Origin of the sequence: Synechococcus sp. WH 8016 (assembly GCF_000230675.1) — a bacterium.
In the GTDB taxonomy this organism is placed as follows: domain Bacteria; phylum Cyanobacteriota; class Cyanobacteriia; order PCC-6307; family Cyanobiaceae; genus Synechococcus_C.
The window spans coordinates 718,441-774,737 of record NZ_AGIK01000001.1 but is presented as its reverse complement, the minus strand read 5'-3'; the positions used below and the strand labels follow the sequence as shown (position 1 = coordinate 774,737).

60 protein-coding genes and 1 tRNA gene (2 of these 61 only partly in view) are annotated in these 56,297 nt (G+C 44.8%); 10 read left to right on the top strand and 51 right to left on the bottom strand.

Translation table 11 applies throughout. The features are described from left to right. On the top strand, positions 1–347 hold the 3' portion of the coding sequence (locus SYN8016DRAFT_RS04045; protein WP_006853009.1) for a pitrilysin family protein. The gene continues 850 nt to the left of window position 1, outside the view; only the last 347 of its 1,197 coding nucleotides appear in the window; its start codon lies off the left edge, out of view; the stop codon is at positions 345–347. Next, a complete protein-coding gene (locus SYN8016DRAFT_RS04040; RefSeq protein WP_006853008.1) occupies positions 344–1,606 on the top strand; it encodes a pitrilysin family protein in 1,263 nt (420 codons plus the stop codon). Before SYN8016DRAFT_RS04045 ends, SYN8016DRAFT_RS04040 begins: the two co-directional genes overlap by 4 nt. Before the next feature lie 438 nt (positions 1,607–2,044). On the opposite strand, the gene SYN8016DRAFT_RS04035 is transcribed toward SYN8016DRAFT_RS04040, so the two are convergent. After that, positions 2,045–2,491, bottom strand: a complete 447-nt coding sequence (locus SYN8016DRAFT_RS04035) for a hypothetical protein (protein ID WP_141561356.1) — start codon at positions 2,489–2,491, stop codon at positions 2,045–2,047. Positions 2,492–2,923: 432 nt separating this feature from the next. Here SYN8016DRAFT_RS04035 and SYN8016DRAFT_RS04030 point away from each other — a divergent pair, with 432 nt between their 5' ends. Beyond that, on the top strand, positions 2,924–3,274 hold the full coding sequence (locus tag SYN8016DRAFT_RS04030; protein ID WP_253909776.1) for a hypothetical protein: 351 nt from the start codon (positions 2,924–2,926) through the stop codon (positions 3,272–3,274). Positions 3,275–3,522: 248 nt separating this feature from the next. After that, entirely contained in the window at positions 3,523–3,747 is a 225-nt protein-coding gene (locus SYN8016DRAFT_RS04025) for a hypothetical protein (protein WP_038013752.1), read from the top strand. Between the two features lie 65 nt (positions 3,748–3,812). Here SYN8016DRAFT_RS04025 and SYN8016DRAFT_RS04020 read toward each other — a convergent pair whose 3' ends face one another. Continuing rightward, entirely contained in the window at positions 3,813–5,072 is a 1,260-nt protein-coding gene (locus SYN8016DRAFT_RS04020; protein WP_006853004.1) for an urea ABC transporter substrate-binding protein, read from the bottom strand. Beyond that, positions 5,069–6,259, bottom strand: a complete 1,191-nt coding sequence (locus SYN8016DRAFT_RS04015; RefSeq protein ID WP_006853003.1) for a hypothetical protein — start codon at positions 6,257–6,259, stop codon at positions 5,069–5,071. The genes SYN8016DRAFT_RS04020 and SYN8016DRAFT_RS04015 overlap by 4 nt, the downstream gene beginning before the upstream one ends. A 22-nt stretch (positions 6,260–6,281) precedes the next feature. On the opposite strand from SYN8016DRAFT_RS04015, the gene SYN8016DRAFT_RS15930 reads away from it, so the two are divergent. Continuing rightward, on the top strand, positions 6,282–6,410 hold the full coding sequence (locus tag SYN8016DRAFT_RS15930; RefSeq protein WP_006853002.1) for a hypothetical protein: 129 nt from the start codon (positions 6,282–6,284) through the stop codon (positions 6,408–6,410). Here SYN8016DRAFT_RS15930 and SYN8016DRAFT_RS04010 read toward each other — a convergent pair. Beyond that, the gene (locus SYN8016DRAFT_RS04010) at positions 6,404–6,829 is read right to left on the bottom strand and encodes a hypothetical protein (RefSeq protein WP_141561355.1); all 426 of its coding nucleotides are present in this window, start codon (positions 6,827–6,829) and stop codon (positions 6,404–6,406) included. The genes SYN8016DRAFT_RS15930 and SYN8016DRAFT_RS04010 overlap by 7 nt on opposite strands. 756 nt (positions 6,830–7,585) lie before the next feature. Here SYN8016DRAFT_RS04010 and SYN8016DRAFT_RS04005 point away from each other — a divergent pair. Next, a complete protein-coding gene (locus SYN8016DRAFT_RS04005) occupies positions 7,586–8,275 on the top strand; it encodes a hypothetical protein (protein ID WP_006852998.1) in 690 nt (229 codons plus the stop codon). A 5-nt stretch (positions 8,276–8,280) separates the two neighbouring features. Here SYN8016DRAFT_RS04005 and SYN8016DRAFT_RS04000 read toward each other — a convergent pair whose 3' ends face one another. Then, a complete protein-coding gene (locus tag SYN8016DRAFT_RS04000) occupies positions 8,281–8,745 on the bottom strand; it encodes a hypothetical protein (protein WP_006852997.1) in 465 nt (154 codons plus the stop codon). A gap of 214 nt (positions 8,746–8,959) precedes the next feature. On the opposite strand from SYN8016DRAFT_RS04000, the gene SYN8016DRAFT_RS03995 reads away from it, so the two are divergent. From SYN8016DRAFT_RS03995 to SYN8016DRAFT_RS14955, 3 genes are all read left to right on the top strand, one after another. Then, positions 8,960–9,472, top strand: a complete 513-nt coding sequence (locus tag SYN8016DRAFT_RS03995; RefSeq protein ID WP_141561354.1) for a hypothetical protein — start codon at positions 8,960–8,962, stop codon at positions 9,470–9,472. Positions 9,473–9,535: 63 nt separating this feature from the next. Further along, positions 9,536–15,316: a hypothetical protein gene (locus SYN8016DRAFT_RS03990; RefSeq protein ID WP_216725574.1), complete on the top strand. Its 5,781-nt coding sequence runs from the start codon at positions 9,536–9,538 to the stop codon at positions 15,314–15,316. Between the two features lie 145 nt (positions 15,317–15,461). Then, a complete protein-coding gene (locus SYN8016DRAFT_RS14955) occupies positions 15,462–15,926 on the top strand; it encodes a hypothetical protein (RefSeq protein ID WP_006852994.1) in 465 nt (154 codons plus the stop codon). On the opposite strand, the gene SYN8016DRAFT_RS03985 is transcribed toward SYN8016DRAFT_RS14955, so the two are convergent. From SYN8016DRAFT_RS03985 to SYN8016DRAFT_RS03805, 43 genes are all read right to left on the bottom strand, one after another. Further along, complete coding sequence (locus SYN8016DRAFT_RS03985; protein ID WP_006852993.1) at positions 15,927–16,637, bottom strand: hypothetical protein; 711 nt, start codon at positions 16,635–16,637, stop codon at positions 15,927–15,929. Between the two features lie 52 nt (positions 16,638–16,689). Further along, positions 16,690–17,118: a hypothetical protein gene (locus SYN8016DRAFT_RS14950; RefSeq protein ID WP_006852992.1), complete on the bottom strand. Its 429-nt coding sequence runs from the start codon at positions 17,116–17,118 to the stop codon at positions 16,690–16,692. 36 nt (positions 17,119–17,154) lie between these two features. Then, on the bottom strand, positions 17,155–17,760 hold the full coding sequence (locus tag SYN8016DRAFT_RS03980) for a type I-E CRISPR-associated protein Cas6/Cse3/CasE (RefSeq protein WP_006852991.1): 606 nt from the start codon (positions 17,758–17,760) through the stop codon (positions 17,155–17,157). A 59-nt stretch (positions 17,761–17,819) separates the two neighbouring features. Then, positions 17,820–17,893: transfer RNA gene (locus tag SYN8016DRAFT_RS03975), tRNA-Arg, on the bottom strand. A gap of 291 nt (positions 17,894–18,184) precedes the next feature. Continuing rightward, positions 18,185–18,331: a hypothetical protein gene (locus SYN8016DRAFT_RS15625; RefSeq protein WP_216725573.1), complete on the bottom strand. Its 147-nt coding sequence runs from the start codon at positions 18,329–18,331 to the stop codon at positions 18,185–18,187. A 64-nt stretch (positions 18,332–18,395) separates the two neighbouring features. Then, positions 18,396–19,049, bottom strand: coding sequence for a type I-E CRISPR-associated protein Cas5/CasD (locus tag SYN8016DRAFT_RS03970; protein ID WP_006852990.1), 654 nt, complete (start codon positions 19,047–19,049; stop codon positions 18,396–18,398). Beyond that, entirely contained in the window at positions 19,046–20,551 is a 1,506-nt protein-coding gene (locus SYN8016DRAFT_RS03965) for a type I-E CRISPR-associated protein Cas7/Cse4/CasC (protein WP_216725572.1), read from the bottom strand. Before SYN8016DRAFT_RS03965 ends, SYN8016DRAFT_RS03970 begins: the two co-directional genes overlap by 4 nt. 124 nt (positions 20,552–20,675) lie before the next feature. Beyond that, on the bottom strand, positions 20,676–21,188 hold the full coding sequence (locus SYN8016DRAFT_RS03960) for a type I-E CRISPR-associated protein Cse2/CasB (RefSeq protein ID WP_006852988.1): 513 nt from the start codon (positions 21,186–21,188) through the stop codon (positions 20,676–20,678). After that, positions 21,175–22,848 (bottom strand): type I-E CRISPR-associated protein Cse1/CasA, encoded by a 1,674-nt coding sequence (locus SYN8016DRAFT_RS03955; RefSeq protein ID WP_006852987.1) that lies wholly within the window; start codon positions 22,846–22,848, stop codon positions 21,175–21,177. Before SYN8016DRAFT_RS03955 ends, SYN8016DRAFT_RS03960 begins: the two co-directional genes overlap by 14 nt. Before the next feature lie 194 nt (positions 22,849–23,042). Next, positions 23,043–24,353, bottom strand: a complete 1,311-nt coding sequence (locus SYN8016DRAFT_RS03950; protein ID WP_006852986.1) for a DNA polymerase — start codon at positions 24,351–24,353, stop codon at positions 23,043–23,045. Beyond that, positions 24,350–24,868 carry a hypothetical protein gene (locus SYN8016DRAFT_RS03945; RefSeq protein ID WP_006852985.1) on the bottom strand — a complete coding sequence of 173 codons (519 nt, stop codon included), beginning with the start codon at positions 24,866–24,868 and terminating at the stop codon, positions 24,350–24,352. The genes SYN8016DRAFT_RS03950 and SYN8016DRAFT_RS03945 overlap by 4 nt, the downstream gene beginning before the upstream one ends. A 376-nt stretch (positions 24,869–25,244) precedes the next feature. Then, positions 25,245–27,929 (bottom strand): CRISPR-associated helicase/endonuclease Cas3, encoded by a 2,685-nt coding sequence (locus SYN8016DRAFT_RS03940; RefSeq protein WP_006852984.1) that lies wholly within the window; start codon positions 27,927–27,929, stop codon positions 25,245–25,247. Between the two features lie 189 nt (positions 27,930–28,118). Further along, the gene (locus tag SYN8016DRAFT_RS14945) at positions 28,119–28,658 is read right to left on the bottom strand and encodes a hypothetical protein (RefSeq protein ID WP_006852983.1); all 540 of its coding nucleotides are present in this window, start codon (positions 28,656–28,658) and stop codon (positions 28,119–28,121) included. Between the two features lie 92 nt (positions 28,659–28,750). Continuing rightward, a complete protein-coding gene (locus SYN8016DRAFT_RS03930; protein ID WP_006852982.1) occupies positions 28,751–30,394 on the bottom strand; it encodes a virulence-associated E family protein in 1,644 nt (547 codons plus the stop codon). A gap of 71 nt (positions 30,395–30,465) precedes the next feature. Continuing rightward, positions 30,466–31,434 (bottom strand): hypothetical protein, encoded by a 969-nt coding sequence (locus tag SYN8016DRAFT_RS03925; protein WP_006852981.1) that lies wholly within the window; start codon positions 31,432–31,434, stop codon positions 30,466–30,468. Positions 31,435–31,913: 479 nt separating this feature from the next. After that, positions 31,914–32,714 (bottom strand): hypothetical protein, encoded by an 801-nt coding sequence (locus SYN8016DRAFT_RS03920; protein WP_006852980.1) that lies wholly within the window; start codon positions 32,712–32,714, stop codon positions 31,914–31,916. A 350-nt stretch (positions 32,715–33,064) separates the two neighbouring features. Further along, on the bottom strand, positions 33,065–33,940 hold the full coding sequence (locus SYN8016DRAFT_RS14940; protein ID WP_006852979.1) for a hypothetical protein: 876 nt from the start codon (positions 33,938–33,940) through the stop codon (positions 33,065–33,067). A 13-nt stretch (positions 33,941–33,953) separates the two neighbouring features. Next, a complete protein-coding gene (locus SYN8016DRAFT_RS03915) occupies positions 33,954–35,174 on the bottom strand; it encodes a hypothetical protein (protein ID WP_006852978.1) in 1,221 nt (406 codons plus the stop codon). Positions 35,175–35,212: 38 nt separating this feature from the next. Next, entirely contained in the window at positions 35,213–35,461 is a 249-nt protein-coding gene (locus SYN8016DRAFT_RS03910) for a hypothetical protein (protein WP_006852977.1), read from the bottom strand. 179 nt (positions 35,462–35,640) lie between these two features. Then, positions 35,641–36,183 carry a hypothetical protein gene (locus SYN8016DRAFT_RS03905; protein ID WP_006852976.1) on the bottom strand — a complete coding sequence of 181 codons (543 nt, stop codon included), beginning with the start codon at positions 36,181–36,183 and terminating at the stop codon, positions 35,641–35,643. Positions 36,184–36,721: 538 nt separating this feature from the next. Then, positions 36,722–37,297 carry a hypothetical protein gene (locus SYN8016DRAFT_RS03900; RefSeq protein WP_006852975.1) on the bottom strand — a complete coding sequence of 192 codons (576 nt, stop codon included), beginning with the start codon at positions 37,295–37,297 and terminating at the stop codon, positions 36,722–36,724. Between the two features lie 212 nt (positions 37,298–37,509). Further along, entirely contained in the window at positions 37,510–38,052 is a 543-nt protein-coding gene (locus SYN8016DRAFT_RS14935) for a hypothetical protein (protein WP_006852974.1), read from the bottom strand. 555 nt (positions 38,053–38,607) lie between these two features. Continuing rightward, entirely contained in the window at positions 38,608–38,922 is a 315-nt protein-coding gene (locus SYN8016DRAFT_RS14930) for a hypothetical protein (RefSeq protein ID WP_006852972.1), read from the bottom strand. Between the two features lie 2 nt (positions 38,923–38,924). Then, positions 38,925–39,995: a YqaJ viral recombinase family protein gene (locus SYN8016DRAFT_RS03890; protein WP_006852971.1), complete on the bottom strand. Its 1,071-nt coding sequence runs from the start codon at positions 39,993–39,995 to the stop codon at positions 38,925–38,927. A 32-nt stretch (positions 39,996–40,027) separates the two neighbouring features. Further along, on the bottom strand, positions 40,028–40,273 hold the full coding sequence (locus SYN8016DRAFT_RS03885) for a hypothetical protein (RefSeq protein WP_006852970.1): 246 nt from the start codon (positions 40,271–40,273) through the stop codon (positions 40,028–40,030). 4 nt (positions 40,274–40,277) lie between these two features. Then, positions 40,278–40,628 carry a hypothetical protein gene (locus tag SYN8016DRAFT_RS14925; RefSeq protein ID WP_141561353.1) on the bottom strand — a complete coding sequence of 117 codons (351 nt, stop codon included), beginning with the start codon at positions 40,626–40,628 and terminating at the stop codon, positions 40,278–40,280. Positions 40,629–40,898: 270 nt separating this feature from the next. After that, positions 40,899–42,173, bottom strand: coding sequence for a virulence-associated E family protein (locus SYN8016DRAFT_RS03880; RefSeq protein WP_006852968.1), 1,275 nt, complete (start codon positions 42,171–42,173; stop codon positions 40,899–40,901). Positions 42,174–42,236: 63 nt separating this feature from the next. Next, positions 42,237–43,130, bottom strand: a complete 894-nt coding sequence (locus SYN8016DRAFT_RS03875; RefSeq protein WP_006852967.1) for an ATP-dependent DNA ligase — start codon at positions 43,128–43,130, stop codon at positions 42,237–42,239. A 702-nt stretch (positions 43,131–43,832) separates the two neighbouring features. After that, positions 43,833–44,642, bottom strand: a complete 810-nt coding sequence (locus SYN8016DRAFT_RS14920; RefSeq protein WP_006852965.1) for a hypothetical protein — start codon at positions 44,640–44,642, stop codon at positions 43,833–43,835. A 52-nt stretch (positions 44,643–44,694) separates the two neighbouring features. Further along, positions 44,695–44,973, bottom strand: coding sequence for a hypothetical protein (locus SYN8016DRAFT_RS14240; protein ID WP_006852964.1), 279 nt, complete (start codon positions 44,971–44,973; stop codon positions 44,695–44,697). An 853-nt stretch (positions 44,974–45,826) separates the two neighbouring features. Further along, positions 45,827–46,906 carry a DUF932 domain-containing protein gene (locus tag SYN8016DRAFT_RS03845; protein ID WP_141561352.1) on the bottom strand — a complete coding sequence of 360 codons (1,080 nt, stop codon included), beginning with the start codon at positions 46,904–46,906 and terminating at the stop codon, positions 45,827–45,829. Continuing rightward, complete coding sequence (locus SYN8016DRAFT_RS03840) at positions 46,884–47,195, bottom strand: hypothetical protein (RefSeq protein WP_141561351.1); 312 nt, start codon at positions 47,193–47,195, stop codon at positions 46,884–46,886. Before SYN8016DRAFT_RS03840 ends, SYN8016DRAFT_RS03845 begins: the two co-directional genes overlap by 23 nt. A gap of 121 nt (positions 47,196–47,316) precedes the next feature. Then, positions 47,317–47,745, bottom strand: coding sequence for a hypothetical protein (locus SYN8016DRAFT_RS03835; protein ID WP_006852959.1), 429 nt, complete (start codon positions 47,743–47,745; stop codon positions 47,317–47,319). 283 nt (positions 47,746–48,028) lie between these two features. Beyond that, positions 48,029–48,361 (bottom strand): hypothetical protein, encoded by a 333-nt coding sequence (locus SYN8016DRAFT_RS03830; RefSeq protein WP_006852958.1) that lies wholly within the window; start codon positions 48,359–48,361, stop codon positions 48,029–48,031. A gap of 1 nt (position 48,362) precedes the next feature. After that, positions 48,363–48,656 carry a hypothetical protein gene (locus tag SYN8016DRAFT_RS14910; protein ID WP_006852957.1) on the bottom strand — a complete coding sequence of 98 codons (294 nt, stop codon included), beginning with the start codon at positions 48,654–48,656 and terminating at the stop codon, positions 48,363–48,365. 124 nt (positions 48,657–48,780) lie between these two features. Beyond that, on the bottom strand, positions 48,781–49,911 hold the full coding sequence (locus SYN8016DRAFT_RS03825; protein ID WP_006852956.1) for a GIY-YIG nuclease family protein: 1,131 nt from the start codon (positions 49,909–49,911) through the stop codon (positions 48,781–48,783). A gap of 269 nt (positions 49,912–50,180) precedes the next feature. Beyond that, positions 50,181–50,369: a hypothetical protein gene (locus tag SYN8016DRAFT_RS14905; RefSeq protein WP_006852955.1), complete on the bottom strand. Its 189-nt coding sequence runs from the start codon at positions 50,367–50,369 to the stop codon at positions 50,181–50,183. A gap of 95 nt (positions 50,370–50,464) precedes the next feature. Then, entirely contained in the window at positions 50,465–50,857 is a 393-nt protein-coding gene (locus SYN8016DRAFT_RS03820; RefSeq protein ID WP_006852954.1) for a hypothetical protein, read from the bottom strand. A gap of 64 nt (positions 50,858–50,921) precedes the next feature. Then, positions 50,922–51,161 (bottom strand): hypothetical protein, encoded by a 240-nt coding sequence (locus SYN8016DRAFT_RS15280; RefSeq protein ID WP_006852953.1) that lies wholly within the window; start codon positions 51,159–51,161, stop codon positions 50,922–50,924. 414 nt (positions 51,162–51,575) lie between these two features. Then, complete coding sequence (locus SYN8016DRAFT_RS03815) at positions 51,576–51,812, bottom strand: hypothetical protein (protein ID WP_006852951.1); 237 nt, start codon at positions 51,810–51,812, stop codon at positions 51,576–51,578. Continuing rightward, positions 51,809–52,015 (bottom strand): hypothetical protein, encoded by a 207-nt coding sequence (locus SYN8016DRAFT_RS03810; protein WP_006852950.1) that lies wholly within the window; start codon positions 52,013–52,015, stop codon positions 51,809–51,811. Before SYN8016DRAFT_RS03810 ends, SYN8016DRAFT_RS03815 begins: the two co-directional genes overlap by 4 nt. A gap of 374 nt (positions 52,016–52,389) precedes the next feature. Beyond that, positions 52,390–52,554: a hypothetical protein gene (locus tag SYN8016DRAFT_RS15275; protein WP_006852948.1), complete on the bottom strand. Its 165-nt coding sequence runs from the start codon at positions 52,552–52,554 to the stop codon at positions 52,390–52,392. A 771-nt stretch (positions 52,555–53,325) separates the two neighbouring features. Beyond that, positions 53,326–53,913, bottom strand: a complete 588-nt coding sequence (locus SYN8016DRAFT_RS03805; RefSeq protein WP_159098296.1) for a GIY-YIG nuclease family protein — start codon at positions 53,911–53,913, stop codon at positions 53,326–53,328. A gap of 84 nt (positions 53,914–53,997) precedes the next feature. On the opposite strand from SYN8016DRAFT_RS03805, the gene SYN8016DRAFT_RS03800 reads away from it, so the two are divergent. Then, positions 53,998–54,969 carry a hypothetical protein gene (locus SYN8016DRAFT_RS03800; RefSeq protein WP_006852945.1) on the top strand — a complete coding sequence of 324 codons (972 nt, stop codon included), beginning with the start codon at positions 53,998–54,000 and terminating at the stop codon, positions 54,967–54,969. 12 nt (positions 54,970–54,981) lie between these two features. On the opposite strand, the gene SYN8016DRAFT_RS03795 is transcribed toward SYN8016DRAFT_RS03800, so the two are convergent. The 3 genes from SYN8016DRAFT_RS03795 to SYN8016DRAFT_RS03790 form a co-directional block, all read right to left on the bottom strand. Next, entirely contained in the window at positions 54,982–55,221 is a 240-nt protein-coding gene (locus SYN8016DRAFT_RS03795; protein WP_141561349.1) for a hypothetical protein, read from the bottom strand. Positions 55,222–55,398: 177 nt separating this feature from the next. Beyond that, positions 55,399–56,109: a hypothetical protein gene (locus SYN8016DRAFT_RS14900; RefSeq protein WP_006852943.1), complete on the bottom strand. Its 711-nt coding sequence runs from the start codon at positions 56,107–56,109 to the stop codon at positions 55,399–55,401. Between the two features lie 81 nt (positions 56,110–56,190). After that, positions 56,191–56,297, bottom strand: the 3' portion of a protein-coding gene (locus SYN8016DRAFT_RS03790; protein WP_216725571.1) for a hypothetical protein. The gene runs 268 nt beyond the window's last position; 107 of the gene's 375 nt are visible here — the last part of the coding sequence; its start codon lies beyond the right edge, outside the window; it ends in the stop codon at positions 56,191–56,193.

The window sequence follows — 56,297 nt, the reverse complement described above, 5'->3', positions numbered from 1 at the left end:
GAAGTGTGGTGATGTTGGAAGCCTGCTGCCCAGAGGACCAGATCGCTCAGGTTGAAGCCGTGATCGAGGAAGAATTGAAACGGGCTTCGCTGGAAGCCATCGCTAGTGAGGAGCTGCATCGGGCACAGCAATTGGTGGGAAATGGCCTGCGCTTCAGCTTGGAAGCGCCTGGATCCGTGGCTGCCATTGCTGGATCCCAATCCCTATGGGGGCGAACCCAAACGTTGTTGTCTCCGCTCAGCCATATGCAGACCTGGACGGTTGAACGCTTGCAACAGTCCTTGCTACCGCTTTTGCAACCTGATCAAGCCTTCACTCTGTTGGCCTTACCGGAGGACTCGGAGTGAGCACAACCGATTTGGTTTTGGATCCGGTTCAGACACCAGGTGTGTTGGCTGCCAAATTGTGGATCGGACGCGGAAGCGCTGCTGATCCAATCGGCCAGAGGGGAGCGCATCAGCTGTTGGCATCCGTCTTGACTCGCGGCTGTGGCTCCCTCGATGCCATGCAAATGGCCGATCTAGTGGAGGGTTGTGGGGCAGGCCTGCGCTGCGACACCAACGAAGATGGCTTGCTGATCAGCATGAAATGCCGGGATCTCGATAGCTCCCAATTGCTTCCCCTCTTGGGCTCGATGGTTCATGAACCCCATCTGCAAGCCGATCAGGTGAATCTGGAGCGGGAGTTGAGCCTTCAGGCGTTGCAGCGTCAAAGAGAAGACCCTTTCCATGTGGCCTTTGATGGCTGGCGGCATCTGGCCTATGGCGAGGGCCCCTATGGACATGACCCCCTGGGCGTTGCGGAGGAGTTGGAGCAACTGAATGCTGAGTCGCTAAGGCCGATTGCTACATCGCTCAGCGCCGAGGGAGCGATTTTGGCGTTGTCGGGTTCGATTCCAGCTGGATTGTTGGATCAACTTCAAGCGGATGGAATTTGCCCTCAATCCAAATCAATGGAATCGGATCTGGCCGCTCAAGATTCCCTTGATCAACCACCCCTGCGTGCGAAACAAACCGTTCACCTCCACCCTCAGTCAACCGAACAGGTTGTGCTGATGCTGGGTCAGCCAACGCTTCCTCACGGACATCCAGATGACCTTGCCCTGCGCTTGTTGCAAACCCATCTTGCTACTGGCATGTCGAGTCTGTTGTTTCGCCGGCTTCGCGAAGACCATGGCGTGGCCTACGACGTAGGCGTTCACCATCCAGCAAGGGCCAAAGCCTCACCATTTGTTCTGCATGCATCCACCGCTGTTGATAAGGCCTTAACCAGCTTGGATTTGCTGATGATGAGTTGGAAGGAACTGATGGAACACACGCTTGTCAGCGCGGACCTCAATCTGGCGCGTGCCAAATTTCGTGGTCAGTTGGCCCATGCCTCGCAAACAACAGGTCAGAGAGCCGAACGGCGAGCCCAGCTCAGAGGCCTTGGCTTGCCCGATAACCATGACCATCGCTGCATGGAGGCTATGGAGACTCTCGATGGCACTGCACTGCGCTTGGCGGCTTCTCGTCACCTGGCTGATCCCCTTCTCAGCCTCTGTGGACCACAAGCGGCTATCGAATCACTGGCTGATCGATGGCAACAAGGGCTTGGCAAACGCTGAGCGTCCAAAATCTTCCAACTGCCTTAAAACAAGCGCCTAACTCCTTCGGCCAAAGATTTTTCGTAAGCGACTTGATGGATTGATTTTTGATGGAGTTTTTTGTGAATGAGAAAAATAGATTCAAGATGGCTGCATCTTGTTTTGCTGTTTGCAAATATTTTTAAATATCCGTGCGGATTGTTTCTTTTGTTGAAAATAGTTGCAACCTTAATGTGGGCGATTGACGAAACGAAGGCATGGGCTTGCCTTTGAGATGTGGATACTGTCACTATCAAGATTTATTGTTAAAGTTTTAAATTTATTCTCTTTTGGTTCTCATCTTTTGCGTACATGCATTTCCAGAGTGAAATTTTGTTCACTGTCTAGATCTATTGATTCTGGAGCATAAAAATTGTTTTGAAGGTTTAAGTTATTGTAGTATTTATAATATTGTTATTCCTAGTTGTCGTAATGGCAGCCAATTCTTTTGTGGGTATTGAAGGCCTCTTTAGAACTCTTTGTTGGTGTCTGTGGGTTGCTGTATAGATCGATGGCTTTCAGGTACTGATCCTTGGTGATGATGCCTTGCATGTAGATTTGACAAATGCCTGAAAGGGTTGAGGTCAAAGCGAAGAATTCACAGAACTCTGTGTCTTCACGGCAAAGCTTCTCCCCCCGCTTTTCCCACTCACTGGTCTCAGCCGCTATCAATGGTGAAGCTGTTGCGAGAAGAAGCATCAGTCCAATTTTTGGAAGGCGCATCATCTTTGAATTCATTTTTCTAACTATACCGTGTCTTTGTCCTGCATAATAATTTAGCTGAGAAGTTGGGTGGGTTCGATACTCCAGAAATGAGTTCGTGGCAAAGGTTTTGAAACGGCTCATATTGTGAGGTGAATTTGCCATGCATGATGGTTAGGAGAGTGAATAGATTCCGCGCTTTTGCGAGAGCTCTGAATGTTTTGTTGTTCCTTTGTTCTGCGGACGTTACATCCAGATGATGAACCATGTCTCAAAACTGTAAGTCGACTTCTGCTCAGTGAATGTGGTGAAAGATCCTTTTTCGGGTGGTCGTGTTGATCGATAAGTCCTCAGGACTTTTTTAGACCTGTCATCACTCTCGTTCATGCATTGGTGATTGCGACGTGCTCTAGCTTTTCCTGCGCTCCTGAGTGAAATGACTCACGGCAAAGGGTCGCAACACGTCAAAATGACGAGATGAAAAATTTACTCTTCAAGCTCATTGGCCCGCTCTTTGCGGCAATTGGCGTTTTTGGTCTCGCGGGGTCAGGAATCATTTGGAATTTCTTGGGGCGTTCACTTGGTCTCCCCAGCACGATGGCCTCTCTTCTGTCATTGATGCTGGGGTTTGTGCTTCTCCGTCCGCTCGCTCGTACGCCGGCATCTCTTTCCACCTCAACCACTTCAACGTCTTCTCAGACGGAAACTCTTGTCGGGGACGTGGATGCCGACTCGACTGAAGCTGTTCCCGCGTCAGCATTGACAACAGCAGAATCAATTGCCCAAGAGCTCGCGGAATCGCAAAAATTGCTTGATGCAGCTCCTCAGGTTAATTTTGCACCAAAAATGTTGTTGCCCGGACAAGGTTTGCCTAATCGGAGGCGTCGTCCAGGTGCATCGCTCAAGCGCTACAAAACCATGGCAGGTGAGTTGTTTGTAACTAAATAATTCATCAAGATTTCACTTGTTGTTGGGCATGGATGATATCTGCCTTGTGCGAATGATTGTTTTTGATGATTGATTGGTGTTTTTGATTAACGTTCCGGTTTTATCTTTTTGTTGGGAGTGATTGGTCTGTTTGTTGTATACACATCCTTTTGTTATAGGGCAATCGTTCAGATCGGAGAGATCGGTTCGCTTTCGGGCATTTTTTGAATGTGTTGCTAAAGCGTGTTTATGGTTCTCAGCTCTTCGTTATGAAAGCGATTCTTCTATTTGCAGTTGCCACCATGGTGATCGGTCCCTGCGGGGGTGCCTGGGCCGGATCAGCAACTCAAGAGGCGATGGATGAAGAGGTTGCCACCAATAGGGCCTTGTCCAAAGTGCCAGAGGGAAAAAAAGTAACTGGTACCTCATGCAGATCCATTGAGATCGGCATGGGGGGCGAAACCTCTTATCGCTGCACAGCGACCTGGGAGTGAGCCCAGAGCAAGGCATGCCGCAAAAGTCTTTTTTGCCTGCGCGCCTTAGGCAGACACCACAGGTTTCAGCGCGATTCGCTCAGCTTTCTTATGGGGGTTTTGCTGTGATCGCATTGCCGTTCCGCCGATTCGGCTAGGGCGGGGTTCCAAGGGATGGGATCGATTACACCGAAATTCTCTTGCACGATGAAGCGTCCGCTTGGATCTGCTCGACCCAGTAGAGAGCGTTTGCGCAGATGCTGCGAGGGCATGATGGAAAGCAATCCTTGAGGGGCCTCAAAACGAGTGCCGATCAGTGCTTTGCGCACTTTGGCGGGATCGGTGCTGTTGGCGGCTTCAGCGGCTTTGGCCCAGAGATGCACCAGGCTGTAGCCCGCTTCTGCTGGATCATTGATCACACGGTGAAAGCCATAGCGTTGTCGAAAGCGTGCAGCAAACTCTTTGGATGCCTCGCTGTCCAAGCTTTGGAAATAACTCCAGCTGGCGTAGCTTCCGCTCATGTTGTTAGAGCCGATCGCGATCGCCTCTTCCTCTGATACCGACAGGCTGAGCACGCTCAGGTTGGGATCGCCGACGAGCCCAGCCTTGTTGAGAGCCTGGAAGAAAGCGATGTTGCTGTCGCCATTGAGTGTGTTGATGACGACCACTGGCTTCGTCGCACGAGCCTTAGCAATCGCTTGAATGAGTGGTTCCACGGCTTGGCTCCCTAGGGGTAGGTAGAGCTCATCAATCACCGTGCCCCCTGCCTGAGTGACCTGGGCGCGGATGATCTGATTAGCGGTTTTTGGGTAGACATAGTCCGAGCCAATCAAGACCAATTGCTTGCTTTTGTTGGCGAGCATCCATGCAACGGCCGGTGTGGATTGCTGATTGGGAACGGAGCCGCCATAGACCACAAATGCTGAACATTCCTGCCCCTCGTATTGAACCGGGTAGAACAGCAGCCCACCTCTCGCTTCGAAGACAGGGATCATCGCCTTACGACTAGAGGAGGTCCATCCACCGAAAACGGCGACAACGTTTTGCGTATCGAGCAACTTGGCGGCTTGCCGCGCAAACGTTGCTGGATCCGACCTTCCATCTTCTTCAATCGCTCTCAGGAGGACACGTCGCCCATTGAGGTTGAGGCCGCCGTCAGCGTTGATTTCTTCGATCGCCAGTCGTTCCGCCTCAGCGACCGTGTTTTCTGAAAGCGCCATGGTGCCGCTGCGTGAATGCAGAATCCCAACATTCACACTGCTGACAGGTTGGCTCGACGGCGAGTTGTTGCAAGAACTCAGCAGCGAGGCCCCGAGTAGTCCGGCGAGCCAGAGCAGGCGTTTCATCGCACCCCCCAACTAATGAATCCGGTTAAAACCAGAAGAGAGAGCGAGATGATCTGGAAGGTTAAATCGGCTCGATTGATCATCTTGATCGCCTTGGGTTTGTCGGCCTCGGATGCTGCTGCAAAGCTGTTGTATCCCCACGTGAATAAGGCGAAGAGCGCCATGGAGATCAGATAGCTCGTTGTGAAGAGGTCGTCGAGAAAGGTGGTGTAGGGGATCTTGGGAAGGGATGCGTGATACGACTGCTGCAAGAAAATCAGCGTGAGCAGAGCTGTGGAGGGGATGGCTAGGCGAACGTCGGAGAGCGTTCCTTCCACCGATGGTGCCATCAGCACGATTGAGTTGATGATCATCAATGGGATGATCCAATTCACAATGCCGGGCCAAAGATTGGTTTGGTAGTTCAGCTCTAATCGAACTTGCGCGAGCGTTGGTCGGTACCAGGTACCGAGTTGGTTCGTCGCCTGACGAAGGTATGGCGTGAATGAAACGCTTTTGAGTTCGTAACCACTGAGGGATCCCAGAGCACCTACTAATCCGTAGGGGGTTGGTTCCGGTAAAAGGCGAATGTCCGCGTATTTTTGTGATGTCCAGCGCGGTTTGAGCTCAACGATGATTGGGAGCCGAAGTACATCGAATGGATCACGACGGAAATCAACCGCATCGTCATAGAAACGGCTGGAAAAGTGATAGGACTGTTGATGGCGCCCTCCAGACAGTTCCGTTGGGGTTTTGGTTGTTGGCTCGAATGTGGAATCCCAGGTTTCGATTCTGTTTGTTAGATGGATTAGTTCTGCTGGATCTGTGTTGTTGGCTTTGAGCAACTTGTCGACATTCGGAAGCCACTCCAGCCAAATTTCCCCATCTGCGGTGAAGGTGCGTGAGTGCAGATTGAGCTCGTAAATCTTTTCGAGATTGATTCCTGCGTAGATAAAGGGGTGCTGCTCCAGTAGCTCCGCCGACATCGTGACCTCCTCCAGCCCCGCCGGGGTTTCGATGGGGGGTTTGGTGGCGGTTTCGGTGGCTTGGTGTTGCCTTGCGCTCTGGTTTGGGGGGATGAGAGGCCCTCGGTTCGTGAGCACGAAGCCCATGGCCAGTGCCGCAAGCACAATCAAAATGATGAACTTGCGGCGATGGCGCCATCCTTGGCGTGACCAATCCGGGGAATGTCGTGAGAACCGGCCCATAAGCTGTCACTCTTTGTTCAGCATGACGCCTTCTGGCGATGGCGGCGTCTTTGGCTTGCTGATAGAGACCAACGGCAACGAAGGGCTGTTGCTCCAAGCTTGTGGAGTGATTCTGCAGGCTGGGGTCATGCTTTTCGAGGTTGATCAGTAATGGAATTGTTTTGCTTTTTGCATCTTGCCTCTCATGCCCTCTTCATCCTTCCAGGATCCATCCTGTATGAGTTTGTTCTCATAGCCTTCAAATAATCTTTGCTTTGGTACGTATTTGCAAAGGCGTGAAGAGACTTTTGTTTTTTTGCTTGGATTGCTGGCTGCGAAATCCATCCTGGCTTTGTTCCATTCATATCTAGCATTAGCCGAATTTAGTTTGTCTTTGTCATTTTCGTACAACAGAGAATGAGGTTCGGGGTGTTCAATCCCAAACCTCGAGGCTTCTTCGGCGATGTTTATCTTTGTTTCGTAAATTAGGACTCTGCCTTCATCTTTCCAGTCTTCGCATTTTTCAAATGCGCGTGCTTTTGATGAAAAAAAGTCTTTCTCTTGTTCTAGTTCAAATCCGGACATGCCCATGATTGCGAGGATGAATAAGAGTATTTTTACCGATTTCATGGCATCCCTTGCTTGATTTCATACTATACTCAAGGGTGTGATTGTTGACTATCAACTATTTTATTGGCGTGAAGCTCTATGACCTGGTTGAAGCCATATCATCTTGGGGGATATTTTCTTTTGGGTGTTGTTATAGAAAAAGTGCTTCATTTCTTAGGCTTTTCTCATTATGGCTTGATGAGGGTCACTCTTGTGGCCGCTCTTGTTCTGTACGTTTTGCTTTCTTGGTGGATTCATCGGCTTGAGAATAAGTAGGTGGGGTATGGAGTCGATCTGTTCTGTCGCAATGAATTTGTTTGGTTATTTATGTTTTCAGGAAATGTGATTGTTGTCTATTGAGCTTTAAAAAACTGGTGTTGGCGGGACAGATCGGTTGTCTTTGCGGCCTTCTCGGTTTTCATTGCTTTTCAACAAGGACCATTTGCTTCCGGATCAAGCGGATGTGTATGGGATCAACCTGCTTGGCGAATCGATGCTGCTGATGCAACGTCAATCCAGATCACAAAAAAGCCGGCCCTAGAGGACCGGCTTGATGAATGGGATTTGAGTTTTTGTTTGAAATCGGAGCGGCGGGATTTGAACCCACGACCCCCACTACCCCAAAGTGTGCTTCGTTCTTTCTAATCCAAGTCAGGCAAACGCTTGTGGAAATTTTAAAAACATATTCACACGCATATCACACGGAGATCTATTCTGGTTTATCAAAGGACGTAAGCGATGGCGGCGGAATTAGGCCTTGTTCTGAGGTACGAGCAGCTGCTTGGTGAAAGCATCGACAAAGCATGGAAAGCGACAAGAACACCAGACGCTCTTCAAGAAGCTCACGCAAGGAAGCTCCTGCTAATTCAAGACGGAATCGGCAGCATTGCGGAAGCAATGAGTGATATGACTGTGCTGCTTTGTAAGGCTTGCAGCTTTTTAGCCGTCAGTAACACGCCTCGCGATCTGCATTCTCTTTATGTCAGCTGGCTAATCGCAAGCGACTTGAAGTCAGCTATCAGTGTCACGAACCTAAAGATCGGTGGACTACAGGGAGCGAAGCTGACCAAAAGCCTGTTTAGCGACGTTGCCGCCCAGGTGAAGGCAGAAGTGAAGGCGAAGGTTGAGCCGAACGGTGATTACAGCCTTGAGGAGGTAGACGAACAACTGGAGCAGTGGTTCTACTTCGTCTTCACCAAAAGCATTGGCCATACGAATACAGCGAAAAGCACGAGCCAGCACGGGAAAGAAAACTGCCAGAGGATCGTGTATGACGCCACTGAGCTCATGATCGATGGGAAGGTTCAGAAGCCTTTGTATCAACCCAAGCCATTCGTTGAACTCAGCGAGAAAGCAAAGCTTTGGATGAAAGACGTGACTTCGAATCAGCTTGCTAATAACTTCAAGAAAAAGTGGTTAGATCAGTAGCTGAATTAAGAGAACAGTTCAAGTTGGATATCTCCTTGAGGTACACCCGCTTCCTCAAACATTTTGTCCATGACTGAGGTCATGTGGTTGAGAAGATCTGGGTTCTGTTCCAGGTCATCCTGCAAGCGATAGATATTACAAGAAATCAGAAACATCTGACTTAAGACAGACTTACAGGCTTGCTGAATTTCAGAACTATGAATAACTAAATCGCTGGCGTCATCGCGAGCTTCCATTGCTTCAGCAAGAAAGTAGTGCGTACTTTTCAGTGGCTCCAACAATGCAGCCCAGTGAGCCATTGCAAATAAACAGTCGTCTGTAACTGATGGGGGAACTTCAGTACTCTCCCTAATATCGAGCAGATGATTTGTGTAATTAGATGCTATTAAATGTAGAGCGTCAAGTTCATCTTCTGATACGTCAACATTTGGTGCTAGAAAGGCTTCTTCTAATGAGGCAAGCATATTCATTAAATCGTCTTAAATATATTCTATGTCAGACATATTAGAATTGGTATTGTTAAAATAGTTATATCAACAGGAGATTCAAGAATGAAGAATACTGAAAGTCAAACTAAGTCAGTTCGTTTTAGCTTTCGCATGACTGCTGAAGAACAGCGTCTATTGGCAGAGACAGCGAAGAAGCTGAACGTGAAGCCAAGCGACGTCGCAAGGTTTGCAATTAATGCAGCGTCAATCGCAACGAACAACACACTTCAAGCTGCTTGACATGCGACTAATAACTGAGGCTGGTAAAGCTCTACTTGGTTTAGGAAAAACAATTGGCTCTAAGGCAGGTGGAAACTTGTCTCGCTCAATTGGTCAGATGGGAAAAGGCGAACTTGCAATGTCGCTTGCTCCTGATTTGATGTTTGGAGCTATGTATGGAATGCAAACACCTGGAGACATGACTGACAAGATTGTCGCCGGAGTTGGTTCAGGTCTTGGTGGTGCAATTGGTGGTGTTGGATTGCGTGGTGCACTAGGAGTAAAGAACCCAATGGTTGGACTAGGCATTGACTACGTTGGATCTATCGGTGGTGACATTGCTGGACAATCTGTATCAGATAATGTTCTCCGAGCCAAAGGTGGTGGAATGACGCCATGGGAACGATTGCAAGAAGAACAGTATCAACAGATTAAGGCTGAAGCAAAACAAGAAGCAATTAGAGAAATCATCGCCAGACAATATCAGTAATAGCTTGAATATATTTAGTGTCGGACAATCGCTAAAATAAAAGAAGATTAGCGAATTAAGATAGTGAACTCTTCTCCGTCAAGCATTAATAATCAGTTTCTTACTGAATCAGCACTTATCATGGGCAAAGCCAGACAAGCTGGTTTGTCTGATGATGAAGCAATACGTGCAGCAGAGCTGCAGACGAGAAGCAAACAGCTTGAACAAGTGCAAGCAGATTTAGTAAACGAAGGTAATACACCTGCTACTGATAAAAGATTGAGAAATATCCAAGTTGAGTTGTCAAAAATATATGAAGAACAAAAACAAATTAGAAGAAAGATCAATATTAATAACCAACGTGCAGTAAGAGAAAGAGAAGGTAGAAGGGGCAAAGGCAGTGCATCTATTACTACAGATGAGATGGCAGCTTTTGATGCGTTGGGTATTGATCCCGATGTATATATTGAACGCCAATTAGGCGAAGGAGCAGATAATTTCCAAGAGTTCCCTGGAGAAGTTGGAGGTAAAGACAGGAGCCGCAACTTTATGCGGCAAGCTGAACAGAACTTTGATGGAGGTGAGGATCCAAACCTATTCCAAAACTTTGGTGGACAGGTTGGTGTTGCTGGTGGAGCTGGAAATAGAAATAATGCAGCAATAGATGCTTACCGTAATGAGCTGCTGAATGCTCAGAATGAAAGGGGCTTAACTCCTTATGACGAGTCAAGGAATAAACAACAAGGTGAGGCAATGCTTCCTCCTGGTGTTGATGGTTCTAGAGCTGGTGTTGGTTCACGACCTGGAAGTATTTCAGAATATTTAGCCTTTAAATTTAATCAGAATACTATTGATTCACCAGATGGTGTAGTTAATAGTCCAAAGCACATAAAAGCCGTTAATGATGCATATGACAGAGCTCTAGAATCTATCGCAAGATCTCTTTACTCCGATGATGAAATTAAACAATTAGCAAGTAGAGACCTATCACCTGGAATGGCGTTATCTGATCTAGAGGATGCTGTGTCAAAAGGTGGTGTCACATTAGAATCACTATCTCCTCAAGACAGACGAAGAATTGAATATACAAGTGATCTTGTAGGTGAAGAGTGGAAGCAACAAGATTTCGGTAGAGGTCGTCAAGTTTCTGATGGACTTGGTAGAAGATTGATTAAAGGCGAGCGTAAAGCTAGAACAACTGCAAATCAAGCGGACGAATTCGCTAATCCATCAAATATGGTGGACGACTCTCCACTAACAGACTTTAATGGTAACCCTATTACCGAAACGGCAAATGATGGTATTAAACGGGAAGTGTTTCAGAGGCATCAACCAGGAAAAGTATTTGGAGAGTATCCAATTGGCTTTAGAGACAAAGATGGAAAATATCCTCAAGTCTCATACGATCAGTTGGTTCAAAGATTTCCAGACGACATCATTGAGTTTAATGAAAGCGTAGGATCTTATGAACGCTTCTCTAAAGATAGTAATGGGCAAAAAATTCCAAGTTCAGGGACTTTAGTTAATCTTGAAGAAGTATACAAACAGATGTATCCAGGGCAACCCCTTGCACCTAATGAAAGATTTTGGCCAAATGTTCCTCAAGTAATTGATGGAGGAGGCGCAGGAAATGCAGGTCTTAGAGATGCATTTAATCGATTAGAAAAAGCAGTAAATGCGGGAACTATCTCGGAGTATGATCCCATTACACCAGAAAAGTTTCCAGGCTTGGGAGCTTTAACATCAGGGATTCCTATTAAAGCTGAATCAGCCAGAAGATCTGGCGATATGGGAAGAGCAGAAAGAAGCACCCCAAGAACTGTAGGTGAGTTAATGGATCAGATGGTAGAGCAGTTAGATGGTCGCACTCGTTTACAGAAAGATAGAAGTGCAGGTGCTGCTGTCAGAGAAGCTGCTAATAGAAGAGCGCGGGGTGTGTTTACTGATGATGAAATCAAAGCTGCAAAAGACCAAGCCTTCAATGCAGTATTGATGGGCAGTGGTGAAAAATATGGCGAGGGAGCGCATCCAGCAAATGATTTCTTGGATAGAATAGTTACCCCCAATAACGATGTTACAGAGCCAGATCGAAGAATGATTGCTTGGCAGAATAGGCTAGATAATATTGATACATCAACTCCAGAAGGTGCCTTAAAAGCAGAAAGAATTCTTCGTAATATGCGGGAAGTCGCTATTGGAAGAAGACAAGGAAAACAAGGTGCTTCAAGGGTTGAGAGAGGTGATGGTCGGTCCATACCCGGTCGTGTAGTACCTGGTGGTACTAATAGAAACTTCAATCAAGAGTTCCACAATATGGCATGGCAAACCCCTAAAAAAGGTTACTTTGGTGCGCTACCTAAAGTTGAAGATATGCCTGAAGATCAACTGAGACGACCTGATAGACGCGAAAGATTGAATACAGCAGGGCAGCAAAAACTAGCTAGTCTTATTAGTAGTCAGGTGGATGCACGTGCAGCTGAAGCACTTGATGTAGGTGGTCGTCTTTCACAAAGACAAGGAATTAATGATGAACTTGCTGCTAGAGAAGTATTGGCATTGCAGCAGCAGGCTCTTCAAGATGCCCAAGCTAGAAAAGGTGCACCTTTAACTGATGCTGATAGAAGGGATGTTCTTAATCGAATGAATGCTGAGATCTTCCCAAATCAAAGAATTATAGGCATTAACGAAGATCCCGGCCAGGGCTACAAACTAGCAGGGAGGGACTTCGAAGCTAACCTTAAGTTAGAAGATATTAATCCTCGTAGCGAAGCATTCAGAGTTGTTGGAGCAGATGGAGTTGCTCGCTTCATTGGTGATGATCGTGCTCTTGATAATTCACTTGCTAACTTTAATACCGAGTCACAAATATTAGAACGAGCATTCAAAGATAAATTGCTCGATAGTAATTCTGTTATTACACCAGAGTCATTTCAAATCTTACGTGAAATCTATGCTGATGATCAGCCAGCTCTTAGTGGCAAGATAGCTGAACTGCAACAAAATTTGGCAGGGGCAACGCTCAATGGTGAGTCTGAGAGAGCGGCAATAGCTAAGCAAGCTATTAATCAAGCCGTTGCTCGTAGAGATAGAGGAGATAATGCTCCTATTAGAGATGTGGTTTTAGGAGGTCGTAGAGAGGATCTTCTACGTCAACAAGCACCATCACAAGTTAATGCTTTAGGACAGACTGTAGAAAAATGGGAAGCCCCTAGGTTAGATGCTTCTAAAGATCAAGCAAGAGCTTGGATAGAAGGGGCAGTCTTTGATCAATATGATGCACTTAAAATGGGTGACAGCGCTGATAAAAACTGGGGAATTGGACAGCAAATCAATGAGCCATTGAATCAAGTAGCTGCTAAATTAGGTAAAAGTTCTATTCGTAGTGTTGATGAATTCCAGTCAGCTATTAATGAATATATTTCGCAGAAGTCTGTCTTCAACATTCAAACTGCACCAGAAGGTGTAGAGGGTAAGGTCAATAGAAATGGTGGAATCACAGTTAGAAAGGATCAACTTAGTGGTTCTCAGTTAATTGATGTAGCAATGCAAGATTTGAAACTTAATGCAACTGAGCGTAAGTCTTTTGCAAGAGCAATGGATATTGTTGATAAAGGTGCTCAAGTTGATATCAATCAAGATCAGAAAGCAGCATGGGCTCAAGGCAGAACAAATCCTGACCTAATGAAGAGACGCATGCAGCAGCTTGTCAAAACTCCAGATATCAATCTGTTGTCTGATGAACTTAAATCTATCAACCCTAGTGGTAACTTACTAAGAGCAGAAAACCTTGCACTGCAAGCAGCAGATAAGTATCGACAGGTCTTGGGTGTCAAGACCCCTGGTGTTGTTCCTGATTTGTCTGATGCAGACGCTGAATGGATTGTTGGTAATATCCTTGATCCTAGAGTTGATGAGAAAGAGCGTAACAATAGAATTGGCATTGCTAGAAACCAATTCATTAACAATCCTCAGCAAGCTGATAAAGCAATTGCAGACATTAACTCAGTATTCGATCAACGAGCAATTCTTGCTAGACAAATCTTCCAAGATGGGTTTGATGTAGAGACCAAAGGTCTTGATAAAAAGTTTAACGAAATCGGTAACGTTAAAGTCGGATTTAAACGTCGCAATACCGAAGGTAATGTAATTCTTGGTAGAGATGGGACACCAGCAATTCTTAGAAAAGAAGTATTACCTTTGCTGAGAAAACTAGACGTTAATGATGAAATTGCTCGTCAACTTAAGAATGAAGAGGGCTTGGTTGCTAAAGAGATTAGGCAACGAGTTAACAAAGAGATTGTAGACAAACGTAAGCTTATTAGCTTCTTGGAAGTTAATGCAAATGACATGGGTATTGATCCTAAACAGGCAAATGCTTTGCAAGCTCAACTCCAGCAAGAGCGTAATAATTTAGTGAGCTTGGTAGATAAGCGTATTGGATTGAATCCAAATGCTACTACTGATCAGCGAATGCTTCAGCATCAACGAGTAATGCAGGAAGTGAATCCAAACGGTTCTATCCCTGCAATCACTAATGAAGCAGCACTTCGTCGTAAGCTCAAGGCCAGAGACCCAATAAATGCAGCCCAACGTCGTGTGACGCGTGATCGTATTCAACTAGAAGTCGCTGGTGTTGAGGCAGATAAGTGGATTCCTGATGCAAGGAATAAGTTTATTGGAGCCTTTGATGGTCATGGTACTGATAGTAATAATGCTAGAGGTGGTGGATTCCGTAAGAACGCAAATGATCAGCACTTGCTAGTAGGAGGTAATTTCAAAAGACAGCAAGAGTACGGCGATGCTTGGCTTCAAAATAAGCTAGCTAATATGAATGATGGAGAAGTGATGGCTCAATTCGGTAACGAACTGGCCGCTCAATATAATCAAGAGCAAGCTAATGGTCAGTTAGGTACTGCTCCACTGACAACTGGTAATCAACAGTTTATTCAGAATCTGCAGAACGAGCAGGACTTTGTGCAAAATGCCGAAGCAGTTAATCAAAGAAGAATGGCTCCTGGCGAACGTCTTAAGCCAGCTGATTTATTGAACCTCGAACGTATGCAACGAGCACGGGAGCAAGGTCAGTCAGCACCTACAGAATTCGTTCCAAGAAGAGGTACTGCTGGACGCAACATGCAAATGGGTGATAATCAAGCAGCCATTGTTCCATCACGGGGATCTTTCTCCGGTGCTGAAGCTGGGGGCTTAGTTGGACCAATCCTTAATGAGCGTAACTTCAACGAAGCTATGATTATGGATCGTGATGGTAAATCCCCGATTCCGACTGATTGGAACGCGTGGCAAAGAAAACGCGACGTCATATGGAGTAAGCGAAAGGATTATCGTCGTGGCGAGATGGCTAAAGCACCTGTGGCTACTAGTCAGCTGAGAAGTGGCATTCCTAATACTGAAGCTGCACCAGCAATTAATGGAGCATTAGTTAGAGCAATGCCTGCTGACATTGTCAGAGCAAGTGCCCCACAACGCGAAGCTGTAGATAATCCAGTGATGAGCGAAAGCAGGAAACGTAGGCGTGGAACACAGGATCCATGGCAAGGGAGTTACACCGATTCCAGTGATGTAAGACGCAAGACCACTTCAAGTGGATTATCTGATGAATCGACTGGTGCACTTGTGGCTCGTATCAATCCAACATCACAATCCAGGCGGACCAGTTCAAGACCAGGGCAAAGACAGCAGCAATCAACCAGAAGCAGAGCACGCGAAATGTTCGAAGGTGTTCGCTCACACATCAGCAAGCGACGCGGTCTTTATGGAGCAGGTGCTGCAGGTCTTGCTGGTATCGGAGCTGGATCAATGATCGCTGGGGAACGAGAGCGTCGACAGGAAGAGGCAATGCGATAACCAATGAACGTCAAGCTGCCAACAGTTTTATCAACATATTGAAGTTGAAACTGTTGGTGTAGCAGTAGTTCGCTTTTGGTTAAGTGCTTCTTACTGACACGTCTCCTTAAAAGATATAATTATAAGAGGTTTGGGTTTAGTAAGTATGCGTAAAGCATTGGATAAGTTTTCAGAGATATATGGAACTCAGCTTGGTAATGATGTTATTGAGACATTAGGGGGAGCTGTAATAGCAGCAGGTGGGCAAGCATTATTTACTGATATGACACCAGAAGAGATTGCATTAGCAACATCGTTTGGTGTCGGCAGTGCAATTGTGGGAAGACCTTTAGGGGGTCGTGCTGGCAAGTTTATTGGAAACAAAATATCAGAAAGATCTCCAGCTGCTGATAAGAGATCACAGCAAATAATCAACTTTATTGTTAATTCTAATCCAGAAGCGTTACAGCCAATTGTTAGAGCTAAGTTTGGGCAATATGCAGATTTAAATCCTACGACACAATTAGCTGCAACTTATGGACGCAGTAGGGGAGATAATATAGCGCAAGGAGCAGTTGCATTAACTACTCCATTCTTTTTCACAGGTGAAGACGAAGAAGAGGTGCTCTAGTTACAGGGCACCATTTGCTCCGAGTAGGTCACTGATTTCCTGCAATTGCTGCATTGGAATATTTGACGTGATGGACTGAGGCTGTGTCATTGGATCAGCCGATGGTTGGGAGTCGTTGAACATATATGCACTAGCACCAAGTGCGCCAATACCAGCTCCGATACCAGCACCAACTGCTGTACCAATTGCACGACGCGATCCTTTGAATAACGAAGGATTAACAAGATCGGGCTTTTGTCTTCTAGCTTCTGCCATTGCAATTTCTGGAATAAAACCATCATTAGCAATGAACGAAGCTGCTTTCTTTTCGTCGGCAAACTTTTGTTGAGCTCCCTCACGATCAGCTGTTGTTTCCCAAGTACCACCTCTTAAATCTTTTTTAGCGTTAGAAACTCGTTCGTTGTAATACTGACTGCTCGCATCAGGGTTGTTGTTCAGATAGCGATCAGATGCTGCGTATCCAATAGCTCCGCCAATACCACCAGTAAATGGGATTGCTCCAACAGCAATTCCATTCGCTAGTAGCTCACCTGAATTAAGAACATTTTCTTCTCCTGTTGCCCAGTCAACAACACCGGCTCCAGCCCCTAAAGCAGCAGCTGCACTAACTCCACCAGAACCTAGCTGAATATTGCGTCGTTCTGTAGGAGTAAGGCTATCCCAAATCTCGCGAAGTCTGTTTTGAATAGCTTCTTTTTGTCTAGGATCCATTGCTCTATGTTTGTATCTATTAAGCCTATTCTATCTAATGTCCGACAGTTATCTAATAAGCACCATTTGCTCCAAGTAGGTCGCTGATCTCTTGCATTTCTTGCATAGGAATGTTTTGTGTAATGCTTCCTGGATCAGCAGGGGTTGAGTCATCCATGTAATCAATTGCGTAAGCTGCGCCTGGATATGATGCTGTAACTCCACCAATCATTGCTCCTGCTGCTCGATGACCACTTAGCTCATTTCGTGGTCTACCTTTCAAACGATAAGCTCCATGTCCTATTGCTGATCCCAATAATCCACCACCAGCAGCAGCTAATGCAGGTATGCCTGCTGCAAAGTAATTAAGTCCTGCTTCTCCAACATTATTTTTCACTTCACCATTGAATAGGTCGTGTGCTGCGTAACCAACGCTAGCTACATGTGGAGCAGCAGCAGTTCCTATAGCTAATCCAGCTAGTAGCTTTTGACGATTATCCATGACTTTGGTTTAAACTACTTCTATTCTAATAACTTGTCAGACACTAGATACAAATAACATTGCACTGCCCCAAAGACGACCTGCCCCGAGACCTTGCCTTACAGCAGTTGCTACAGCATCAGCATCAGTTACGGTAGCTTCACCAATGAGAAAGTAGTTGTAGTAACGGATCCCACGTTTTTCACTGACAACCTCATCAGTCCCAATACATTCAATAGTAGATACATTGATACCATTCTTGCCAAGACTGCCTCTAGCTTTAGCAATCATTACTTTATTGTCAAGAACAGTTGTTCGCTTGCCTGTGCCTGAGTGACGAATGAGCCCAGCCAAGACCAGTTGAAATTTAACTGTGTCTCCTTGGGTTACTTCTGTTAAAACTTCAGTCGTATCAACGGATGTGAAGTATTGATTGCGTGCATCATTGAGAGGACTGGTCACTGGCGGCATATCCGCTTGGAAAATAATTGTTGATGATGGTACATCAACTGTGAATAACAGATTGATTTTCTTACGTGGAGAAGAACCCAGATTGTCTGGGTACAAGGACATCAAACGCTTGTGTAATCTATCTCTATCTGCGATATCACGTGCGACATCGATGCGTGATGTATCTACTGTGGCGATTGTACGAAAAGACATTGTATGAATTGCGATGGATATAAATAACGACCAAGATGGTCAAGTGCCCGAATGGGCAACGCCTTTGGCTGGATTCGAACCAGCGACCAATGCATTAGAAGTGCAATGCTCTATTCCGCTGAGCTACAAAGGCATGTGCGCCCACCGAAGTGAGCAATAGATGACCGATACGACCTAGAATCACGCCCACCAAAGTGAGCAATGTGGATCGGAGGACCTTGAGGCTGCAAGTAGGATCACGCCCACCTAAGTGAGCAGTTTGTTCCTGAGAGTGCCTATGGAATCACGACCACCGAAGTGATCAGGTACCACGTGCTGTATACGAAGGATCACGCCCACCGAAGTGAGCAATGTAAGAGATGTCATACGCCTGTGGATCACGCCCACCGAAGTGAGCAATTGGTTTTTGAAAACCCCTGAGGGATCACGCCCACGAGATGTGAGCTAATGACGTTTGCGGTCGCAATGGGATCACGCCCACGAGATGTGAGCTGTTTTGGAGCAATCCCACCAGGATCACGCCCACCTGAGTGAGCAACGCCTTCGCAGGGATCGGGTGGATCACGCCCACCGAAGTGAGCAGGTGCTGAACTCCATGTCGGCGATAGGATCACGTCCCCGTAGGGACAAGTTGCTTAGGCAGAATTTAGAGCAACCGTTGTCACCATCCGAGATAGTGACCGTCTAGTTTTTAGACCATCGATCACGTCCGCAATACGACGCATTGGTGTAATGCCAGATCGTGCTTCGACTTCAACCGTAGCCATTGCAGGAGTTTTGACTAAAGCCAAGCCATCATTGAGATCACCTTCAATTGAACCAACAGCCATTGGTTCTACAGGCAGACACGTCTTGCGTCCGATATACACAGGGAATACCGGTGCAGTAAACGCAGCCAGAACAGCATCGATCAATTCTTTATTGTCTGATTCAAAGAAAACCAGATGACGAATTAGATGATCGCCAGCAGGTCCTGCTTCATGTGATTGATAGAACGTTTTACGCCGGATGCAAGGATCCTTACGGATCTTCCCATCAATCTTCATCCCACCAAAGATGGTTGAGAACTGCTTATGCGCAATGCCACTATTGATGACGACAGTTGCGATCTTCAAATCATTGAGATCATCAATCGATTGGTCTCTTGTGCGACCCATAGCCGCAGCCATCATTCCGATGACTGCAGATTTCGTGAGAGTTGATTGACCACCAGGTGATTTGTAATTTGAGTTAATTACGCCAACACCCGTTCTCACTGCTGCGATATTGACAATTCCTGTATATGTCATTTGATCTCTCCAGCAATCTCAAGAGTGGTCTGCAGGTATGCATCAATTGATTCACAAACTACCCAATCTGTTGGAATCTCCACTTGCTTGCGGATGGTTGGTGTCGCAAGAATGATAGGGATGTATCCTTCTCGTCCGTACATAGAACGAAAATCTTCGATGTGAGAGATCAATCGATTAGCAGAAGCAACCTGATCTCCTTCTTCTGTGCCAAATGGAACAGGTTGGACGAATGCACCTTCGAAAGTAATTGGGACGGAGCTCGTCACCACGTTAATCGAGACATCAGGGAAAGAGCGAGTGCTTGAGCACCGTTGACCACCATCAATCGTTGCAAGGATTTGTGCTCGCATCGATTCAGCAGTTGCTTTCAAGAATTGCGCTTCTGTCAGATGAGGAAGATTTAGATGCAACTGATCCATGTCCCAGAGGTTAGGTTCAAAGAACACACCGGAGGTCTGTTCACGATTGAACATTAGTTCCGCACCTGCATGATCTTCCCAATCTGGAGTTTTTGCATTTGCAGTACCTAACGTATTTGTCAGTTGAAGTTCACCCGTGGAGAACGAATGATTGACTGACAGCGCACCTGTAACTGATGTCTCCGGCATATCGCATTTAGTGTCACCACATAAAGCGACACCTAGACCAGCAAAGGACTTTTTGCGATATTCGCGTTCGACAAAGTCTTTGAGTTCTTTAAAACTCATCTCTGTTAGAGGCGTCAGTTCTTTTGCTTTCGCTGTCTTTTTGACAGCACCAGCGGCGACAATTTCAGCCAAGAACTGTCTTTGATAGTAAGAAACTGGCTGGATTGTATCCTCATTGCGTTTGAAAAGCAGCCAAGGATTCTCGTAAATAGCTTGGTCATCAGCTGATAATGCAGTTCCATCTGCAACTGCTTGATAGATACCAACAATCTGCTCTTTATTACTGACGTAGTCTCGCATCAATGCAGATACATATCGTCCATCTTTTTGTTCAGTGTCCAGTCGCTTCTGACTGATGCCAACAAAAGCAGCGATATAAGCAAGGTCAAGCCTCAGATCAATTGTGGACTGAGGTGCAGCAGCTGTCATCGCTTCAAAGCAGTGACGGAAAACAGAACGATCACGCTCTTCCGTCAGTTCCTCGATGTCAGTCAGTTCTTCTGCAAGATGACGAAGAGCTCGTGTCCGACTATTGCTTGAGATCATTGCCCGTGGTGTGCCACCGATATAGGTGATATTTGCTTGACCTGATTCAGAGCGTGAACCGTAGTTATGAGTAATAGTCCTCAGCGTTGAGTTGATGATATAAGCACCTTGACGACCACGAAGATTGGCACCGGATCGGATGCGATAGGTGATTTCCTGTACTACATCTTCTGAAATAGCAGGTGGTGTAACGTGAGAGGTATCCATGATTGTTCCTAAAGCGGTATTGTTTTGATTAGACATTTGAAATAAGGATTGAAAGTTTATAATTACGACGCCCGAGATTGAAATCTCAGGCACGCCCACCGAAGTGAGCAAGGGTTTGACCGATCGGATGCGATAAGTGAGGGATCACATCCACCGAAGTGGATATAGGAGATATTTAACTCTCCACTAAAGCATGTCTTTTATTTGCAAAAGCGTTACACCCTTAAGTGTCTTCTGATGTAGCCTCGGCATCATCATTTAGACGAGAGAAAGAAGTTACAAGACGAATACGTGGCATAGCAGGCTTGTCATCCCAATGCATCAAATCACCAAACAGAGATCCGATGTTTAGTTGATAACCTTTGCCGAGTAATTGATTTAGCATTGACTCAATATGTGGACGTGAATACTTAAGATCCATTGACACACATCGAGTAATCCTCTTGAGAACTTGATCTTTTGTTCCAGTTGCATCAGCCCACTGACGTAATACACGTCCTAGTGCTTTAGATTCAGCATTATGTCCTTCGAATTGACCAGTAGCAGGCGTATGTTGTGCTACTAGACGTGCCACGGTGACGATTGCTGGGAACGCATCAGGTCCTTTGATGCCAAATGATTTCTGTACATCGGCTATAACTTCTGGTGATGGTTGGATGCCGCATTGCGTAAGCAGCTGCATACGCATTCCAGGTTTATTTTTTACAACGCGAATAATATGATCAGCGAGTGCCATTGATTTCTTCCTCTAATTTACGTTTGATGAATTGAAATTTTGCGTTTGCGTGACCCACTGCTTGGACATAGCCAATGGTTGTCAGAGGCAATGTGCCAAGAGTTTGGTTCCACAGACCCAAAGCAATATCTAAAGTCCGTTTCTTTAAACTCTTGAATTTATCAGAGACAGCAACCAATCCAGCATTTGGATTGTCAATAATCCACTGGACTGCTTCCTCAAATAACGGTTGAGATAAGCCGAGGTATTGCTCAGATAGTGGATAGCGTGTCTTGAGTGCATCGCCAGATCCAAGTCCAGGCTTTGCCCATCGTGCGAATTGATTAAGAAGATTAAGGGGTCGTTTGTTCAACAGACGCTTTTTCTTATCTCCTTTTTCATTACTATCGTCGTAGCCTGGCAAGAACGCTTCACGATTAATGCGAGAAATGAATGCAAGCAATCCAAGTAAGTTCTTACTTACCAGTCCCTGCTCAAATACATTAGATGGAACAGTCATTGATGCTTGAGTTACAGATGCAATCGCAGGATTATTAAGACCTGCCATCACAACGCCGAGCACTTCATATCCGATGGATTCGGGCATGAGTCCTGCATCACGCAGGTCTTGCCAGTGTTCTGTGATTGGTGCAGGCTGAATTGATGAATGCCCCAATGTCTCAAAGATTGTTCTCATATCAGACCAATCAGATGATTTGTTTGATGGTGATAAGAACTTCAAAACATTTGCTGCTGTAATTCGTGGGCACGATTGCAGTAGATCATTACGCAAAGGCAGTGTGTCATCAATCCACTCACGTTGTATTTTCTCAGATGGACCAGAGAATACTTTATAAGGTGCATCACCATTCCATAAAATCAATGTTGATTTAGAAAGCGTAGATAATAACTGAAACTCATTATCTGGCGTTACAGTAACAGGGAACGGTCGTCTTGACTTCTCCCATGGAGCCACTTCAGTCTCATCAACGAGGCACTTGGGTAAGTTGACGATTATTGTTTCTCGTAGTGTTGGCAGTTTTGCGACCACATGTGTGCGATTAGGTAACAATGATTTAGAAGCATTTGCTTCAAACTTTGATTGACCTAGCTTCCTCATCTCATCTACCTTTGATGAAGACAAGGAAGAGCACCTGCCATATTTACCAGCAAATGCTTCACGCAATAGGAATTGAGCGATGTCAATAAATTCAAATGGGGGAACATCATCAATCAAATACTGATAGCCAAACAACAGATCCTTCTCAGTCTTGCCTGTAATTAGCAAGGCATTTAAATTTTCTGGCTGACATAACATCGAACCATTGGAAGCTTTTAGAGTCCCAATCTCAGCTATCTGTAAGAATGGTTTTGTTTCGTCTCTTACGTTGAAGAGATCTTTATTCTCCGCTAGATATTGCAGGACATTTTGCTGTAGATCGTTTGAGTCAAGCAGAGCTCTTACATCAGCGACATTAGCGACTCCACCTGATACACGCATCAGGATTATCTTTAGGAAATGCATGATGCATAGAGTGGACATACCATCTACACCTGTGATATCAGCGATCTGATTCCAGTCAGTAAATAGTGTTTCTAGTGAGACATATCGGTTTTTACCATCGGTATATAAAGCAGCGACCCATGGGTCTGATACAAGATTGTTGTGTGTCATAGTCATAAGAGTGAAAGAATATAAGTGAATATCGCCCACCTAAGTGAGCAGTTAGCAATCGCCATTTTTGGTAGGATCACGACCACCGAAGTGATCAGATATGAATGGGTCGTGTCAGGATCACATCTACCGAAGTAGATATAAGAGAGATTTAACTCTCCACTAAAGCATGTCTTTTATCTGCAAAAGCGTTACACCCATCAGTGTGTATCTTGCCAGGATGTCCCAATCTCCCCTGCTGCCGTAATAGGTACGCGGAAGTTGTAGTATTCGCCTGCTTTTAGTGCAGCTGCTTCGATGATTGTTTTGATATCTTCAGCAATCTCAGGGCGACATGATGCTTGGATCTCGTCATGACAATAAACACAGAAAGTGAAGTCCTTACCCCACTCGTATTTAGCAATGACATCGTTGTAAGCAATTACAACCCAACGCTTACTCAGGACTGCACCAGACCCTTGCAAGCAGTAGTTCAGTCCGGCATGTTCCGCCGTACAAGTGATAGGACGACCATCCAGACCCTTGAGTTGCCCTTCAGTTCTGATCCGATCTTTTACAGCAGCCACCAATGGTTCAAGTCCAGGAATTGCATCAAGAAATTTCTGACGTAACTCCTTCCCTCGTATGCGTTGTGATGATTCAGATAAAGTGGGGTGAACTAGTTTGCCTAACTTGACATCGCCCGCCCCATAGATGAACCCATAGGTGAGACTTTTCACGAGCTTTCTTGAGATTGGCGTCTCAGGCGTAGATACAGAATCGGCGTTGATCTGGTGAATATCGCCATTGACAACAATGTGAGCAAAGCGTCCCTCGTCATAGGGTGCGAGGAAGTGCCCAAGTGCCCTCAATTCCAGCCCTTCTAAATCGACTCCCACAAGAACGTGACCTTTATGCGGGACAAATAGTTGACGAGCCCATGGTGCAGAAACGACCTGCCCGAGGTTGGGACCTGAGTGAGCATTGCGTCCTGTTTGAGTAGCGAGGCGACAACTGTGGTGGATACAACCGTCATCGCCTACTTTTTTGATCCAGGCATTTGCACCTTCAGATAACTGGCCCATCCACTTCTGGAGTTTCAGTAGTGTCCGAAAGTGTCGAGCGGATTTACGAGCGCGACGTGAGTAGTCATGGTCTTCCATAACAGAAGCAAGAATGTCTTCGTCGATTTGGATCTGACCTGAATCTGTCTTCTTGTCAAACTCAACACCTAGTGTTTGCAGGGCATGGGCAATATGAACACGGGAAGTTGGGTTGAATTCCAACAGCTCATGAAATGGACAGCCTGCTTGTGTGTTTCGTTTGGATGACCGAACCTTGGGTATCTTAAGTTTGCCTTTCATCGCTGGAAAACGATGGATCAGACCCGTGCGTATCTTCTCGAATCGACTTGAGAGTATCTTTTGAATACGAGTAGCAGCAGCAATATCTAAGCGGAATCCAGATGCCTCTTGACGTGCCATGATCCGTGCCAGATCCATCTCAAGTTCGACATAATCAGGAATAATCATTGGTTTGCCTCCATTCGTCTTTGCATTAGACGGTATAATTTAATGTTGGTCGTAGTATCTTGAATACAGTATTGAAGCATCGCATCTGAGTATGTAGACCAATCATTCTGTTTGCCAAAGTCACCTTTCTCTTCTCCAAGTCGCAGTCCCCACGCCTCTAATGAATGTGACCCATAAAGTCGCTTTGGCAGTCCGTAAGGAGAGCGAGTGAAATCTTTATCAGCTAAAGTTGCATAGTACAAGCGACTAAGCACCAAAGTATCAAGGACCTTTTTCGGTGGATTGAAATTTGGATATAGCTCATGTAATAACGCTTCATCATACGAGATGATATTGTGGCCCACTAGTAAGTCAGCACTTTCAAGTAGTTTGACGCCTTCATCTACGTTGTTTTTGACAGTATCAAAAACTAGTGGTGGCGATTCATCATCTGCCAGATTTCTGACGACAATGCAATGAATTTGAGAGCCTTGCCGGAGAAGTCCGGTGCTCTCTATGTCATATAAAAGTTCCATAAGAATAGAAGTATAGGTGAATAAATACGCCCACCGAAGTGAGCAAGTGGATAGTCATTGGCCCGAGGATCACGCCCACGGTATGTGAGCTATAGATACCAACGCCTTCAACATCCGAGGATCACGCCCACCTAAATGAGCAATAGATGCCTAGCGTAAATGTCAGGATCACGCCCACGAGAGTGAGCAAGTGGCGTCGTTGGATCACTGAAGGATTACGCCCACCGAAGTGAGCAACTTGATGAGTATGTGATCTCGGGATCACGCCCACGGTATGTGAGCAAGTGCAGGATCACATCCACCGTAGTGGATATAGGAGAGATTTAACTATCCCCTTAAGCATGTCTTTTATCTGCAAAAGCGTTACACCCATATTTCACCTGATATAACGTATGCCAAGCCCATCGATGGTATACACAATCTCATAAGGACCAATCATTTTGATTGAGCCCTCAGTCATATCAACCACATTACCTAGGACTGGATGATCAGGTTTCATCACTGATCCCTGCGCTTGTTGCCAAAAGTGAGGACGATTGGAAACTGACACCGAGTGATTCTTGACATATAGCAAGAAATTGGACTTATATAAAAAGTCATCTTTGTAATTCGCAGGTCTCACAAAGATTTGAATCGTCCAATTAATGTCACGTGGCGAGTGTGAAATGTATTGTTCTTTGAAGCGTGTCAAACCTGATAACCCATCGATTGGAACAGACGTATCCATTGGGTCTGGCAGTTTAGGAATGACAAATTCTTCTGCTTGTGACCGCTCAGCACGGGGCACGAGAGCTTGCTTATCAACAAATGCTTGCCAGAACCTGTGATAAATCACAGGCAATCCTTTTGGAACAGGAGCATCCTTAAGGTTTGATGGCATTTGATGTGCTGTATCTACAAACAATTGTGCTTGCTGAGGCAATAACAGTATGCTGTCCTGCTTGAGATAAGCATAGGTTTGAAGCACAGGCACTCCACGGAAACCTTGGATTCGCTTTGGTAGCAATACAAAGTCCGCTTGTCCAATAGAGAACTTGTCATCCTCAGTGATGCACGGTTCTTCTAAATACAATTCATATGTAGGCATTTTGTTAGATCGATTGAATCGACCTACTCGTCCCATGATTTGTATTAGATCCTCTGCTGGTTGGACGTGAGTTACAACAACATCAAAGTCCACATCGAGTGATTCACGCAGGACTTGCGTTGCTATCACAATGATCTTGCCCTGCATTGACGGATCTTTTCCGCAGTATTCAAAGAGGGTCTTCTCTTTTGCGTTGCGATCTTTTGGGCGATGACGGCTGTGATATGACATCACATGGAATCCCACTGATGCCAGCTTTGCTCGTACTTGTGACGTTAGCTCTCTTACATGAGTAGTCGTTGCACATACAACAGCAATACGATCATTGTCGGCTGCTAGTTGCTTGATTGTCTCAAACCAAGTTCCGTGTTCAAACCACTTGACTTCTACTTGCTTGGCGTCATGAACATCACACGGCAAATCTTCCTGCCTAAGTTCCCCAGAGGGAGAAAGGATGATGGCTTGAGCGTGCTCCGTCAACTCAAGATCAGACGAAAGCTTTGTTTGCTGTCCTTCGGCGTACGCTTCCAGAAACTTAGTTAGTTTGTTTGTGCTGATTGTCGCAGTCAAAGCGATAACAGGTGTACCAAAGAAACCGCAGTAATAAAGCAGTCTTTCCAGAATGCAATCCATCCGTCCATCGTATGAGTGGATTTCATCGATAATGATTGGACGGCTGAATAGCCAATATCCACGACCTACAAATTTGCCATCTGCAATTACAGACATCAAAGCTTGGTCAATTGTTGCTACTGAATACTGTGCCGATAGGCAGTCTTGTAGCGACTCGCCTTGCAGAGCAAGCGCTGCTTTCCAGACATCAGTAAAACAATCGATATCACGGTAAGCTTCAGGGTCAGCCAAGACTGACTCCATTGCTGATTCAAAAATACAGCCAGCATCAGAGTGAGCCAACGCTGGTATTGACTGAGTTGCATCAGGGTTACGTTTAAGAAAACTCAGCAGTGCATAAAACATTCCATTCGCTGTTGATCGTCGATTCGCAAGTAATGAGAATCCACATACGTGATATATCGCACTTATAAATGCAGCGATTGTTTTACCTGAACCAGTCGGCATCTTAAGGACAGTCATCCCATCTTGCTTACCTAACTGCTCTAGTTTTTCTTGATGAGGGCGAGCAATAATATCAAAACCGTTTAATGTTTTGTTAATAATCTCCTGAGGCTTTTGTATTCCATACCGATGAATTACTGATGATGCTTCATCTGAAGACAAGCCTGCAGGCTTTTGTTCGCCATTGATGAGTCTGAAGTTTGCCTCGCGGCTGGCATTGTGATCTGCATTGATAACAAGCCCTGCTACCAGCAGCGACCAAGCAACAGGAATAGCATCAGGTATCTCCATTGTCTTATCAGGGTCAATCTCTTGACGGAGCTGATGGAGCAAATCAAGACGCTGTGCTTCGAATTCTCGGTATGGCTCGTGAATTTCTAATTGAGAAAAATAGTCATTTAGATTTTTGACTCTTTCTCGTGACGGATACAGACCATGATGTGCTGTAACACAATGCGCCATCATCACTGCGGTTGATTGATCAACCCCAAATTCTTCACTAAAGAGTCGAGGCAGAATGACCGCCGCCATTGGTCCATGGTGAAGGGGATTTAACTTCATCCCTGATTGTTGTTCTTTGAATGCTTGAACGGCTCCTACAATTTCAGATGGGAAATGACAATCATTAATCTGCTGATACGCATCGTATATGCCGCGTTGCGTTTGAAAAGCAATATCCATTTTGGCTATATCGTGTGACCCCGCGATAATTGCAATCAGTTGAGCGCATGACTGAGTGGATACGCCTATTGGATTGGCTAGATGATTTAACCTTCGGTCATCGAGATTAATGACACGGTGATATGCCATATTAGCAGCATTTATGCAATGCTGTAGAACAGTGTCATACTCAAAATCTTTATTGAGTTTGCCGATTAGTTTTGTTTGAAATGTCATAAGAGTGGAATATAAGTGTGCATAAAAAACGCCCACCTAAGTGAGCAATGTAAATAAGGTCGATCGCCTGTGGATCACGCCCACGGTATGTGAGCTATGTGAATGCTCGCTGAAAGGATCACATCTACCGTAGTAGATATAAGAGAGATTTAACTCTCCACTAAAGCATGTCTTTTATCCGCAAAAGCGTTACAGGTGTGTTGCATCGATATCTGTATGAAAGACACCCGACGCAGATGCAGGTGAAATACCATTGTGATGCCTGCGATAGAGAATATCTAGGCAAGCAATCAATTCAACTGTAGTCACAGGTGTCATATGAATTTTGTACCAACTACACGAGAGTATTTGCCCCATTCCTTGGTTGTATTCATTGACATTTCCACGAGTAAAGTTTGTCAAGAATATCTGATCGTAGTCTCTAAGCTTCTTGCCTGGGTTTCTTAATTTAAGTGTCTCCGTCTTGGGATCATATTGCCAATGATCCATCGTCTCAAGCTCAAAGCTTTCAGAGCCATTGATCATACGCATCATCCATCGAACAGTTTGATTCACTGCTCTTTTGACGAATGTCTTTAAATCACTGGAATGAAAGACTGGGTGATAACGTGAGATTAATGACACATCTTGATGTGGAACTGTAATGGCAACAACTTGCCCTTCTGATGATCTGAGTGGAATGCTTGCGTCAAATGGATTTGGAGTTTTTGCTTTTGATTTAGTAGTCATGATTTTATTTATGTAAGTAGATCTAGGACGTGCCTATATTTATTCTATTGAATTCCATCATAATCAATGGAATTCACTGTCGTGGACTGTATTTAGAAGTCCGCTTTTGCCTTCAAATGAGCTGCAAATTCTTCTAAATCTGTGACTGTTGGTTTATCATCTGTTGACCCACCAGGCATCTCACGGATAATCCATACCCATGGACGACCATTATCACGTCGCACCTGCTTGTATTCTGCTTGATCTCTTGTGAAGAGCAGTCGCATTAGGTTGTTGAGTCGTTTTACATCAGACGTTGTTTGCCGTGAATCTTCAACACCAATCTGAGACAGAGCAAGTCCTGGTGTGAACTCACGCCTTAATCGTGCAAAGTCGAGCAACTTAGTTTCCCAAGGATCTACTTGAGTAAAGTTCCTTTGCCAAGTATTCAGTGCTTCGCGTTCTTCATCAGTGAACCCACGCATCTCACGGCTATTTGCAGTGTATGTCTCGGCGATGATGTCAGCTGCAGCCCAGATCTTTACATTTAGACCATCACGGACCTCTTCCCAAGGGATTTCCCACCCATGTGGAATGAGGATAGGCATAAACCGTCGTTCACCTGTGCCATCTTGAAAGAGGTCAGATCGATTGGTAGTTCCAATCAATGCAAAGCGTCTAAGTAATTTGACAGGCTGCGCTGCGTATGGCTTACGGCAATTGTCAATACGAGTCGTCACCATGTTTTTCATTGGCTCAATTGATCGTTGATTACGCATCTGCGCATCAATTTCAGGCATTTCAAGCAAGAAGCCAATATGTAATTGGTGTGGCTCACGTTTGATGGTCTCGATTGGCAAGGTCATCTGCTGAAACAAATCCTTAAATCGTTGGGGTACAAGATGCGTGCAGAATTGACTCTTTCCACACCCTTGAGCACCTACCAGGATTGGCATCCATTGCAGTGTCTCACCTGGATGCCTGGCAAGGAATGCCATCGCAACTAAAAATCGAGCAAGGAATCTATTGCGAAGATATTCACCACAAATAATCGGCTCATCACCGTGGTGTCCAAGCAACTGCTCTCCAAGAGAGAACAGGAATTCCTGTGCTTCTTCAAGACCCATTGTCGGGTACTGCTTACGGCACCACTCAATCATTTCGAGTTGAGGCTCGTAAGGGTTCTTCTTAGCTACAAAGATGAACGCATCCTTTGCTCGTTGAGCAGGAATAAAGACGCCGTGCTCTACTGCCAGATGAACTGACAGTTGATTGAGTTCTTCGCCTTCTGTTTCATGCCACCCAAGCTTGCCAGTCTGATCGTGAATCTTTAAGTATTCATACTGGTCAGTCATACGATTATGACGCAAACCTTGGAACTTTTCACTAACGATTTGGACATCGTTTTGGATTTGCTTAGCTTGGTCTTCTTCTGTTTTACGAGGGCGTCCCTTCTTGCGTTTAGTCTTTGACTCCAGCATCTCTTTAAGAGATGATTCAAATACTATAAACTCACCAACAGTAAAATCTTCGATAAACGGGTGCTTGTCAGATACACCTAAATATCTTTCCTGCATCGACTCATCTTGTAAGCCCTTGATCGCTAAGTCATGGTATCCGTCTTTATATTCATTTGCTTCAATCTTTGATAGCAATATTGCTTTCGCTGATCTTAATACTAGTAATAATTCTTCGTCTGCATTTGGCCCTTCTAGCAGTTCCAACTGCAAATCTATTTGTTTCATTCTGATATTCATCAGTATCTCCGTAGTGTGATAAGTCGTTTGTCTTTATTAACTACTTAAGTGTAGCAATATTTGTCGGACAGTTAAGACCTCCTGAACATATATCGTGGTGCAGTATTCATAGATTGTGCAAGAATTGCATCTAAGTCCATAGATTGACCACTGCCTGGATTGAAGCTAAGTGCTTCAGGCAAGAATGATGACCACCTATTGTCTTGCATCTTGGCGTGCTTAAAGATCGTGGCTGGTCCGCCACAAGTCAAGCCATTCCATTTCAGTGAAGGATCCAGATTTGCTGGCTTACTGCCGTGATGTCCTTTGGATACCCAATGACGCCACGCATCAACCATCTGATCGCCAATGGAGGCACATGCTGCAGTGATCGGAAGATAGAAGCTGTTGTACTCTCCTTCTTCTGTAGGACGCAAGAAATTTTCTAATACGAAAATCGCCCGTTTGATGTCGATATCAGTGACACCATCCATACCTTTAGCTGCGAATTGCGGCTCGTCAGGGATTGGAATGGTTGCTGCTACTGCGATCGGTACGCAAGCATCAGCATTGTGAATGACTTCTGCATTGCGATTGCCATACCACAAGCGTTCTGGCTTACGCCCACAATTGTCTTCGAAATCATCGATACCCAGTTGTGCCGCTAGTTTCAAAGCAATCCAGTCGTAAGTGCATCGGTGCTCCCATACGGTTGTCATAGGCATACCTTCTATAGGAAATAGGGCACGAAACCGGTGCACTTCTGGTGTATGAGACGCAGATGTGTAGGTCATCACGCACCAGTCTTGAGCAACTTTTGTGGTCCAGAATTTCTCTAAGGAACAATCCCCGTCAAAATCAAAGACTACGCAGTTGCTACCTTGAGCATTGGCTTGCTTTCTGTGACCGTCACGGAAGTGTGTGGCGGTCCAGCCGTATCCACGTTGGATATGAGCGGCGATTTCTTCAGGAGTTTTCCAATCAGATAGCCAGCCTTTGGCAACCTTTTGAGGATCCTGTTTATCGATGCACCTTGAGTGCAATGAACATTTGATTTTCATTTTAATTAAAAGATAGTTAGTTCGAACTGCATACGTAATGCGTCAAACCAGAATTGTTAGTTACGCCCACCGTAGTGAGCATGCTTTGGCGGTCTGAACTGGGTCCTGAGGATCACGCCCACCTAAGTGAGCATTTGCAATGCAACGACATTACGTAAGGATCACACCCACCGAAGTGAGTATTGATCTGTCTCACTTCCGCCAGGATCACGCCCACGAGATGTGAGCAATGGAGTAAACAGATTGTCTGTGCTGAAGAATCACGCCCACGGTATGTGAGCAAGTTGATCGCTTGCTGCTACGAGGATCACGCCCACCGAAGTGAGCAATTTTTGGAAGGGATGCAGGGATCACGACCACAGATGTGGTCAAAGGGAGGTCGAAACCTCCCGATGTTCCTTTACGCATAAACACGAGGGACAACCCAAACCCCGCCTTGGACTTACAGCAGAGACTATGAAAAACTGCATGCCAAGTGTTTAGAAATCAGACAAAGCAACTGAAGCTTTGACTGCCAGTTCCTCAGCAGACAACGACTGGGCTTGCGATTCAGCTTCTTCGAATGAGCTATCCAGTTGTGTGCGCATCGAATTGCCTTTCTTACGGCCGCCTCCACCTTTGCGAGATTTCACTCGGTCTGTCTCTTGCATAAAGGTTGCACTGACTTTTAGCTTGTCGTAAACGGTCGTGCCGACTTCACCTTTCGAGCGGAATAAGTTACCCATAAAATACACTTCAGTCCCATCAGCAACTGTCTCGCACTTATCACCAGTTCCGCCTTCATCTGTTCCGATGACTTGTAAGCGTGATTCGTATCGTCCTTCTTCAAGAAGAGACTCACAACCAGACGCCACAAACAGTTCACGCTTGCGTTTGGTATCGTCTTCAAAATCTGTGATTGGGCTGGAATAGCCAGAACCAAAGATGATTGCTTGTTCGGGTTCAATCTTGGTATCCATCCGTAGACGACGAGCACTTCCAACATGCACAATCACTTTGGGTGGTTTTGTGATGTCTTTTGTTTTCTCGTCTTTTTCTGCAAGCACCGACTGAATAACACCTGAGACTAAAACTTTTACTGGAGTAGTAGATGCGTCTTCAGCAAGTGATTTTAGAAACGTACCGTTTTCAGTCCCTTGCTCTACGTGTAGTAGGACTGGAATGCCAGGATTATTTGCTTGATTTAATGCTTTGAATTCGTAGATTTTTACGCCATCCGTAGATGTCGATTCTGTAGCAGGGGCAATAATTGTTGCCGATAGAGTTGTGAAGAAAGCCATTGGTTTTTAGATCGAATATATTTTTATTGCCACGTGGGCTGTATCAGAATTTGTCCGACACTTTTGATTGTAGCCTCTACATAATAAATATGTGAGGTATAAAAATAGCCCCCGAATTATCGGAGGCAACGCCCACCTGAGTGAGCAATTGGCCCGACCTGCGATGAACACGAAGGATCACGCCCACCGAAGTGAGCAAATGTGCCAGCAATACCACATGTAGGATCACGCCCACCGAAGTGAGCAGCGCGGCAGATAATCGCAAGAGGGATCACGCCCACGGTATGTGAGCAATTAGTGGATAAACTCTGCATCAGGATCACATCTACCGAAGTAGATATAAGAGAGATTTAACTCTCCACTAAAGCATGTCTTTTATCTGCAAAAGCGTTACACCCAGTATCATGTCTTTCTTTTGTATGTGTTGTCCCGATCTTTGAAATACCAATCATACTGTCGCATCCTAATTGTGAAGCGAAAGTTTGATTGGATTGTGATGCGCATGTCAGATAATGATTAGACATTACGGCGTGGATGCGTGCACGACTGGAGTCATACATTGACATCTCTGCTTCTAACGAAACGAACCGCATGTCGCATTGCTCAATTTTTTGATCGAGTTTGTTTGTAGAAAGCTGTACTCCTTTAATTGGTAGAAGAACAGCATCGGCGCAGCCTCTGCCATATGTCAGTTGCCTGCTACGTACATGACCGATCATCGCAGGATCTTTAGCCAGAAGCCCAAGCATGGAGTCAAGTTGCGAGGCGGAGCTAGGAGTTCCATACACCCATGATCTACCAAGCAGTTTCAATGCCCAGTCACATAGCGGTGTTGAGACTTTAGGTCCGTCTGTAATTACGCGAGAGACTTCCTTTTTAATAGAAGTCAGGAATTTTGATTGGATTAAATGTCCTGATAAGGAATATGTGTCTGAAATGTGACCGGCGTATGCTCGTACTTTTGGTAGAACAATGTCTCCAGGTAGTGTCATCTGCGTATGAGGGTGGTCAAATGGCAGAGCCAGAATGAGTAATCTTTCCAGCTCTGATGATTTCTGCCTTGCTGTTGTATGTAGGCTATCTAGTTGTTCTCTCGTTTCTACAGCACGGAGGATTGGTGCTCCTGCCATACCAGTGAGTTGTATCGCATTATTATTTGATTCAAGGGATGTCCAAGAGATACCTGTAACATCTAGGTATCCCTTCCAATCGTCAATTGCTGTCATGCGTTTCTCCCTTTTATACTTCGTTTGTTGTCTCTTTTGGTTCCTCCAGTCTAGCGATAACTTCAGGAAAGATGTGTCCTCCTTTGTTTATATAAAGCAGCATGTGCTCAATATGTGAGTTAGATACAGTCGTGCAGAGACTGTGTTCTTCCTTGACTGGTAACACTGCTGTTTCTTGTCTGCTGAAGCCAAATTTAAGTAGTCCTCTTTTGATTTTACTTCGCAGCGTTGCATCCTTAATCTGTAGTCTATTGACAGTTCTTTCGGTAACTGTAACTTCAAGTAACTCTCTACAAATACTAAGTATTTCTCTTGTTAGTCTCCTGGTCTTGTGTTCTCCAATTCCAGTGATTGATTTCATAGTCAAGATACTTGACTCAAGTGTCTTTTTCCCTAGTTGCATCACTTCGTACGCAGGGTCTAAGAATGTCATCAGGATTAACTGCTGCTCATAAGACATCTTTTCGATGGCTTTTGCAAGTAGTGTTGTGACTTCTTCACGCACCAAAGGCTTGTAATCATTAGGGACAATATCGCCCTGCATTTTTGCCCTGTCACCTGGTGGCATTTTGTCATCATAAGATGCATCTACCTGAGGAATTGGCTTACAGTCTTCCGTTTCTTGCTTTAGTAGCTTACAAACATCGTTCTTGACTATTAATTTAATAGTGTCTGTGACTTGTGGAGGATCTAGATCCTTTACTAGACATATTGTCAACAGAGGTTGCCTACGTACGGTCTTTTGCTTTTGCTCTGGCGTGATTATATTTGTGCATATTTCACCAGCTAGAGTTCCTCCTTCTGAATCTTTATGAAGATCCTTTCTATGTGCATGCAATGAGGTAATTGCTTCAGCTAAGCCAAAGCTATTCACATATAAGGTAAGTACGTGGCGCACAAATAGTGCGTAATCTGATTCACCTATAATCTCTTCAGGAATGTGTCCATCTTGATCTAGATGAGGCAGGCATGCTGATCGTGCCTCAGAAATAATGTAAGACCATTGACGATGTGTCAGAGGACGTTTTAGTGTAGGGAACATTCTTCTCATACGAATGTTGAATGTCCGATTAGTGTTGAACAACTGATCCCTATGCGGGTCTGGCTCAACGGTTTGCGTAGCGGCAATCGCTACTTGACGAAGTCTGAGTATAAGCTGTCTGTTGCGCTTTTTGTATTGAGCCGCTTTTTCCGAAGCAGGCTGAAGTTGAGCCAAATCTGTGAGAGTATTCATTTCGTTTTAATCGAGTGTTTTAGGGGTGGGAAGTGTTGTTATGACAACCACATGTCGAAAATATCTTCATCAGACATCTCCATCGGTGGTTCATAAAGCGCACCTTGTGTGCGGTTGGGAAACATTTCATCCAGCGATTGCTGGCGTTCGTGTTGCCGTGAGTGGTCTGTTAATTCACGTGATCGGACAATCGCTTCGATTTCTGCATCAGTGAATTGAATCGGCTCTTCAAGTTGTGAAGGCGATTCGCCAAGTATTTCTAGGATCTTGGCAGGAGAGTACGTCATTTGTGTTCTTCATATGTGTGTTCCGCTCTTTAAAAGAGCCGCCGACAGGCGGCCAATACAATTGGTTACATTGGATATTGATTGATAGTTTTGTCTCCTCTCTAAATATAGGATAGGTATTGGGTATTGTCAACATATAGGCCCAACAAATGTTGAGCCTATGTAACACTTAGGCTTTATCAGGCAGGTACTGCTTCTGCAGTGATGGTCTTGTCTTCAGGAATCAGATTATCGATCTTGACTTTGGCTGATGCAGCAGCATTGCGAAGATCTGCTTGCTGTGATTCATCCAGAGCTTCCCAGAATTGATGAGCAATTCTCGTGGCCATCACCCCGCCACCTACTACACCGAGAATCGTCAGAGGTCCTGCAAGCCACGGCATCAACGCTACGAGAGCCGACGCCACAACCATCGTGAAAGCCGAAGACTTGCCAGCATCGACAGCAGTGGAAGCAACTAGTTTTAGTTGCTGTGCCCTGTTTATTTCACCATTTTTTCTGGCGGCTTCTGATTTGAGCAGGGTCAGAATCGCTTGATACGCTGAGTAGACTAAGACACCACCGATAGTGCTTTCGGCGGTCATTTCAAGCACTCCACCACCATCCATGCCGCTTCCGTTGACATCAATGGATGCCAGAGTTGCTACGGGGATGGCTTCAACCCCTGCTTGAGGAATGACGTAACGTTTGTCCACGACTACTTTTTGAGAAAAATCAGACATAATTAATTTGGGATAGTTTGTATAGAACTCTTTCGTGGGTTAGTTACTCCCCCACGATCATCATAGACCCGGAGTATGATATCTGTCAACATAATTGACGTGATAAATATACTCAAGTGTCCAGAGTTATTGATGATTAAAACGCCCACCGAAGTGAGCAATTGTGTAACACCAGCCTGCCTCAAGGATCACGCCCACCGGAGTGAGCACTATGAGATGCACTTGAAGCTGTAGGATCACGCCCACGGTATGTGAGCAAAACAACGATCATGCCACCCGAAGGATCACGCCCACCGTAGTGAGCAATTAAGGCCATCGAAATCTGCGTCCGTCACAGGATCACGCCCACCGAAGTGAGCAATTGTGCTGCAGGTCGCCGACTAAGGATCACGCCCACTTAAGTGAGCAATCTGGGTCTGGGCAACTCGCGAGGATCACGCCCACCGAAGTGAGCAAGTTTTTGGCAAAGGAGGACGCGTGACAGGATCACATCCACAGATGTGGATTTGTGGTGCCGCCGTAGCGACACCCGTCTGTATCAGGCGAGTTTGGCTTTGATGTCGCCCACAAAGCCCTCGACGGCTTTCATGTACTCATCAGTGCCGCGAACTTCTTTGAGAAGATCCTCGGCATTCATGTCACGAGATGGGCTTCCACCTTGGTACACATTTACGAAAGTGACCCTTCCGCCTTTACCGACTTTTCCAGATAAACCCAGTTCAGAACTGAGTTGTTCGCTAGTCAGATTGTTAAGTCCGGCGATAATTCCGATGGCGGAATAAGTTGCAGCCCCGCATGAGACGGCAACTTCACCACCAGATGCAGTGACAAATTCGCAGACCAATTTTGTGGTCTTCTTCAGTTCATCATCAGCATTGCGGACGATCAGTTTCACGTCAGTCAGACGTGCTGTGAAACGGTTTGTTGGGATATATTCACGCGCAGATGTCTCACGATTCCATTGGTAGAAAGGCTGTCCGCCTTCAGTTTCACCACCGATGAAAACCATCGGACGGCTGGGACGCTCCTCGAAGCCAGGAGGAAGCATCGTCATTGTGGTTTCGATTGCTTGTGATTGACGATCAGCAGTAATTACAGTTGCAAGAGTAGACATTAGATTTAACGTTTGAGGTTTACAGGTTTTTTAGCAAGTGGACTTACAGTAATTGGTAGGTTTAAGCCAATTAAATGCCACTAGGAATTACGCCCACCGAAGTGAGCACGGTTTACAGGATGTTGAAAAGTGGAGGATCACGCCCACCGAAGTGAGCAATAGATCGCCAGCGCCGATCGCAGGATCACGTCCCCGTAGGGGGACAATCGGTATCAGTCGATCAGGACCAATCGACAATCTGCAGTAATCAGATAATCAGAAGGATTTACTTTTGACCAATCGATGCAATTAACGACTGCTTCGGGCATCGTTTCTTTCCAGGTGCGGATGCAATCCAGCCAGTCAATCCACAGATCACGGTCGTCAATTTCTGAAACAGGTGTCGTAGATACGCAAACTCCTTCGTGTTCTTCACAGAACTGACTGATTACATAACCATTAGATGTGGTTGCTGACCATTCCAGAACAGTTCGTTCAGTCTCAAAAAACTCATCATCTTCAGCAAGATGAGCTGTGTGCATTCCCCATGAGGAGTAGCAAGATTCATATCCATCTGTAGTTTCATCGTCCAGATCGATGTATGTATCTGAGTAGTCAAATCGTTGTTCAGATGCATATCGTTCGTCCACTTTCACAGGCTGTGTCAGTGACTGTCCGTAAGACAGTGATGGCAAAGGCAATTGAAGTGGCTGTCCAAGTTCATTGACTTGATATTCAGGCCGTGACGATACAGCAGAGAAGGTAGAAATAGTCATTAGAAAAAATATAAGTAGGAGGAAATTACGACTACAGTAGTAGTCAGGATCGTATCCACCGAAGTGGATATAAGAGAGATTTAACTCTCCACTAAAGCATGTCTTTTATCTGCAAAAGCGTTACACCCTTGATTGAATAAAAGATAAGAGTATTGCATCCAATGTTGTGGATGTAGGAGAGATTTAACTCTCCACTAAAGCATGTCTTTTATCTGCAAAAGCGTTACACCTTGTCTAGTGATCTTTCTATGGGATCGAATGTAGATGTTGTCTTGTAGTAATGGTCGTATTTCATAGTGATGTATAAGAATGATTCAATTGTTTCTCGTAATTGGGGATAGCAAGTGAATGACGCTGTGAATATGGTGTTGTTTTTTCTTGATATATGGGGACGTACTAAAAACTTAGTTAGATATGGTTCTAGGAAGAATATCCAGTCATGCATCAAAGCATTGGCTTCTTCTTCCTCAAATGGCCCATCTTGTTTTTGTAGTGATATTGAACAGACCATTTCACAGTTGTCATGGTGGTTTTGCTGTGTCATTAGAAATTACCTTAGGTATCGCAGCTGTCGGTTTCTGCATATCGTTTAAATGTAGAGAATGTTGTTTCAAGTAATGTGAGTTCCCGTGTAGAACCAATTACGCAACCAGGGCAAACAGTGTCGCCTTGGATTAATTCTTTGATGTATTTTTGTTCTAGTTCAATCAGTCTTGCAACTGAATCGATAGCAAGATTTGTCAGTTCTGTACGTTCAGCATCTGAATTTTCATCGTTTCGTAGTGATGATAGAAACTCTTTGCGTCTATCAAGAGCCAGTTGCTCTCTGAAGTTTTCAATTTGTTTTTGATCTTCCATTGATTTTGTCATGATTAGGATTTTCGTTGTCGGATACGTAGGCTTTTAACTGATGCTTCTCTCGTGAATTGCTCTACGATTTCAGGCATCTCAGTCTTTAGACGAGCAGTATCAATTGATCTTCGTGTAGATGTTGAATACGATGCAGTCATTTGCCCTGCTTCGACGGTCGTGAACTCTCCCATCGTTTCTTTTATTTGAGCTTTTAAAATCTTTTCCTCTTTTTCAAGCTTTGCTTTTTGAATACGGATTTGCTCCAGAGACGAGAGCTTTTCTTCCCACGATGGATCAGTTAGCTGCAGAGTTCCTGCAGGGATAGATACCTGACGTGTACCTAGTGATTCAGGTGGCTCTTCTTTGCGTGTGACGTAACCCCAGAACTCATCGACACGGTCAATGATTTCGCGTTGTACGGATGGTGATCCAACCACTCGCCATACGCCGAGCTTCTGTCCACCGAACAGGCAGGCCAAATATCCGTAATCCAAGCCAGCAACAATCATTTGATACTGCAATTGAAGCAAGTAACCAACTGATGGACCGGCTAATTTGTATTCCGCATAGCGTCCTTCGTGGAGATTCTTGAGTTCCAGTGCTGCTACTGCAACTCCGTCTTCTAAAACCACACGGTCAAGACTTGCACGATGGTGTGGTTTTTCACCCACCATGATCATTGATGCTGGCATTCCGACTGGCTCACCTGTCCGTCTCTCAAATTCAGCAGCGACTACAGGTTCCATTGTGTGTCCCCAATGGAACAGCTCGCTACCAGGGTCGTAAGAACAACCGTGGACTTTCTCATGCCACAAATCTCGCAATGTCTGCCAGGGGGATAGTCCAAACAAGACAGCTATCTCGGAAGCACCAACACCTAAACGTCGGTCTTCCATCCATTGTCTGATTTCTGGATCATTTACCCGCTCGTCTTCATAGGGCAATCGCATGAGATGAGCACGTAAGCGTAGATCGGGTGGTGCTTCATCGCCATCGACGACACGGTCGCCAAAGATGACTTGTGGCACTTGCTCTTCAGCTACTGCTCCAATTTCTTCGAATAGATTTGTTTTTGATACGGATGATGTCATTTGTGTCTCCAATAAAAAAGCACCCGTGGGTGCTAGTGATTAATGTCGTTGTCTGTGAGTAATTTTTTTAGTCGTTCAATTTCGTCTTTGTATTCTTTGTTTCGGTTGACCTGTTCGATTAAAGCATCTTCTAATGCCATCGCATAGGAATTTAATTTTGCGGGTGCTTCGATACCAAAGTGGTCAAGAGCTTCTAAAGACTCAACTGAAAAGTCAGTCAGAGCAATGTGGGTAGGAAGTTCGCCATCGAATTTTTCTGGCTTATCTGGAGTTGTCATAGGGTCACCATAATTGTGAGTTGTTAAAAAATCTAGATTTGAGATCAATGCCTGTCGTAGAAGGGATCTCAATGACTGCTCCACGAACAGCTGCTGATAAATCGGATGCTACTGACGAAGGTTCTACATCGCCAGACCAGGATAGTTCTGCATACTCATCTGGAATAATCTGTGTGACTGATACGTCAGATGCCGCACCAGCAAAAGCTTTTTTGAGGAATGTGAAGATGTCATCACGATCAGATGCATCGTATAGAACGGATAAAGTGTGCATAAAGTATTTGTGTAAAGAATAAGGACGCCCACCTAAGTGAGCAATTAGATCAGATGCTGGTTGCGAGAGGATCACGCCCACCTAAGTGAGCAAAAGTGAACTCGCAGCTCTCGGTGCTTCAGGATCACGCCCACCGAAGTGAGCAAAAGAAATTGCCGAACTTGTACATAGGATCACATCCACCGAAGTGGATATTTGCGATAGGGACTTACGTCAGTGACGGAAAATTGTTGATGATTGTCCGATGACTGCCCCAATAGATAAAGACTAAATCTATCGATGTGGAGATAGGAGAGATTTAACTCTCCACTAAAGCATGTCTTTTATCTGCAAAAGCGTTACACCTTGATTTCAAAAGTCATCAAGTCTAGTTTTCTTTTTGAGCGGTGTCTTGCGTTTCCATAGTCGGATTGATTTACCTTTGCGGGTAGTGACCATACGCCGCCAACCAAGGGCAGACATAATTGAGCCGACTCGTTTTGACTCACGTACACCTACTGCTTGTGGTGAGAATCCAAGAGCACCAATGAGAATGTCATTGGCACTTACTTCATCTTTTGTTCCTAGGAATTCTTCAACGATGGTCTCCCATGGATCAGATACCGAAAACTGCTGGATGTAATCAGCCAGTTGAGCAACTTCACCTGATGTGATTTCCCATTGAGTACCAGCTTCGTATTCCAATATGGCTTTCTTCCAAAGCTGATCACGGAATTCATGAAGAGTTCTCCATGGTGTTTCGAAGCCATCACCAATTTCTAGTGGCATAAAGCGTCGGTTGCCCGTGCTGTCCACTAAAAACTCTGAACGGTTAGATGTTCCAGCCATCACAAAGCGTCGTGCAAGACTGACAGGTAGTGACTGATAGGGATAACGTGTTTCGTCTACTCGTGTTGTGATTAGGTTTTTGAAGTTCTCAATGTTCTTGACACTGAAGTAGTTGTCCACTTCTGGCAGCTCTACTAAATAGGAGACGTGCAGGCGATAGATTTCCTTTGACAGTAAGTCCATTGATACAGAGATTTCTGCAAATAGCTCTTCAGGAACTAATTCTCGAAGCAACTGGCTCTTTCCACAGCCCTGTGCCCCAATGAATATGGGTATCCAAGACATAGAACAACCTGGGTTGTAGGCACGGGCTACAGCACCGATGAGGAATTTTTGTAGTGTTCGCGTGGCTAGTTCAGTCGAGTTACCAAGAAGTATTTCGCCTAGACGATCCCAGTCCTCAAAAGGTTTTGCGCTGTAGGCACAATCCATAAGGTATCTTCTGATTGGACAGTAGCCGTTGTGCTTTGCGATATAACGAATGGCTGCACGAACACGTTGCTCAGGAACAAATTTGTCATGCTCTAGAGCCAATCGCACAGACATCGTGTCGATGTCGTCGCCTTCCATCACTGTTGGAGATGTTCTAGGTCCATACTCCATTTTTCCAGTGAGTTGATTTAAGCGAAGATCTGGCAGGCATTCTTTTAAAATGTTGACGTCATCAGTTCGCTCTTGAATTTGACGGTCTGCAGTTAACGGTGGACGTCCTCTGCCTCGCGTTTGGGTTTGATCACCATCGTCATCTGATTCATTAGGAGTAGGCTCTAGGTCAATAAATTCTGGATTGATTGTCATAGTATTATTTTCTATTAGTAAGGCGTATTTTTAGTGTAGCTTTCGCTTGATACATTCGTGAGATTACATATCATCAGATGGTCGTATTCCTAAAAATGTTGGAAACCTTGGTCTAAGCACAATTCCCTGATTGAAGAATTTGTATTTAGCGTATTGTCCAATTAACTCATCCTTTTGATTCCATAGTTCCTGCCGTTGCTGTGCATCAAATCCTGTTCCAATTTTGAATGTAATTCGTTCATCTTCTAATGACTGGACGACTAATGCACCGAGAGTGCCTGCAGGAACAAGATTCTCTTTTGATGTGGAGCGTTTGGTGTGCCCCAATTCGTCCAGCTCTGCTGGGTTGTCGTTGTGCATAAGTTCTTCTACTCCGATGATGCGTGCTTCAGCATCTTCAAAGGCTTTTATCTTTAACAGAATGCCTTGATTTACAGTTGATCGTCCAAATTTGTAGGTACCACTTGGGTCTCGAACCATGGTCCCTTCGTAACCATCGTCTAGATGTTCTTGCACGAATTGCATCAAACCTTCTTTGTCGTATACAAATTCTGGGTAGATGACTTTGCAGTTTTTGTTCAATCGTCCTCGCTCTAGATGATCTTGCAATTGATGCATGCGATCGGTGTATGGAGCAATCTCCGGTGTTGAGAAGTCGAGGAAATCAAAGATGTGATAGGTCCAATTAAGAACTCCATCTTCTGACATGACAGATGAGACAGTGCCTTGAAATGATCCGTCATTGCAGACGATTTCGCCATCACAGCCCGATGGAAGATTGCCAAGGATAGATTGAACTACACGACTTCGGATGGGCTTCAGAGACCGTGAGAGAGCGACTCCATCGCGGATGATGACACGTACGCCGTCTAATTTGGGTGTAACAGCGACTGGGTATTTGATGGATAATAAATCGCATCGTGAGGCAAGTAGTGGTTTGAAATTTTGATGATGCATAGTTGTAATAGATATAAAGAATAGACGCCCACCGTAGTGAGCAAAGTGTCTATAGACAAAGAAGCGGGATCACATCCACCGGAGTGGATATAAGAGAGAGTTAACTCTCCACTAAAGCATGTCTTTTATCTGCAAAAGCGTTACACCTTTATTAGAAGAAAATTACTGTCTTAGGGTGTCTTATCACGTAAGTCAGTTGTAATCCATTGCGGCAGAATGGGTCTCAGCGATTTGTCTTGGCTGTCATAGTTGGCCCCTATATATGTATTTTTTAAATAGGGTTTTCCACAGGCTAGTGTCTTTTTTATTCAATATGTTTTTGAGAGATAAGACATAAGACAGAGAGCTGAAACCCGTTGCGCTGCATGGCGTTTGGGGTGTCTTGTCTCCTGTCTTACGACGTAAGACACCTAGTTTTTCTAAGTCATTTATGCACCATAATTGGCTCTAATATGAGAGAAGTGTCTTACGACAAAGTTTTTGATAAGTCAGACGTAAGACAGCAGTTCTATTTCCTTAGATCAAGAAGTTGCTCTAACAGGGCACATTCTGCTTTGAGATCAACGGTCTGATGCCAATTACATTGAAGTGGGTTTTGCTCTGCAGCAACAAGTTCTTGATACTGCTTCAGCAATGACCGCCGATACCCACGCAACTCTCTAACAGCAAGTCGAACTTGAAACTGTTTATCTTGTGGGTCACTCATGCTCCAATCACTTCTAGTGTTAATGCAGGCTTGATCAATGGTGATTCCACAAGCTCTTGGCTAAAGTCTTCGTCAGCTTTCATAGCCATGAAGTCACGAAGATGTTGTAGAGCTACTTCTGGTCTGTCTGAAAAATCTTTGTCAATCATATTGAAGAGCATCATTGCTGGACCAGCAGTACCTTCAGAACATTTATATGGTGACTCTTCAGTACCTACCAGTATTTCGTCAAAGTTGTTCAACTCTTCTCCGAACAATAGTTCAAACCCTGCTTTAAGTGATACCTCTAATGCAATGTATTGGAGGTCAAAGCATAGTTTTTCTTCAGGAGCAAGTACTGTGGAATGAAGTGTGCCACTGAAGACCATCCATTCAATATCTGGAAATAATCTTTTGGCAACTTCAATGTTTGCTTCGCAGTTCCAATGACAAGATCCGTGAGCAACAAATTGCCAGAACAGTGGTGGTCTACCTCTTGGCGCATTCCACCGCCAGTCGCAGCTATCTACGTCTTCTGGTTTCCATAGTTCATCTTCTGTGCGTGCCCATTGACCAGGAAGTTTTGTATAGCCACTCTCTTGAAGCAATTGATACCTGCGTACAGCAGCATAAGCACGAGATGTGTAATCGTATAGCCTACGAATTGGATCGCTCTTTAAGATCTTATTTAGACGTCGAGCATGAAGCATAGGATTTACATACTGCCAATCGTCAATATTGCTTGATAGATTTTTGATATTGTCTAGTGAGGGAATATCTATTGTCGGACATTCCCCGTGAAGTATTGCGTTTAGTTCTAAACTCATGTATTTTTACCGTTTATTTTTAATCTAGTCGATGTTATCTTTTGTCGTGGGATTATAGTTTCCCAGATACAAATGATGAGAATTTATTGCCGTCATACTTGCCATCGTAATCAGGTGAGTTTGCTTCGAGGTGCATCGGTGTAATAGCCATTACAGCTTCTTCTGAACCTCCTGTGACCAAATCGTTTCCGTCTTTGCCGATTGATTTGAATAAACCAAATCGTGTTTTCTCGATTCGGTACTGTCCATATTCACATGTGTTCCATGTGTAGTTGTTGACTACCACTGCGTTCTCAGGGATAGTAGTTGCTTTGATTGCTTCTGTTGTCATGGTTGAATTAGTCATTTGTTTTACCTAGGTATTTGTATGCAACTGGGCAGGTTTCCCCGTAATAACCCCAGTAATCTTCGAGTGATACGTCAATGTCATTTAGATGATTCATGAATAAATTGTCAGCTTCGGAATCACCTAATACTGAAAAGTCATTCAATACATCGATGGCATCAGCAATTTTGCGTAAGTCATCAAACGCTTTTGGGTGCATAGAACCTCTATGTATGTAGTGTGTTTTACGTAGATGTTTTTATTTAGTTTTTAGAAACTTCAGTCATTGCAAGAGCTTGGAGTTTTGCGTGTCCTACGCCTACGTAACTGTGTAGTGTGAGTATGTCTAGAGACAGCATCACGTAACTCTTTTGTAAACTTGTTTTGATTAGTCATGTCGGTTACATATGATTCGACAATTGCTTCAATGTCGTTCATTAGTTTTTCTCTTGACATAAGAATGTTGAGGTGATTTTTCAAAGGTCTGTTTACCGTTGTGTGTTTGGTTGAGATAATCATTGGCTAGAAAAGTTCAACGTCTTTGTCTCCTACTTGTGCTGTTACTGGTACTCCGAAGCCACTTGCAAGTGTCACTATTTCTTTGAGAATTAAGGCAAAGAAGATTTCAACCTTGCTTTGGTCCCAGTCGTAATTACTTTTACTAGAACAGTTGCCTAGTATGCGTAACTGGTCCCTTATCTTTTGCACCCTCGCTGGAAAGATGCGTGCGAACTTCGAGCGTTTGCTTTCTGCAGTATCCATAGTTAATCTTTATATTGATTTTGATAAGCCCACTGCTATATGACAGCAGGCTGTTGAAACATTCCAGTAGTAATTTAACTACTAAATGTGACTGGTGCTATGCAGTCGCAAGCTCTAAGGCAATCTCACGTACTGCTTCAACACGGTTGCGATTTACGCCAAACCAAAGTGAACCCAGCTTGCTTTCGCCTCTACCAGTAAGAGGTGAGGTCAAGACTTCTGTAACGGCATTGAAGGCTGAGTACAGAGTGTTTGGAGCGTATTGGTGACCCAAGCCGTTGTTAACAGCGCGGTAGATGTGCTTCGTAATGCGCAGGTCTTCCAAGGTCTTGTCCCTTGCAGGAGCATCCTTGTCTTTCTTGATCTGCCCAGCAATCTCTTTGGCAAACACACGTTCCAGGAACTCACGACATAGGTCGTTGGTCATAGGGGTATTCGCTAAGAGTTTTAAGCCTTCAACCTCTTGATCGAATGACTCGCGAGCAACGTTGATTGATTCGATCAGTGTTGTGACATCAGCGTTAGCTCCGCCCTTGTGAGTCAGACGCTTCAGGTCTGATGCCTTAGCAGTGGCTAATGCCAAGGTGTTTGAACACACAACACGCACTGTGGTGAACAAGGCACCGATCCCTGTCTTGCCATCGTGTCCGAGATAACCAACGATGCGTTTGCCGACAGTGTCACCAGGCACAACATCGCTGTTGGTCCCTTTGATCTGAGCTGTGAAGGCAACCTTTGCACCGTGCTGGATCAGCACTACTGTCTCCATTGAGACTTCGTCCCGCAAGGCTTCAGCCATTTCGAGGAGCCTGTCGTTTTGAACTACCTCGTAGTTGGCAGTAACGACACCCAACTCTCGTCCTGTGTCTTGCCTTACAAGACCAACGCCATTACTTTCGTGCTCTTGACCAATCGCATCCTTGAAGAAGAGTGGGTGCTTTGACACAGTGAATAGAGCACCTGCTGTCTCGAATGCTTCTCGTGCTGGAAGGCTGTGGTCGGTGATTACACCGCTGTTGAACTGACTTCCATCAGCTTTGAGGAGCCAGCCGCTGTTCATTTCGCGAAGTGTTTCAGACATATGTAGTAGGTATGTGGATACGTCCCTTGTAAGGACACGGATATAAACAGCCACCGTCAGGTGGCATATGGAGTTAGTCGTAAGTAAATCGAGCAACGGTGCTAACCGCTGAGCTTTGATTGGGATAGGAGTCCAGTTGTTCGATTTCTGCCCCTAGTGATGCAGCAATATCTCTGAACTTGCTGTATTCCCATTCAGGGTTACCCGTGCAGTGCTCGTGGATTTCGATGAGCTGACGCTTCTTGCCATAGCAGGCATAGACGGTTGTGCTCACGTAATTCAGGTGAGCTGTTGGTTGGTAGCGTTCTAAGTACTCATCTAATTCCTGTGGTGTCTCAAACTCTTGTGTGAAGAACACATGGGTGTCCTTATGTTTTGAACGCACAAGGAATGAAGTTGGAGTGTTTGGTTTCTTTGTAAGTCCTAGTAAGGCTTTGATTTTGTTGAACATATTATTTCTCTTATGAAACACTGTGAATAAAAGACCCCCAGTAGGGGTCTAGTGATTAGCTGACTCGACTCAGTACAAACTGACGATCCGTTTCAGTCATGCGGTTCAGCCTCTCGACGACCTGTAATAGCCGACCTTCTTGACGCTTCGTCTCATACAACTCTTCCAGTTGCGTGATTAGTGCAGTCGTTTCATCAGAGACTGTGATTTGTCCCTCATCTTTTAGCTCATCCAGACGATCTGTACACCCAGAGAATAGGAGTTGATATACCCATAGGTAAACATCTTCATCGCGAAGCTCAGGCATATCGACGCAGCCGTGTTTCTGGAAGGCACGTGTTGGTCCGTATGTGTCTTCGTCCATGTAGTAGTTGATATTATCTACAGCATCAGCAAGCTGTAAAGGTGTAAGACGTGTGAGTAGTTCCACTGCAGTGCGGAGTGAAGTGTCACCTTTGAGTGGAGCAGTGATGGTTGTAGTCATGAGGTTTCCTCGTGTGGTTGTACGTCCTCTCTTGAGGACACGGTTTGAAAGAGCCACCGACAGGTGGCATTGACTGGTTCAGTTGATTATTTATCTTCAGGCCAGCAGATACGCTCATTCATCCAAGATTTAAATTCATCGGGCAATGAATCAATGATTGCACATAGCCTTTTGGATTGAGAATGATTTGCTTCTTTAAGGTTGCAGGAAGCTAGTGCCTATAGTGCAGTTTCAATTGAAGTCAAGTCTTGTATTTTTGTCATGGTTTATCTCGTGTATTTGTTTAGTGAAAGTCAGACCAGGTGGCCGTGTGCTTAATCGTGTCGCCGGAGATGTTTAAAACTTTTCCGTTGAATTCAACACACATACCATCGCCATCCCAGCCATAGACACTGTCATCAGTGTTGGGAGCATCTCCAATTACTTCATCAGCAGCGCAATAAACATCCCAAGGTGTGGCATCTGTAGGGAGTGTCACCGAGCACTCAGTGGTTTCGTTGGGTTGATTGTCGTAGTTGTATTCACCGTCTGCGTTGGTTGAGTTTTCCCAATCACTAGCAGTCCAGTGAAAGGTTACTTTGTATTCAGTTGTAGTGGGTGCGATTGCGGTTGTCATATTAGTCCTTTGTTGTTTTAATTTTCAGCCCTATCAGTGATAGTGCCATTAAGTTAGCAGACATAAACCCCCAGAGGGCTAATGTCTCAGAATTACTGCGATGTATTGCAGCTGATTCTTTTAAGTGATGCCTGCCTGTGCGTAGATATTCTCTGTAGTAGTGCAATGCCATAGGGTATTCACCACCATGTTTTGTCTCACCCCAGAAGAAATACCAGCCAATGGAAAGTGTTCCGGTAAATCCACCGATGCAGCAAAGCAATGCAAGGACTGTATTAATCAGCTTCGTATTCATTTGCTTTGCCAGTGTGCTTACGTTTCATGTTCTGTATATGTAAAGTGTAGGTTTGAAACGTCCTTTGATAGAACACCTTTTGAAAAAGCCACCGAAGGTGGCCTAATCAATTAGTACTTAGTAATTACGTAAGTCGCTCGATAGCTGGAGGCGTTTGTTCAAATGAGTAACGGTTGTTATCTTGTCCTTCGACAGATGCAAGTCCGAAGAATCCAGCACAAGCTATTGTTGCTACTGTGGCTACTTTTGGGAAATAGTTTTTGTTACTGTACCTGTCTTTCATTGGCTTGGTAATAGTTTGAGTTATGTCAATCCTTGGCATAAGTGCAGGCTCTTTTCTTAATACTGGTTTTGATTCCGTGTATTTACGAATGAGTAAGCTTTTGTGTTCAGTCTTGTCTTCAATAAATTCCATTGTTTGTAATCGAGTATTTGGATACTCGTGATCTGCCCAGTTATTTAAAGAGATGGTTAAGGCTTCAGACTCTTTAGACTTTCTAGCTGCACCAGAAATTGATCCGGCAATAAATCCAATGGCTGTTGTTCCCCAAGTAATGGGGCTCACTGCAGCAGGGGCAATAGCACTTCCTAGGACCATGCCAGACATCAAGCCAATAACTCCTACTTGAAGTCCACATGGCTTAACCTTTTCGCCAATGATTTCTAGAATATCGTTCCTCGCTTCATTTAAAGCTTTAACGATAGGATGTTGGATACGATGAAATTCGAATCGACTAGCCAGTATTCCTTCACTAGATTTTCTGCTTAGATCGTTGTATCGCTTGAGTATTCCTTTAGGTGCAGTGTCATAGGTTTTTCCGTGGACGCGATTGTGATGAATCTGCTTCCGCCGTTTCATGTCTTCAGTTTCTGCTACATCAGATATGCGTTCCATCTCTTCAATGATTCCATAGTAGGCACTGGCTTGTGCAAAGCTATTTGAGTTTTCTTGATAGAGAGATCGAAGATCTTCTAGGTCTTTAGGACTGAGTTTGAACCATTCACGCCCAGGGTACTTAGTTGATTGCTTGCTATCGAACCGAGTATGTAGTGCGTTTTCAATAGCAAACACTTCATCTCTACTCGGCACATCCATAAATTCAAGGATGTAAGCATCAGGGACGTTGTAATCACGTTTGATTTGCTCCAGTCGCTGAGTAGGACTGTGGCTTATGCCGATCTTGAAAATGTTATCTTCATTTCCAGAGGCAATGAGATAGAGGTACTGCAAGCGTTGTGCGGGGGCTGTTGTCATATGAATATAAGCAAGGTGTATTAGGTAGTAATCCCCCAAATGGGGGAAGTTATTCAATCTTCTTGGTATTCGTCCATTCGTTGTTGGGTGTTTCTTCGTTGTCTGTAGTCATCTACGAACGTTTCTCCAAGTTGCTCTACAGCGAAAGCAAGGAGAACAATGAATGTGATTGTTGTCGTTGTAAAAATGAATTGACTCATTTGATTTATTTTGTGTTTAGTTAAGTAGGAATCACCCGCCACTCAGCAGTGAGTAGTGGGCGATGTTAGTCACTGAGTTTTACGTAATACCATTTCGTGAAGTGCCATTTCACTTGCTTCGTTCATAGCTCTGTCTAACGTTTTGAGTGTGAGTATGTTTTGGTTGTGGGCATTAGCTAGAGCTTCTGTTAATTGCCCCAGTGCATCACTAATAGTTTTTTGTGATTCTGTAAGTTCAGGTTTCGTTTGCGTGGTCATGTGTTGTATCTCGTGTATGTGTTTTCGTGTTTAGTACATGGGCTTACATCTCAATTGAATGCCATAAGGTTTAGTAGAGCAAGTTGCCTTCGTTGTTAGTTAATGCGATTAAGTAATGACTTGCGGTCTTCAGCTGACAGTGCATTGATTTTTGCAAGCAACTGATCGACAGTATCGTCAACGTAATCAGGCACATCCCATATGCCTTTTTGAATAATCGTTTCCCAGCTGGAGTGTTCACAGCATTCTTCGATGTCTGAATTGTACTTTTCATACTCTTCATCTGAAAATACAACGTCACAAAGAACTTCACTCACAGCTTCATGTAAGTCGTCAGCGGTTGTATCGTCTCCATATGTAGAAAATGCTTCGACTTTCGCTTCTGAGATTTTTCTCCCTTGTTCAGTAGTAAAACCATTATCAAGGATCGCTTTGATTTTGCTCTTGATTACGGAGCTTACTTGTGGAAGTTCGATAGTTGTTGTCATTTGTGTTTCTCTCGTGTGGTTTATTGATTGATATTTGGTCTTACGCTTAGTGCTGCCAAGGTTTTTATGCAGAGTAAGTCCAGTCAGAACTGTGGCTTCGAAGTGTTGCAGTTTCAGCTATTACACATAGCTGCTCACGAAGGTTATCAAGCACATCAACGAATACATCGTATTCCGTAATTTCGTTTGAGTAAGCTTTGACCTCGCCCCAGATTTCTGATTCATCGCATTGAGTAAGGCGAGCTTTGAATTCTTCGATTTGATTTGCTGTGAGTGTAATTTTATCAGCAGTTGGAATTGACATTTGTTTTTATCTAGTGTGGTTTACAAGTGAACGTCCTATTGCAGGACACTGTTTGAAAAAGCCACCGACAGGTGGCCTATTGATATACAAGCAGCTAAGGGATGTTATGTAATCCCCCGATTGGGGGGAACTATCCCACCCCCCGTTTTAAAGCGCCCGGTAGGGCGCAATAACAGATGGGTTAACTGATGCTTTACTGCGGTTTAGTTGAGTTCTACATTGACCGTCTTTTCACCTAATACGTATTGCACTAAGCCATTCTCAAAGAATAGGTCTCGCCTATGTAGGAATAAATGAAAGCCGCTTTCAACTTCTTGTCCAAGTTGTTCTCGAACATTGATGGGCAGTTGCATCAAAATTCTGTCATCATCAATAGAGGTTAGTGGTTTTATGGTGTATTTCAATTTAGTAGTATTAGTCATCTTTTGTAGTATTTTCTGGTTTGTTTTGTTTGTTAAATCCAAATGGCATTCCTTTTGGTTCTTGTGATCGGTTGAAGTAAGCTAACTTACTGATCGCCTCAAAACATTTGAGAGTGTCTTCAGCGGTAGCTCCATCAGGCATCTGCTCTAATACAATTTTGTATAGAGGAAAGAACTGATCGGCAGCCTTTTGAACTTCTATTGGCTCAAGTGGTTTTTTCTTACTCATTTGGTTTCTATCGATAGAATTTGTTCCAGTAGGTTGATGTCTAGTTCTAGATCGCCGAGAATGCCATAGCTGACTGGCACATACTCAAGTGGTAGCTTGTCTTCTCTTTGAATCTTCTCGGCAAGTAGCTCTAGTAGTTCCTTGCGATAAGCTCGTGCATTCTTTAGTGAGTTGCGAAACCTTTTTTCTTTTGGTGTAGTCATAAGTCACTCCTCAATTGTCTATCTGACCAATCTCGGATGATTGTATAGAGGAGTGTTGAGCTCACACCTTGTGAGGCAGCGATAGCTTTTAGCTCTGTCTTGAATTGATCTAGTGATGCGAATACATCTGAAGCACGAGCGGCTTCAGTTCTTTTGAGAGATTGCATTTGGTTTAAGTGTGTAAGTTTTCTCAACGCCAGTCCATTGCTCTGGTTCTGTGTCCATCAAGGCCTTAAGAATGTATTCATCTTGCTCGTCGCAAGTTTCAACCATCTCTTTCATTTCGTAGAGATACTGCTTAAAAGCCGACATAATTAGTTTAATAATAGTGTGGGGGTAAAGGTAAAAGCCCTCCGTTAAGAGGGCATGTGTATTCAGATGACTCCGCTTAGCTCAGCTTGTTTCGCAATAGCTAGGCACTCAAGTACAGCCCAAGCTTTTTCGCCTGAGATCATCTCTTGATCACAGATAAATTGAACCGAATCTTCGATTACTTCGGTTAATTCGTTGAGTTGCTCTCGTGAGATTGTGGCATTCATCAAGCTGCACCTCGCTGTTGAATGCGAAGTGTGGAAGCTGATGTTCTCCGACGAGTCACTTCATGAGTGATTACTTCTGGTGAAGTAGCAGGGCTGGTGACTTGTCCTGCCGTGCAGCGGTCATTGTTATCGCTATAGCGATACAGCACAACGGGTCGCCCGTTACGGGTGAAGTTAGACATTTGAATAGATAGACGTGTATTGGATTTCTGCTTCGCGGGTCTCTGTCTATCTCCCAAGTCCTGCAGTAACTTGGGGTACGTGCGGCTAACCCAGTTGGGCGCTACAACTCAGATGCAAGTAGTTTGCCTGTCGGGCCGTGCGACGGTTTACCGATAGGTTTCGTGAACTCGTGATTGGCTCTCCAGCCGCCCAGTCGTTGTCCACTACCTCAAGCTGACATACCCATGACGAGTCTGTCAACTGAGAACTTATTTTATGGGTCAGAGAATGTGACTGAATATGAGTGGAGTCATCTCTTACCCAATGGATTGGTGGGTGTTTATCCCACATAACCCACTGTTTTAAAAAGCCACCGACAGGTGGCCATTGAGTAATCTTCTGTTCATGACGCCCATCGAAATGAGCAAGTAAGTAGGAACGGTTTCGTGCCTCGGGATCACGTCCATCGGAATGGACATCGCCCATCGAAATGAGCAGGTGATTATCAGCGCCGATCGGCTGCAGCGGGATCACATCCACCGGAGTGGATATAAGAGAGGTTTAACTCTCCACTAAAGCATGTCTTTTATCTGCAAATCTGTTACACCCTTATTTCAAATCTCTAGTAGTGATGATGTCGTGAGCTATCAACTTTACAAGAGCAGAGGAGGTGTTCGGTGTGAAACACTTTTGTAATACGCCTGCTCTGTGCGATTTGATACAGCTTTCAGTCAGATCAAGAACTGCAGCGGATTCGGCTACTGTTGCCCCAATGGCATGCAGGATTGCTACCTCCTTTTCCATAGGGGAGATGCGTAGTGGAGGTATAGCAATGGTGGTTTTTAGTTGATCTACTAATGGAGATGTTTCTATAACACCAGTCTGTGACTGGGTTCTTGGGATTTCGTATGGTTTGAATTTACTGCTCATGTTGAGCATATCAAGTACATCTTTTATGTCTTGTGTGAAATGGTGATGCTCTAAAGTGATCTGCGCACTTTTAAATCGACTATGCATATTAGCCTCTGACATTACTAGTTCATCGCATATGCAATGTACGAGTAAAGGCTCGTGATGAGCAGTTAAAAAATCGTTGAATCGTCTAGATGGATTGTTTGATCTTCCAATTTTGCAAACATCTGGAGAGTTTTTCCAGCTGACTACGTATAGGTATGTTGCTTCTTCAGAATCATACACATCTAATATCTACTATCTATGAATTAATAGTAATAGATATGTCAGACAAATGGGTATAATAGAAGGATATTAGTGTTATGAATGATGTCTTTATTTGAAGGCGGCAAAGAACTATCTCAAGAGCAGATGGAGAGTCTTGTTGCTGAAGAGATTTCTAGAAGGCGTGGTTTCAGTACAGCTCCTGGTGTAGCAGTTGCTGGTGCAGCTGGTTCTGTGGCAGGTGAGTCATTGCGGAACAATGTTCACTCCCAAGCATCTAAAGGCTTGCGTGATGAATTCCAGCGCATTCGTCAAGACCCTGAGAGACAAGCGCGTCAGATGGATCAGATGATCCGTACCTATGACAGGTATCTAGAGAAGACAGGTAACCCTGTTGAATATCTCATGGATATGCCTGGTCAGGACTACTGGGCTGCAGGTCGCCTTGGTACTGGAGAAGACGTTGTCTTTATCGATAGTTCTGCACCACACCCAGCTGTTCTCGCTCACGAGCTAGGCCATGTGAATATGAATCACAGCAATGACCCTCTGTCTTTCTTGCAGACATCAGGTCTTGGTAGAGCTAGTGGCAATAACGCTTTTTTATTGGGTGGAGCAGGAGCGGCTCTTGGTGCCTTGACCGGTCAGTTCCGAGCACGGAACAGAAAAGCATCAGAGATGGACGCTCTTAAGAGCCAATTGATTGGTAGTGGCATTGGTGGAGCTGTAGGAGCTGTAGGTGCATCCGGTATGGCTGCATACGAGGGCGAAGCATCCCGGAGAGCACTGGGCTATTTGCCAGAGGATGTAGGGACGATTGATGCCATGGGAGATCTAGGTAGAGCCTGGGCAACTTATGGAATGGGTGGCCCTGGAGAAGCTCTGGTTACTGCTATGGGTATAGGCAGTGCTCTTGCAGCTGCAGCTCACCCAGGCACTAGAGCTTTTATCAAACGAACCGCTGGAGATATTAAGCAGCGGTTTAATCAAAGTCCTACTAATGCACCCGGCAATATCAACACGACTGCTGCCGGGCGGGGTTCTATGCCAACAGGAGCAGCACCAGTTGGTTATTGAGATTAGTTCTCATTAAGCGGTGAGCTTCAGTAGCTGGTCCAGCTCTTTCTTTTCTGCGGCAGTAGCAAGGTTGATTTCCTTGCTGGTGTCAACCTTTACTGGCAGTAGCTCGTAAGTAATGCCGGTCTTGAGATCGATGATGAGCTCAGCGTCTCCACGCATGTTGCAGTTGACAATTCCTGTGAACTCATAGCCATCGATACTCACCTTCTGAATGGTGGTATCTGATGTGTTGTCGTCAATAAGTGGCATCTTGAATTCTTGCGTCCCTGTGAAGACGGTACAAATTTCAGTAGAGTCGATGTTGACTACAGTATCGTTGTGTAATGACATTGGCGGATAGATAATGTTTAGGAGTAATGAATAACTACTTTAGTTTAATCTAGCGTAGATTTATTCGTATGTGGTTATAACTAATGAATAGTATTACTATGGGTAAGTTTCAGCATATAGTGCATCAGCTGTCTTCTTCATCAGTTCTAGTGAGATAGCTCTTTGAATTGGTGTATCTGCACTGATGTGTATTCCTGGGAATGAAGGAGATAAACCAATGATGCATTGGCTGATAATTGAATTATCAATTACCATTATGTTTGTTTCTGTTTTGTCGTAATGACCTTTTTCGTTGTTTGTTATTGAAACTATTAATGAGTTCTCATTGCGTTTTTTGATTGGTAGTCCTTCATGTAATTCGTGACACCAAGCACGTTGGTTCCAATTCTGGATAGCATTCATATGACCTCGTATGGAACGAGAAAGGCACATTCCAAGCAACGGAGATACGAATGTCCAGCAGGATTCTGTTCGCATTGGATCATCGTTAGGCATGTGCTCCTTTGATGAGGATTCGTAGGACATCACTTGATGAACTAGATAGAACAGAGGTTGTCGTCCAAACTCTGCTGAGAAGTCTCTGCCAGCTTGGAGAGCTTGTTCGAATCGAAGAGATGCCCGTTCTCCGTCTAGTTGCTCTACTCCAATCTTTGAAGGAGTGATCACATACAAAGTATTAGGAGTGACGTAGCCTTCTCTTGCGCTTGCAAGCATTGTGTTGTGGAATATGTTACCCACTTCGTTGGTGTCTTGTGCTGATACAGCATCAAACAATGGCGATTCAGGTGATAATAAGTCTGTATGCATAGTGGTTTATTTATAAGTTGGTATTAAAAAGCCCCGTTATTAAACGAGGCTAGCAACCATTGTTAGTGATAGTGAATGCTGTTAACGAGAATAAGGTACATAGTTTGTACCCTGACCGCCTTGAGCTTGTCCAAAGGCTTGCTGAATGACTTGTGCAGTTGCAGCAATTAGTGGATTCATAGCTTCAT

Bases quoted from the DNA above. Each gene is read 5' to 3' on its own strand.
- SYN8016DRAFT_RS04035 (WP_141561356.1), bottom strand. From the start codon at position 2,491: ATGGCAAATTCACCTCACAATATGAGCCGTTTCAAAACCTTTGCCACG.
- SYN8016DRAFT_RS04030 (WP_253909776.1), top strand. From the start codon at position 2,924: ATGGCCTCTCTTCTGTCATTGATGCTGGGGTTTGTGCTTCTCCGTCCG.
- SYN8016DRAFT_RS04025 (WP_038013752.1), top strand. From the start codon at position 3,523: ATGAAAGCGATTCTTCTATTTGCAGTTGCCACCATGGTGATCGGTCCC.
- SYN8016DRAFT_RS04020 (WP_006853004.1), bottom strand. From the start codon at position 5,072: ATGAAACGCCTGCTCTGGCTCGCCGGACTACTCGGGGCCTCGCTGCTG.
- SYN8016DRAFT_RS04015 (WP_006853003.1), bottom strand. From the start codon at position 6,259: ATGGGCCGGTTCTCACGACATTCCCCGGATTGGTCACGCCAAGGATGG.
- SYN8016DRAFT_RS15930 (WP_006853002.1), top strand. From the start codon at position 6,282: ATGACGCCTTCTGGCGATGGCGGCGTCTTTGGCTTGCTGATAGAGACC.
- SYN8016DRAFT_RS04010 (WP_141561355.1), bottom strand. From the start codon at position 6,829: ATGGGCATGTCCGGATTTGAACTAGAACAAGAGAAAGACTTTTTTTCA.
- SYN8016DRAFT_RS04005 (WP_006852998.1), top strand. From the start codon at position 7,586: ATGGCGGCGGAATTAGGCCTTGTTCTGAGGTACGAGCAGCTGCTTGGT.
- SYN8016DRAFT_RS04000 (WP_006852997.1), bottom strand. From the start codon at position 8,745: ATGAATATGCTTGCCTCATTAGAAGAAGCCTTTCTAGCACCAAATGTT.
- SYN8016DRAFT_RS03995 (WP_141561354.1), top strand. From the start codon at position 8,960: ATGCAGCGTCAATCGCAACGAACAACACACTTCAAGCTGCTTGACATG.
- SYN8016DRAFT_RS14955 (WP_006852994.1), top strand. From the start codon at position 15,462: ATGCGTAAAGCATTGGATAAGTTTTCAGAGATATATGGAACTCAGCTT.
- SYN8016DRAFT_RS03985 (WP_006852993.1), bottom strand. From the start codon at position 16,637: ATGGATCCTAGACAAAAAGAAGCTATTCAAAACAGACTTCGCGAGATT.
- SYN8016DRAFT_RS14950 (WP_006852992.1), bottom strand. From the start codon at position 17,118: ATGGATAATCGTCAAAAGCTACTAGCTGGATTAGCTATAGGAACTGCT.
- SYN8016DRAFT_RS03980 (WP_006852991.1), bottom strand. From the start codon at position 17,760: ATGTCTTTTCGTACAATCGCCACAGTAGATACATCACGCATCGATGTC.
- SYN8016DRAFT_RS03970 (WP_006852990.1), bottom strand. From the start codon at position 19,049: ATGACATATACAGGAATTGTCAATATCGCAGCAGTGAGAACGGGTGTT.
- SYN8016DRAFT_RS03960 (WP_006852988.1), bottom strand. From the start codon at position 21,188: ATGGCACTCGCTGATCATATTATTCGCGTTGTAAAAAATAAACCTGGA.
- SYN8016DRAFT_RS03955 (WP_006852987.1), bottom strand. From the start codon at position 22,848: ATGACTATGACACACAACAATCTTGTATCAGACCCATGGGTCGCTGCT.
- SYN8016DRAFT_RS03950 (WP_006852986.1), bottom strand. From the start codon at position 24,353: ATGATTATTCCTGATTATGTCGAACTTGAGATGGATCTGGCACGGATC.
- SYN8016DRAFT_RS03945 (WP_006852985.1), bottom strand. From the start codon at position 24,868: ATGGAACTTTTATATGACATAGAGAGCACCGGACTTCTCCGGCAAGGC.
- SYN8016DRAFT_RS03940 (WP_006852984.1), bottom strand. From the start codon at position 27,929: ATGACATTTCAAACAAAACTAATCGGCAAACTCAATAAAGATTTTGAG.
- SYN8016DRAFT_RS14945 (WP_006852983.1), bottom strand. From the start codon at position 28,658: ATGACTACTAAATCAAAAGCAAAAACTCCAAATCCATTTGACGCAAGC.
- SYN8016DRAFT_RS03930 (WP_006852982.1), bottom strand. From the start codon at position 30,394: ATGAATATCAGAATGAAACAAATAGATTTGCAGTTGGAACTGCTAGAA.
- SYN8016DRAFT_RS03925 (WP_006852981.1), bottom strand. From the start codon at position 31,434: ATGAAAATCAAATGTTCATTGCACTCAAGGTGCATCGATAAACAGGAT.
- SYN8016DRAFT_RS03920 (WP_006852980.1), bottom strand. From the start codon at position 32,714: ATGGCTTTCTTCACAACTCTATCGGCAACAATTATTGCCCCTGCTACA.
- SYN8016DRAFT_RS14940 (WP_006852979.1), bottom strand. From the start codon at position 33,940: ATGACAGCAATTGACGATTGGAAGGGATACCTAGATGTTACAGGTATC.
- SYN8016DRAFT_RS03915 (WP_006852978.1), bottom strand. From the start codon at position 35,174: ATGAATACTCTCACAGATTTGGCTCAACTTCAGCCTGCTTCGGAAAAA.
- SYN8016DRAFT_RS03910 (WP_006852977.1), bottom strand. From the start codon at position 35,461: ATGACGTACTCTCCTGCCAAGATCCTAGAAATACTTGGCGAATCGCCT.
- SYN8016DRAFT_RS03905 (WP_006852976.1), bottom strand. From the start codon at position 36,183: ATGTCTGATTTTTCTCAAAAAGTAGTCGTGGACAAACGTTACGTCATT.
- SYN8016DRAFT_RS03900 (WP_006852975.1), bottom strand. From the start codon at position 37,297: ATGTCTACTCTTGCAACTGTAATTACTGCTGATCGTCAATCACAAGCA.
- SYN8016DRAFT_RS14935 (WP_006852974.1), bottom strand. From the start codon at position 38,052: ATGACTATTTCTACCTTCTCTGCTGTATCGTCACGGCCTGAATATCAA.
- SYN8016DRAFT_RS14930 (WP_006852972.1), bottom strand. From the start codon at position 38,922: ATGACAAAATCAATGGAAGATCAAAAACAAATTGAAAACTTCAGAGAG.
- SYN8016DRAFT_RS03890 (WP_006852971.1), bottom strand. From the start codon at position 39,995: ATGACATCATCCGTATCAAAAACAAATCTATTCGAAGAAATTGGAGCA.
- SYN8016DRAFT_RS03885 (WP_006852970.1), bottom strand. From the start codon at position 40,273: ATGACAACTCCAGATAAGCCAGAAAAATTCGATGGCGAACTTCCTACC.
- SYN8016DRAFT_RS03880 (WP_006852968.1), bottom strand. From the start codon at position 42,173: ATGACAATCAATCCAGAATTTATTGACCTAGAGCCTACTCCTAATGAA.
- SYN8016DRAFT_RS03875 (WP_006852967.1), bottom strand. From the start codon at position 43,130: ATGCATCATCAAAATTTCAAACCACTACTTGCCTCACGATGCGATTTA.
- SYN8016DRAFT_RS14920 (WP_006852965.1), bottom strand. From the start codon at position 44,642: ATGAGTTTAGAACTAAACGCAATACTTCACGGGGAATGTCCGACAATA.
- SYN8016DRAFT_RS14240 (WP_006852964.1), bottom strand. From the start codon at position 44,973: ATGACAACAGAAGCAATCAAAGCAACTACTATCCCTGAGAACGCAGTG.
- SYN8016DRAFT_RS03835 (WP_006852959.1), bottom strand. From the start codon at position 47,745: ATGACTACAACCATCACTGCTCCACTCAAAGGTGACACTTCACTCCGC.
- SYN8016DRAFT_RS03830 (WP_006852958.1), bottom strand. From the start codon at position 48,361: ATGACAACCGCAATCGCACCCACTACAACTGAATACAAAGTAACCTTT.
- SYN8016DRAFT_RS14910 (WP_006852957.1), bottom strand. From the start codon at position 48,656: ATGAATACGAAGCTGATTAATACAGTCCTTGCATTGCTTTGCTGCATC.
- SYN8016DRAFT_RS03825 (WP_006852956.1), bottom strand. From the start codon at position 49,911: ATGACAACAGCCCCCGCACAACGCTTGCAGTACCTCTATCTCATTGCC.
- SYN8016DRAFT_RS14905 (WP_006852955.1), bottom strand. From the start codon at position 50,369: ATGACCACGCAAACGAAACCTGAACTTACAGAATCACAAAAAACTATT.
- SYN8016DRAFT_RS03820 (WP_006852954.1), bottom strand. From the start codon at position 50,857: ATGACAACAACTATCGAACTTCCACAAGTAAGCTCCGTAATCAAGAGC.
- SYN8016DRAFT_RS15280 (WP_006852953.1), bottom strand. From the start codon at position 51,161: ATGTCAATTCCAACTGCTGATAAAATTACACTCACAGCAAATCAAATC.
- SYN8016DRAFT_RS03815 (WP_006852951.1), bottom strand. From the start codon at position 51,812: ATGAGTAAGAAAAAACCACTTGAGCCAATAGAAGTTCAAAAGGCTGCC.
- SYN8016DRAFT_RS03810 (WP_006852950.1), bottom strand. From the start codon at position 52,015: ATGACTACACCAAAAGAAAAAAGGTTTCGCAACTCACTAAAGAATGCA.
- SYN8016DRAFT_RS15275 (WP_006852948.1), bottom strand. From the start codon at position 52,554: ATGAATGCCACAATCTCACGAGAGCAACTCAACGAATTAACCGAAGTA.
- SYN8016DRAFT_RS03800 (WP_006852945.1), top strand. From the start codon at position 53,998: ATGTCTTTATTTGAAGGCGGCAAAGAACTATCTCAAGAGCAGATGGAG.
- SYN8016DRAFT_RS03795 (WP_141561349.1), bottom strand. From the start codon at position 55,221: ATGCCACTTATTGACGACAACACATCAGATACCACCATTCAGAAGGTG.
- SYN8016DRAFT_RS14900 (WP_006852943.1), bottom strand. From the start codon at position 56,109: ATGCATACAGACTTATTATCACCTGAATCGCCATTGTTTGATGCTGTA.